Source organism: Arsukibacterium sp. (assembly GCF_041616895.1).
Lineage (GTDB): Bacteria > Pseudomonadota > Gammaproteobacteria > Enterobacterales > Alteromonadaceae > Alishewanella.
The window spans coordinates 1-55,986 of sequence record NZ_JBFJPY010000006.1 but is presented as its reverse complement, the minus strand read 5'-3'; the positions used below and the strand labels follow the sequence as shown (position 1 = coordinate 55,986).

Below are 55,986 nucleotides of genomic sequence, written 5' to 3'. Positions count from 1 at the left end.
CGTTGATTGTGCGTCCGTCAAACCGACTGTTGCTGGCGCTGGCAGCTTTGGTTGTGCTGAGTATTGTGCTAAAGGTTCTGGATAGTAGCCAGGCGTTACAACTGGCTGCGCTAGGTGGACTTTCCGGATTGATCCTCCTTAAAGGGGGCCGCGACTTTACCCGGCTAAGGCGTTTACCGCCACTAACCGTGCAGCGGCAGTTACCCGATAACCTTAATCTGAACTGCGAATTTCCTTATCAGCTGATTATTGAAAACCACACTGAACACACGCTTGTAATCAGTGCCGCCGAGAGAATGCCAGCGCATTGGCTTCGGCAGCCGCGTCAGTTTTACAGCCGGTTGGCCGCAAAAGAAAAACTGAAGTTTACTTATCAGGTTAAACCCAACCGGCGCGGCCTGGTAGAGCTGACAGGTACCGATTTACGTGTACAGCTGCCCGGTGGCTTTTGGCAACGCAGATGCCATGTTCCGGCACAGCAGCAGGTAAAGGTGTATCCTGATTTTTCGGTTCTGATGAAATCCCCGGCGCTCAGTGGTGTTGGCAATTTACCAGTGCCTGGGATTAAAGTATTTAATAAGCGGGGCACTGGCACGGAATTCCGGCATCTGCGCGAGTATCGACTGGGCGATAGTCAGAATCAGATTGATTGGCAAGCTTCCAGCCGGCGTCAGAAACTGATCGCCAGAGAATTCCAGGAAGAACAAAGTCAGCAGGTTATCGTCATGCTCGACAGTGGCCGCAGAATGCTTGTCGAGACGGAGGTTGGCACTCATTTCGATGCCGCGTTAAGTGCAATTTTGTTATTAGCGCATTCGGTTCTGAAAAATGGTGACTGGTTTAGTATGCAGTCCTTTGGTAAGACTGAGCGCTGGTTACCCAATGTCAGAAGTGTCCGGGATATTTCTAAAGTAATGCAGCATTTCTATGACTTATATCCGTCAGATATCAGCCCCGATTATTTGGTTGCTGCCAGACAACTTATTTCTAAAAAGCCAAAGCGCGCCTTGGTGTTAATAGTTACCACCTTACAGGATGAAGATTTTTCTGATTTATTACCTGCTGTTCGCTTGTTACAGCAACATCATCTGGTAGGGGTAATTCACATTGAGAACGAAGCTATTCGCCAACAGTTATTTCAGGGGGTAAGTGACACGATTCAGGCTAAAAGTTATCTTGGTGCTATTCAGCTTAATCAGCTGTTTCAGCAGAACTGGCAACGACTGCAAAAAGAACATGTGCTTTGTATCAGCAGCAGAGCGAAGGATTTGTTGCCACAAAGCCTGAACGCTTACTTACGGGTGAAGCGCTCAGGCATGCTTTAAGATTAACGGTTACTGGTGGTATCTATCGCTTCATTAATTTTGTACTGCAAATAAATGCTGCTAAAAAAGAACGTCAGGATAGGGCCGGTCCGAACATGGTGGCCTTCTTCAGTAAATACATCGTGTAGTCTGTTTCTGATGGTAAACGTTGTGATCAAATATAAAACCCAGTAAGCGATACTCAGGCTGTTTTCGATAACGGCATACTCTTCGCCAGAAAAACCTGCAACAAAACCCAGTGCAAAACTGCCCAGTAATACTGCTACCAACACATAAACTAATTCTAAAGCTATTGGTCTGCTTTGGATCTGATTTAAAGTGCTGGCGCGAGAGTAAAGCCACCATAACGGGTAAATACCCAGGGTAACAATATTAAGTAAAAATACCCACCAGGCCGAGAACCGGGGAAGTTGCTTTAACTTGCCACTGTTTAACGGCGCATTCAGATTTGCCGTTGGCGCGGTATAAGGGTTGGAAACTGCATCACTCATTTAACATCCTTTTATTTTTTTTGTTAAGAAAGAGGATTTTAATGATAACAAAGAAAAAGTAAATGCTAAATTTAGAGTAAAGAGGAACAATATTGTCTTTGGAAATAAAAAGCGCTACAGCCTCACTGTGAAATAAGGCTTATAGCGCTAAAGTGGATAAATGAGTAGTTTTAGTTAAAGTTCATCTCTGGTATGTCGCCATTAACTACCAGCTTACCAGCCGTTTTCTGCTGAATTTCTTCAACAGTTATTCCGGGGGCGCGCTCTAACAGGTGGAAGGCACCGTCGCGCACTTCCAGTACCGCTAAATCGGTAACGATTTTTTTAACGCAGCCAACGCCGGTCAGTGGCAAGGTACAGTCAGTTAACAACTTACTATTGCCGTATTTATCGGCGTGGGTCATGGTAACCACGATATTCATGGCACCGGCGACTAAATCCATCGCACCGCCCATACCTTTCACCAGTTTGCCCGGGATCATCCAGCTGGCGATATTGCCGTTCTGATCCACTTCAAAGGCGCCCAGTACGGTTAAATCGACATGACCGCCACGGATCATGGCAAAGCTTTCTGCTGAGCTGAAAATAGCCGCGCCTTTAATGGCGGTGACGGTTTCTTTGCCAGCGTTAATCATATCGGCATCAAGTTCTGCTTCAGTAGGGTAAGGACCCATACCCAGCAAGCCGTTTTCTGATTGCAGCATTACTTCAATACCGGCCGGTACATAGTTAGCCACCAGGGTTGGAATACCAATACCAAGGTTAACGTAATAACCGTCTTGCAGCTCTTGCGCTACGCGCATTGCTACCTGTTCACGAGATAAAGCCATGGTTGCCTCCTTAACCTTGCCGCACCATACGACGTTCGATGCGTTTTTCAAAGCTGCCTTTGATCACGCGCTGCACGTAAATACCAGGGGTATGAATTTGCGACGGTTCCAGTTCGCCTGGCTCAACAATTTCTTCCACTTCGGCCACGGTAATTTTACCAGCGGTTGCGGCCATCGGGTTGAAGTTCATCGAGGTATGACGGAACATCAGGTTGCCGTAACGGTCGGCTTTCCAGGCGCGAACGATGGCAAAATCACCGGTAATGGCAGGCTCTAATACATAATGCCGACCATCAATTTCGCGGGTTTCTTTGCCTTCAGCTACCGGCGTGCCGTAGCCGGTGGCGGTGAAAAAGGCCGGTATGCCAGCACCACCCGCGCGCATTTTCTCGGCCAGAGTACCTTGCGGGGTTAGCTCTACTTCCAGCTCGCCGCTTAGTAGTTGTTTTTCAAACAGGGCGTTTTCACCAACATAAGAGGCGACCATTTTTTTGATTTGGCGGTCTTCCAGTAAAATGCCCAAACCAAAGCCATCAACACCACAGTTATTGGATACCACGGTTAAATCGGTGGTGCCCATTTTTTTAATCTGGGCAATTAAACCTTCTGGAATACCGCATAAGCCAAAGCCACCGGCAATAACGGTCATACCGTCTTGCAGGCCTGCCATGGCGTCTTCGTAGCTGTGTACGACTTTATTAAACCCTGCCATTTGTTGTCCTCAGTTCTTTTGCTGAACGTTGTTTTAAAGCCATTCTTCGATTTCGCGGCCGCTGCTGTGAAGTTTTTTCTGCGACACGCCGTGAACCCCTCCCTGGGGGCTCGTTTCCGCCCGTCCAGGGCTTCAACGGTCTCAGAAAAAATCACATTCGCATCCGCTTGCATCTGTGTAGAGGGAAGCACACAGTACACTTTAGCCGAAACCGTGTTTTTCATGGATGAAAAACAGGAGCCTACAGGGACGTATTTACGGCGTGTTTCGGCAAAGTGGTACGGAGTGCTTACCGAGTTCGAAGAACCTAATTTGCTGCTGTAAACTAACTAGTAGTTTGCGTGCACTTCGCCTTCAGTGCCAATCCTACTTTAGAACTAGGCTGCTTTCCCAGCTTGCCGGTAATAAACCAACCCGCCTGTGCCAGCGCAGCTAAATCGATACCATGCGTAATACCCAGGCCGTTTAGTAAATACACCACATCTTCGGTGGCCACATTACCCGAGGCACCAGCAGCGTAGGGGCAGCCGCCTAAACCGGCAACAGCGCTGTCAACAATGCTGATGCCGCGGTTAAGCGCCACGTAAATATTGGTAAGTGCCTGGCCGTAGGTGTCATGAAAATGCACCGCTAATTTGTCTGCCGGTACCATCGATAGCACCGCATCGAGCATGGCGTTCACTTTTGGCGGCGTGCCGACCCCAATGGTATCGCCAAGGGATATCTCATAGCAGCCCATTTCCAGTAACGCTTTGGCCACCAGGGCGACCTCGGTCGGTGCTACATCGCCCTGATACGGGCAACCGACCACGCAGGAGACATAACCGCGCACTTTAATGCCGTCAGCCTTAGCCGCCTCGACTACCGGCGCAAAGCGCTCCAGGCTTTCACTGATAGAGCAGTTAATGTTTTTCTGGCTGAAGGCCTCTGATGCCGCGCCAAAAATAGCGACTTCGGTGGCGCCTGCGGCTTTTGCGGCTTCATACCCTTTTAAATTGGGGGTAAGTGCCGCGTACGTCACGCCTGCTTTGCGGGTAATACCGGCAAATACCTCACCAGAGTCGGCCATTTGCGGCACCCACTTAGGGGAAACAAAGGCGCCACTTTCAATATAACAGTGGCCTGCCGCGCTTAACATATCGATCAAGGTAATTTTATCGGCGGTGCTAACGCTTTGCTCGTTTTGCAGGCCATCACGCGGGCCTACTTCAACAATACGGACGCTTTTCGAAAAGCTCATGCTTCCTCCGGACTAAAATCGACCAGTTCGGCGCCATCTTTCACCAGGTCGCCAGCAGCATAAAATACCTCATTTACCACACCGTCCTTGGGGGCTTTAATGCTGTATTCCATTTTCATCGCTTCCATAATCACCAGCGTATCACCGGCTTTTACAGTAGCGCCGGCTTTAGTCATTATCGCAACAATAGTACCGTTCATTGGCGCGGTTAGACTACCGGCATGCTCGCTGCCATCCAGTTCCGGGGTGACTTCGGTCCGGTAAATAAAATCATACCGATGATGTTTAATGAAGATACTGATGGTGTCCTGATAGCGACTGACCCGCACTTTCGTTTTATGATCGCCCAGGGTCGCGCTAAGCTCATCGCCATTTAGCTCTGCCAGACAGCAAATTTGCTGGCCTTGCAGCTCTATTACATAATGCTGTTGTTGCTCGCGGATCGTCAGTTGCTCGGCGTTATCACCGTGCAGTAAATTCAGAATGACGGTTGGTGTTTCATTTAAACGCCAGCCATGGCTGTATTGCCAGGGGCTTGGGCTGGTGTTACTGGGCCGTGGCGTTTTTTGCTGCTCCATAATAAATAGCGCGGCCAGCACCAGTGCCTGGTTATTCTCACTATTAGCCGGGGCAAACAAGCTAGCCTGATGCTGGTTAATAAAGTTGGTATCCAGCTCTGCGGCTTTAAACGCCGGATGCTCGGTTAAGCTGGTTAAAAAGCTTAAGTTGGTGGTCACGCCGGCGATCCGGTAATCGTCCAGTGCTCGCAGCATACGGGCGATAGCGCGATCGCGGCTTTCGTCCCAAACAATCAGTTTGGCTATCATTGGATCATAGAAAGGCGATACTTCGTCATTCTCCACCACGCCGGTATCCACCCGCACATGACGGCTTTGTTCTGGCTGACGTAAGTACGTCAGCTTGCCGGTGGCGGGCATAAAATCGTTATCCGGATCTTCGGCGTAAACCCGCACTTCAATGGCATGGCCATCAATTTGTACTTCATTTTGGCTTAACGGTAGTTTTTCGCCAGCAGCCACTAACAGCTGCCATTTAACGAGGTCCTGCCCAGTGATCATTTCAGTTACCGGATGTTCCACCTGCAGCCGGGTGTTCATTTCCATAAAATAGAACGAGCCGTCTTCATCGAATAAGAACTCCACGGTACCGGCGCCACGATAATCAATGGCTTTGGCAGCTTTTACTGCGGCTTCACCCATCGCTTTACGCTGCTCAGCGCTGAAATTGGGTGCCGGAGCTTCCTCAATCACTTTCTGATGACGGCGCTGGATAGAGCAGTCGCGCTCGGCCAAATACACGGCGTTGCCGTGATTATCACAAAACACCTGAATTTCGATATGGCGCGGCTTGGTTAAATAGCGCTCGACCAGCATTTTGTCATTACCAAAACCGGCTTTGGCCTCACGCCGGGCACTGGCTAAGGCATCGGTAAATTCTTCTTTTTTCCAGACTACCCGCATGCCTTTGCCACCGCCACCATAGGCGGCTTTTAATAGCTGTGGATAGCCAATGTTGGCAGACTCGTTTGCCAGCAGATCGTCTGACTGATCATCACCGTGATAGCCCGGTACTAAGGGTACGCCGGCATCAGCCATAATCTTTTTGGCAGCGCTTTTTGAGCCCATGGCGGTAATGGCGGCAACAGGTGGGCCAATAAACACCACACCGGCATCCGAACAGGCTTTCGCGAAATCTTCATTTTCAGATAAAAAACCATAGCCCGGGTGAATGGCCTCAGCGCCACTTTGTTTGGCAATGTCGATAATTTTATCGCTGCGCAGGTAGGAGTCTTTACTCGGCGCCGGGCCAAGCAAATAAGCTTCGTCGGCCATGCGGACATGGCGGGCATTGGCATCAGCTTCGGAATAGACTGCAACGCAGCGAATGCCGAGCTTATGCGCCGTGTCGATAACCCGACAAGCAATCTCGCCACGGTTAGCGATTAATATTTTGCGAAACATAGTTAATTATCCTGTGGCTTAGACGGTAACCAGTTAGGGCGGCGTTTTTCAAGAAACGCACTCAGGCCTTCCTGACCTTCATCAGATACCCGAATTTCAGCAATCGCCTGGGTAGTATGCGCTACCACATTGTTGCTGATTTTTCGGTTATAAATATTGTGGATCAGTGCTTTAGCGGCGCTCATGGCGGCCGGACTGTTTTGTAGCAGCTGCTCTGCTAACGTATCAGCTTTTTGCGTCAACTCAGTTGCACTGACGATTTCGTGCAATAACCCTAATGACTTGGCAGTGTCGGCGCTAAAACGCTCAGCCGTTAAAAAGTAACGCCGGCTTTGCCGCTCGCCTAAGGCGCGCATCACATAGGGGCTGATCACGGCCGGAATAAGGCCAATTTTCACTTCGCTTAAACAGAAACTGGCGGTATCTGTAGCAATGGCCATGTCGCAGCAGGCAACTAAGCCTACCGCGCCACCGAAAGCAGCGCCTTGCACCATTGCAATGGTGGGCTTGGGGAATTTATCCAGTTTGTGCATCAAGGTCGCCAGCTCGTTGGCGTCGTCCAGATTTTGCTCATAGTCTTTTTCAGCCATTGAGCGCATCCAGTTTAAATCGGCGCCGGCAGAGAAATTTTTGCCGTTAGCACTAAGCAGGAGTACTTTTACCTGATCGTTGCTGGCCAGCTTATCCAGCACCTGGATTAACTCAGCAATCATCAGATCGTCAAAAGCGTTATGCACGTCTGGCCGGTTGAGTACCAGGTTGGCCACGCCACGCTGGTCGATAGTTACTTGGGTGTAAACCTGGTTCATTCTCTCTCCGAAAGTGTTAATGCAACCTGAGACCATCTCTCTCCGATTTCACGGTTGCTGCGTGTTAGGCTTTTATCAACCGGCAATCGCGGCGCACTACTTTGCCAGAACACGCCGTAAACCCATCCATGGGGGCTCCTCTTTTTCATCCATGAAAAACACGGTTCTGGCCAAAGTGTACTGTGCGCTTGCCTCTAAAGCTGATCCAGCAAGCGCGTATGTGCTTTTTTCTGAGACCGTTGCAGGCCATGGATGGCCGAAACCGAGCTCCATGGACGGTTTATGGCGTGTCGCAGAAAAAATGCACGGAGCGATGGCGGTGACGATAACCACCAAAGCACCTGGCAACTCGCTACATCCGAAACACACCAAACTTAGTATCTTCTATCGGCGCATTTAATGCAGCGGCTAACGCTAAACCTACTGTCATCCGGGTTTGTGCCGGGTCAATAATACCGTCATCCCACAAGCGGCCGCTGGCGTAGTAGGGGTGACCTTGCTTTTCGTACTGTTCAATAATCGGCTTTTTCAGGGCCTTTTCTGCATCTGCTGACAAGGTTTCGCCTTTACGTGCCAAGCCATCTTTGGTGACTTGCGCCATCACGCCTGCTGCCTGCTCGCCACCCATTACCGAAATGCGGGCGTTGGGCCACATCCACATCATGGTCGGATCATAAGCACGGCCGCACATACCATAATTGCCGGCGCCGTAGCTGCCGCCAATTAACACAGTAAATTTAGGCACCTTGGCACAACTTACCGCCATCACCATCTTGGCGCCGTGCTTGGCAATCCCTTCAGCTTCATACTTTTTGCCAACCATAAAGCCGGTAATATTCTGTAGGAATAACAACGGAATTTTGCGCTGAGCACACAGTTCAATAAAGTGCGCGCCTTTTTGCGCCGACTCTGAGAAAAGAATCCCATTATTGGCGACGATGCCGACAGGATAGCCGAAAATGCGTGCAAAGCCGCATACTAACGTGGCGCCATAATATTGTTTAAACTCATCAAAATCAGAGTTATCGACAAGGCGGGCAATCACTTCTTTGACATCATAGGGTTTGCGTAAATCGGTACCAACAATGCCGTATAACTCTTTGGCATCATATAAAGGCTCTTGCGGCGCTTTAACATCCATTTGTTCTGGTGCCGGGCGGTTTAAGCGTGACACCGCATTGCGAGCCAGTTGCAGCGCATGTTCGTCATTTAACGCATAGTGATCGGCGACACCGGAAATTTTACAGTGCACATCGGCACCGCCCAACTCTTCAGCAGAGACTTCTTCACCGGTGGCAGCTTTTACCAGCGGTGGGCCAGCTAAGAAAATAGTGCCTTGCTCTTTAACAATAATGCTCTCATCGACCATAGCCGGTACATAAGCACCACCAGCAGTACACAGGCCCATTACCACGGCAATTTGCGGAATGCCCTTGGCTGACATATTCGCCTGATTAAAGAAAATACGGCCAAAGTGCAGTTTGTCGGGGAACACATCATCCTGGCGGGGCAAGTTAGCGCCGCCAGAGTCGACCAGATAAATACAGGGCAGGTGACAGCGCTCGGCGATTTCCTGTGCCCGCAGGTGTTTTTTTACGGTTAGCGGATAATAGGTGCCGCCTTTTACCGTAGCATCATTTGCGACAATCATGCACTCAACACCGCTGACCCGGCCAATACCGGCGACCACACCAGCACTTGGCACATAGTCTTCGTAGCATTCCCAACCGGCAAATTGTCCAACCTCGAGGAAGGGTGAGCCGGGGTCAAGCAGCTTTTGAATGCGCTCACGCACAAACAATTTACCGCGGGCAGTATGGCGGGCTATCAATGCTTCGCCGCCACCAAGCTTAATTTGCTGCACCTTGCTGTTCAGATCGTCAACCACGGCCTGCATCGCATCCGCGTTTTTCTGAAACTCATCGCTGCGGGGGTTAATTTTACTTACGATCTTGGTCATATCAGTTCGACTCAGTAAATAACTCGCGGCCGATTAACATGCGGCGGATTTCAGAGGTGCCCGCACCAATTTCATACAGTTTGGCATCGCGCAGTAAACGGCCGGTAGGGTACTCATTAATGTAACCATTACCGCCTAATAACTGAATGGCATCCAGTGCCATCTTGGTAGCCAACTCTGCGGAATACAAAATAACCGCTGCGGCATCTTTACGGGTAGTTTCACCACGGTCACAGGCTTTGGCTACCGTATAAACATAGGATTTTGCGGCATTCATCTGAGTGTACATATCGGCCAGTTTGCCCTGTACCAGCTGGAATTCTCCAATTGCCTGGCCAAACTGTTTGCGGTCGTGAATATAAGGCACCACCACGTCCATGCAGGCCTGCATAATGCCCAGCGGACCCGCTGCCAATACCACGCGCTCATAATCCAGGCCGCTCATTAATACTTTAACGCCACCGCCAATCTGGCCCAGGATATTCTCGGCCGGTACTTCGCAATCTTCAAATACCAGTTCACAGGTGTTTGAACCGCGCATGCCTAATTTATCCAGCTTCTGCGCAGTGCTAAAGCCTTTAGTGCCACGTTCAACGATAAAAGCAGTTATGCCTTTGCTGCCAGCATTAATATCGGTTTTAGCGTAAATGACATAGGTGTGGGCATCCGGGCCGTTGGTGATCCACATTTTATTGCCATTTAAAATGTACATGTCGCCTTTTTTCTCAGCGCGTAGTTTCATACTTACCACATCAGAGCCGGCGTTAGGCTCACTCATGGCCAGCGCACCAATATGCTCGCCAGAGCAAAGCTTCGGCAGGTATTTCAGTTTTTGCGCTTCAGTACCGTTGCGGAAAATCTGGTTAACGCACAGATTAGAGTGGGCGCCATATGACAAACCAACTGAAGCGGAAGCACGGCTGATTTCCTCCAGTGCTACCACGTGCTCTAAATAGCCCAGGCCTGAACCGCCGTACTTTTCATCAACGGTAATGCCTAGCAAACCCAGATCACCAAATTTGCGCCATAATTCATTTGGGAATTCGTTTACCTGGTCAATGTGTTCGGCCCGTGGGGCAATTTCTTCGCGGGCAAAGGCATTAACCTGCTCGCGGATCATATCGACGGTTTCGCCTAAATCGAAGTTAAGGCCTTTGTAACTGCTTATCATGGTAAATCCCCGTTTGCTAAATGCTGAAAACCGCCTAAGCGGTTTTGGATTGTTTGGCGTCTGCTAAGGTGTCGCGGCAACGTTTTTCAACGGTAACCAACTCCATTAGCACTACTTTAATGTCGTCCAGTTGCTGATGCAGTTCGCTTTTTTTCTGCTCGATTAGTCTCAGCATGGTATTTAATTGGGTCACGCTGCTTTTATCAGCGTCGTACAGTTCAAACAGCTGACCGGTTTCGGCCAGACTAAAACCCAGCCGTTTACCGCGCAAAATCAGCTTCAGCCGAACGCGATCACGTTTACTGTAAATGCGGGTCTGGCCGTTTCGCAGGGGCGTAAGCAGCCGCTGATCTTCGTAAAACCGAATGCTGCGGGTAGTAATGTCGAACTCTTTTGCCAGCTCGCTGATACTGTAGGTTTTTTCTTCTTTTTCTGTCATAACCGCCTTCCCGAAAAACGCCATCAACTATAAGTGAAGTTTACGTAAAGGTAAAGCTAGTGACCGGCGTTGAAAATCAACTGCAGGGCGATTTAGCAGGCTTTGTAAAGCAAAAATGCCAGATTTTGCTGGTCCGACTGTACAGTTTACTGCACCATTTTCCGAACTATAAAAAGTGATCACTACCATAGTGTTAGCTAGTTGACGTTGGCGTAAACGTAAATTTGGTGTAGGCTCTTGGGCATCTTTTCAGGCCAACCGTATTAGGAGAGTAAAATGGCTTCTGACAATACCGGACAGAATATTGTAATTGTTGCAGCGAAACGCACCGCGATGGGCGGCTTTATGGGTGGCTTAACTGAGGTTGACGCCACTGTGCTGGGCGCTACTGCGATTAAAGCGGCATTAGAGCAGGCTGGTGTCAGCGGCGATAAGGTCAGCGAAGTGATTATGGGCAACGTGCTGCCAGCCGGTTTAGGCCAGGCCCCGGCGCGCCAGGCTACCTTAAAAGCCGGCTTACCGTTAAGCGCCGGCGCAACCACTATTAACAAAGTCTGTGGCTCGGGCTTAAAAGCCGTGATGCTGGCCACTGATTTACTAAAAGCCGGTAGCGCAGACTTGGTGGTTGCCGGTGGCATGGAATCAATGAGCAACGCACCGTACTTGCTGCCTAAAGCGCGCAGTGGTTACCGGATGGGCCATGGCGAGATCAAAGATCACATGATGCTAGACGGTCTGGAGAACGCTTATGACGGTAAAGCCATGGGTTGTTTTGCTCAGGGTACAGCAGACGAAAAAGGCATTACCCGCGAGCAGATGGATGCGTTTGCGGTGCAATCAACTACCCGTGCTCAGCAGGCGATTAGTAGCGGTGCCTTTGAGGCAGAAATTGCCCCGGTAAGCTTTCAAACCCGTAAAGGCGAAGTGACCTTTAAGGTTGATGAGCAGCCAGGCAATGCCAAACTGGATAAAATCCCCAGCTTACGGCCGGCGTTTGCCAAAGACGGTACCATTACCGCGGCCAATTCCAGCTCTATTTCAGATGGCGCAGCAGCGCTGGTGTTAATGCGCGAAAGCGATGCCAAAGCACAGGGTTTAACCCCTCTGGCAAAAGTGGTAGCCCACAGCACTAATTCAATGGAGCCGGAGTTGTTTACCGTTGCTCCGGTTGGCGCGATGCAAAAAGTATTGCAAAAGGCCGGCTGGGATAAAGAACAAGTCGATTTATGGGAAATTAATGAAGCCTTTGCCATGGTAACCATGCTGGCCATAAACGAATTAGGTCTTGATGCAGCCAAAGTTAACGTAAACGGTGGTGCCTGTGCGCTAGGTCACCCGATAGGTGCTTCAGGCGCGCGCATTCTGGTGACCCTTATTCACGCGCTGCGTAACCGCGGCTTGAGTAAAGGTGTGGCCTCGTTATGTATTGGTGGCGGTGAAGCCGTGGCGTTAGCTGTTGAAGTTCTGTAACGGCCATTAGCTCAATAATAAGTGTGAGGTTGGAATCCCGTTGGCGCAGCCACAGAGTGTCTGAGTAAGCGAAAGCGAGCGAGTTGCTGTGGCGAGTACAACGGGAGTTGCAACCGGCAACGTTGAAATGAACGAACGTTGCACTAACAAATCAGCTTTAAATTACAGTGTGCCAGCTTATTACATAATTATATCTATTACCTCGCTGGCCAAACCAAACAACCGGGAGAAGCAATATGACACAACAGGTTAAACATTTTATCGATGGCGAGTTCGTCAGCTCTAACAGCGACAAACTGATCCCCGTCACCAACCCGGCTACCCAGGAAGTGATTGCCCAGGTTCCGTGCGCTACCCAGGAAGAAATGACCCGGGCCGTAGAATCGGCCAAAGCCGCTTTTTTAACCTGGAAAGAAGTACCGGTATCCGAACGCGCCCGCCTAATGATGCGTTTTGCTCACTTATTAAAAGAGCACCAGGGTGAAATTGCCGAGATTATCTGTCAGGAACTGGGTAAAACAGTTGAAGATGCAAAAGGTGATGTCTGGCGTGGTATTGAAGTCGTCGAGCAGGCCGCCAATATCCCGTCATTAATGATGGGTGAAACGGTAGAAAACGTGGCGCGCAGCATCGATACCTACAGCTACATTCAGCCACTGGGCGTGTGTGCCGGTATTACCCCGTTTAACTTCCCGGCGATGATCCCATTGTGGATGTTCCCGATGGCGATTGCCTGCGGTAATACTTTTATTTTAAAACCGTCTGAGCAAGACCCGATGACGGTTAATAAAATTGCCGAATTATTTGTTAAAGCCGGCGCGCCAAAAGGTGTGTTGCAGGTAGTACACGGCGCCAAAGAGCAGGTAGATGCGATATTGCACCATCCGGATATTAAAGCGATATCCTTTGTAGGCTCGGTCAACGTTGGCCAGTACATCTACAAAACGGGTACCGATAATTTAAAACGGGTTCAGGCCTTTGCTGGTGCGAAAAACCATATGGTTATTATGCCTGATGCCAATAAGCAGCAGGTGGTTAATGCCCTGGTGGGTGCGTCAGTCGGTGCTGCCGGTCAGCGTTGTATGGCCATATCAGTTGCGGTATTTGTCGGTGCTGCGGCAGAGTGGATCCCGGATGTGGCTGCGGCCATTGGTAAAGTCCGGCCAGGTGTTTACACCGATCCGAAAGCCGCTTACGGCCCGCAAATTAGCCCGCAAGCCCGTGCCCGCGTTTTATCCTTAATTGAACAGGGTAAAAAAGAAGGCGCAACCTGTGTGCTGGATGGTTCTGACTGCAAAGTGGAAGGTTACCCTGATGGTAACTGGGTAGGCCCAACGGTATTTAGTAATGTTAAAACCGATATGGAAATTTACAAGCAGGAAATCTTTGGCCCGGTATTAACCACTATGCATGTTGATTCACTGGCTGAAGCGCTGAAAGTGGTAAATGACAGCCCCTACGGTAACGGTACCTCAATCTTTACCGCCAGTGGCGCGGCTGCCCGTAAGTATCAGCATGAAGTGGAAGTAGGCCAGGTCGGTATTAACATTCCCATTCCGGTACCTCTGCCGTTTTTCTCATTCACCGGCTGGAAAGGCTCGTTCTACGGCGATCAGCATGCGTACGGTAAGCAGGCAGTGCGTTTCTATACTGAAACCAAAACCATTACCGCCCGCTGGTTTGATGACGATATTCCGGTATCTGGCCCGAATATGTCGATTAACCTGCGTTAATGTACTCAGGCGGGTAGCAGACTTTACTAAGCCGACCGTTGAAGGCCATGGATGCTGACAAATTTGTCAGGAACGAATTTGGACAGCTTAGCTGGCCCGGAGGGTCAATGCCAAGGATGGTATTTACAAACCGAGCCCCAGGGAGGGTTTATGGCGTGTCGGCGTGTAAAGTGTGCTGCTAAGCCCCAGATGGTTTGAATAAAATTAAAAGGTGCACCGACACCACAACCTGTAAAGGTGTATAAATGAATTTCAATTTAACAGAAGACCAACAAGCCTTTGTTGATGTAGCGAAACAATTTGCCGAACAAGAACTGGCGCCCCATGCTGCCCAGTGGGATCGTGATCATCATTTTCCTAAAGACGTGATCCAAAAAGCTGGTGAGCTGGGTTTTTGCTCGCTGTATACCGCTGAAGATGACGGTGGTATGGGCTTATCACGCTTAGACTCGTCTATTATTTTTGAGCAACTGGCCATGGGCTGTACTGCTACCACTGCCATGTTAACTATTCACAATATGGCGACCTGGATGATTGCGACCTGGGGTACCAGCGACGCGAAAGCCGAGTGGGTAGAGCATTTAGTGACCGGTCAGAAACTGGCGTCGTACTGCTTAACCGAGCCTGGCTCAGGTTCTGATGCCGCTGGCTTGCGCACCAGCGCTAAAAAAGACGGTAGCGACTACATTTTAAATGGCTCAAAGATGTTTATCTCCGGCGCTGGTTCTACCGAAGTACTGGTAGTGATGGCCCGTACTGGTGAAGCTGGACCCAAGGGCATTTCTGCCTTTATTGTGCCGGCTGATGCCAAAGGTGTTATTTACGGCAAAGCAGAAGAGAAAATGGGCTGGAATGCCCAGCCAACCCGTTTAATTACCTTTGAAGACGTTCGTATCCCTGCCCATTATCTGTTAGGTAATGAAGGTGAAGGCTTTGGTTTTGCTATGAAAGGCCTGGACGGCGGTCGGATTAATATTGCCACCTGTTCAATTGGTACCGCGCAACAAGCCCTGAATACCGCCCGTAATTACATGCTGGAGCGTCAGCAATTTGGTAAGCCGTTGGCTGCGTTTCAGGCGCTGCAATTTAAGCTGGCCGATATGGCCACCGAGTTAGTCGCAGCAAGGCAGTTGGTGCGTTTAGCGGCGTTTAAACTGGATGAAAAAGACGGCGAAGCTACAGCTTATTGTGCTATGGCCAAACGCTTTGCTACTGATGTAGGTTTTCAGGTCTGTGATCAGGCGCTGCAACTGCATGGTGGTTATGGTTACATCAAAGAGTACCCATTAGAGCGGCATTTCCGCGATGTGCGGGTGCATCAGATTTTAGAAGGCACTAATGAAATTATGCGGCTGATTATTGGCCGGCGTTTACTGGATGAAGCTGCAGGCGATATTCTGTAACCAAGATAATAGATAATGTTCTTGGTTTAGTGAAAAGGTGAACCAGGTTTGTTCACGCCGACACGCCGTAAACCCATCCCTGGGGGCTCGTTTCCGCCCGTCCAGGGCTTCAACGGTCGGCTTAGAACAAACCTTATTCACCTCATTCAAACTCGGAGCATTGTCAATAAAAGGAGACTGCAATGGCTCAACTCAAACTGGAAAAGCGTGGTCATACGGCGCTTATCACCATGGCAAACCCGCCAGCCAACACCTGGACCCAGGCCAGCTTAACCGAGCTGCGTGATACGGTTATAAGCCTGAATAATGATAAAGAGATTTATGCCTTAGTCATTACCGGTGACGGTGACAAATTCTTCTCGGCCGGTGCCGATTTAAAACTGTTTGCCGATGGCGACAAAGCCGTGGCCAGCAATATGGCGCGAATTTTTGGCGAAGCGTTTGAAACGTTGAGCGCCTTTCGGGGCGTGTCAATTGCCGCGATTAATGGCTATGCCATGGGCGGCGGTTTAGAAGTGGCGCTGGCTTGTGATATCCGTATTGCCGAGCAACAAGCGCAAATGGCGCTGCCCGAAGCGAAAGTAGGGTTATTGCCCTGCGCCGGCGGTACCCAGAACCTGGCGTGGCTGGTCGGTGAAGGCTGGGCCAAACGGATGATTTTGTGCGGCGAGCGGCTTAATGCTGAAAAAGCGCTGCAAATTGGCCTGGTGGAAGAGATAGTACCGACCGGCACAGTGTTAGAGTCAGCATTGGTTCTGGCCGATAAAGTTGCCGGGCAAAGCCCGGTGGCAGTCAGCGCCTGTAAAAAACTAATCCAACAAGGTCGCAGCGGCAACATTGCTGCAGCGTTACCGCTGGAGCGCGAGTTATTTGTTGGGTTGTTTGATAGCAAAGATCAGGTCGAAGGGGTGCAGGCCTTTTTGGAGAAGCGTCAGGCTAAATGGATTAACGGGTGAGCAATATGAGTACAGACGTAGTGTTATATCAGGAACTGACGGCTGACAATGGTAAAAAAATTGCGGTTGCCACGCTTAATTCAGAGAAGTCATTAAATGCGCTAAGTTTACCGATGGTGGAGTCGTTGCTGCCAAAGCTACAGGCCTGGAAAAATGACCCGGCTATTGCCATGGTGCTGTTGCAAGGTGCCGGTGATAAAGCGTTTTGCGCCGGTGGTGATATTCGTGATTTATATCAGGCGATGAAAGAAAGCCCCGATTACTATCACCCCTATGTTGAAGAGTTTTTTACCAAAGAATATACCCTGGATTACCTGATCCATACCTTCGATAAACCCTTGCTGGTATGGGGCAACGGTATTGTCATGGGTGGTGGTTTAGGCCTGATGGCGGGTGCATCGCATCGGGTGGTTACCGCAACCAGCCGGATCGCGATGCCTGAAATGGCCATTGGTTTATATCCGGATGTTGGCGCCAGTTGGTTTTTAAACCGGATGCCAGAGGGCTGTGGCATTTTCCTGGGCTTAACCGGCGCGTCTATTAATGCGGCTGATGCCAAGTTTATTCATTTAGCTGATCATTTTATCGAACACGAAAACAAAGCCGCCCTGGTTGATAAACTATTAACGGTGAAGTGGGGCGAGACCATTGCCCTTAATCATCAGAAATTATCCGATGTGCTGCGAAGTGCAGAAGAGCAGTGCCGTACTAAAATGCCATTAAGCCAGATAAGACCGCATCAGAGTGCAATTACGGCGCTTGCTGATATCAACGACCTGGCTGAGGTGATTGCTGCAATTAATGCCATCGAGGGGGATGATAAGTGGCTGGTGAAGGCCAAACAATCACTGGCCTACGGCAGTCCGATCACTGCACATATTGTGTTTAAATTGCTGCAACTGGGCCAAAGTAAAATTCTGGCCGACAGCTTCAGGCTCGAGCTGGGTATTAGTGTGCAATGTGGTCAGCTGGGCGAGTTTCAGGAGGGGGTACGTGCCCTGCTGATTGATAAAGACTTAAAACCAGACTGGAAATATAAGCAGGTTGATGAAGTACCTGCAGAGGTTATTGAGCTGCTGTTCAGCTCACCATGGCCGGATAATGAGCACCCATTAAAAGATCTGGGCTTACTTGATAGTTAATTAACCAGGACAATTGCAAGGAATTTATTATGGCTAAAGTTGCATTTATCGGTTTAGGAAATATGGGTGGCCCTATGGCTACTAACTTATTAAAGGCCGGCCACGATGTTGTCGCTTTTGATTTATCCGCTGCAGCGCTTTCCCAGTTAGAGGCAGAAGGCGCGAAAGTTGCCAGCTCGGCCCGGGACGCAGTAGCCGGCACCGATTATGTTATTTCAATGCTGCCAGCGGGTAAGCATGTCATCGGGTTATATTTGGGTGAGCAGGGTATTGCCAGCGCGATAAGCAAACAGGCTCTGGTTATCGATTGTTCTACCATTGATGCAGAAAGTGCCCGCACAGTGGGCATAGGTTTAGCTGAACACGGCATTGCTTTTATTGATGCGCCGGTATCCGGTGGGGTCGGCGGCGCCAAAGCTGGTACCTTAACCTTTATTGTTGGCGGTGCGGCACAAGATTTTGAGAACGCCAGAACCGTGTTAAGCAATATGGGCAAAAACCTGTTTCATGCCGGGGTAATTGGTGCGGGGCAGGTAGCGAAAATTTGTAATAATATGCTACTAAGCATTTTAATGGCAGGCACCTCAGAAGCCTTGCAGATGGGTATTAATAACGGCCTTGATCCCAAAGTGTTGTCAGACATTATGCTGAAAAGCTCGGGCCGTAACTGGACGCTGGAGCTGTATAACCCATGTCCGGATGTGATGCCGAATGTGCCATCGAGTAATGGTTATCAGGGTGGCTTTATGGTTGATTTAATGGCCAAAGATTTAGGTCTGGCGCTGGAGTCTGCCAAGCAAAGTGGTAGCAGTACGCCTTTGGGTGAGCTGGCGCATAGTTTATATACTAAACATCAGCAGGACGGCAACGGCAAACTGGATTTCTCCAGTATTTTTAAGATGTTGGAGAAGAAATAAATGAAGCTGCAAAACAAAACCATCGTAATTACCGGCGGTGCCCAGGGCTTAGGCCTCGAAATGGCGCGCATGTGTGCCAGCGAAGGTGCCAAACTGGCATTAATTGATATGAATGCCGAGCAGTTAGCGGCGGCTAAAGCTGAGCTATCTGCTAACACCACCGTGCATACTTATAGTGCTAACGTGGCAGATGAAGCCCAGGTAGAAGAAACCTTTGGCCAGATCGATAGTGATTTTAACGGTATCGACGGCCTTATTAACAACGCCGGAATTTTACGTGATGGCCTGCTGCTGAAATATAAAGACGGTGAGCTTGTCAGCAAAATGTCGCTGGCGCAGTTCCAGTCAGTGATTGATGTGAATTTAACCGGTGTGTTCTTGTGTGGCCGCGAGGCCGCAGCTGTTATGGTTAAGCGCGGCACTAAGGGCGTTATTATTAACATGTCGAGTGTGGCCCGTGGCGGCAATATGGGCCAGACCAACTACGCCGCCTCTAAGGCCGGCGTGGTGGCCATGACCGTGACCTGGGCGCGCGAACTTGGCCGTTTTGGTATCCGGGTTGGTGCTATCGCCCCTGGCGTTATCCGCACAGCTATGACTGATGCCATGAAGCCCGAAGCGCGCGACCGCTTAGAGAAAATGAAACCGGTAGGGCGTTTAGGCGAAGCCAGCGAAATTGCCCACACCGCCAAGTACATTTTTGAAAACGACTTTTTCACCGGCCGGGTAGTCGAAATTGACGGCGGCATCAGCATGTAAGCTTCTTACTGTTGTTTTAGTATAAAAAAGACGCTGCGGCGTCTTTTTTGTTTTAATCTGCTATTTGCTCTAACATCAGGCAAGCATATTTTTCTTTAGCTTTTTCGGGTAGCCTTGCTAGCTGATTATCATTTGATTTTACATAGATAAGACTTTCCCCTCGAGATATTCTCGAAATTGATTTGGGGTTGTCGCACGCAACATAACTAGCCTTTGAAAACCGGCTTTTCTGTAACTGAGGAATACTGTAAGCAATAACTAAAGTTGCAACAAACCAGGCCACCAGAAACATACTAGCATGCTTGCAGACAATATTTTTGCTTTGTCTTAATCCCATGTATTGAATAAAGCTAAGGGCCCATATAACAGAAGACAATAATAGAAAACTGATCCCCGAGTCATAGGCTATTACTTCTGCTCGCTGCTGCAACGCGTATTCAACCCGGTATATGTCATATCCTAAGTAACTGATGGCTAAGCAGGCCAGCAAGTTCAAGCCAATAAACGCTAATTGGACTGTTTTAGGTGACATTAAAACCCTCTAATGCCGGTACAAGGACCAAATAAGCAGGGTATAAACTGCGGGTTGCGGTCAAGGAAGTTAAGATTGCGATTGAGCTCATATTTAGCAGCTTCAATATCATTTTTAATTTCTTCAAGCGTGTGACCAAGCCTACTATAGGCTCGGATTAGGGCTTGTGTAGCGCCAAAATGTTCATCAATTTTGTCTAAAGCGAAACCAACTAGTATCCCAACTGCTATAGCTGCAATTATAGGTGCGGCGGCAGTGGTACCAATGATTGCTGCACCTCCAACAGCTATACCGGCTGCTAGACCTGCAATGCTGCTTAGGCCTATTTTAATCAAATCACCGGTAATAGTGCCTAAGAGCTCTGATAGCAAGGCGGTGTCACGAATTATGTAGTCAAAAATTTCAATGCCGACGCACAAAACAGCTGTTAATACAAAGCCACCTTTCGCAGATTTAACAATGGCCTTTGGTCCTACAGCCATTCTCACTACCGTTGGGTTATCAGTCAAATAGCGAGTGCCCTTAAAAATCTTTCTATCTCCTGGCCGGCCTTTGAATACAACGTATTGCTTATCTGCATACTGTTTTATCTTGACTTGACCAGAAGTAATACCACCAACCTCATATATTAGTCTGGCAGCCCACGCAGCATCCTTTGCTGGTGCAATATATGGAGCAATTGTCTTCAAAGTTTTTTTATATTCAAGATATTCTTTTTCAAGCTCCTCAACCGGTAAAACGTGAATGATATGCTCATTTTGCTGTAACTCGTTTATAAGCTCTTGTTTTCTATTGATTCTTAATCTTCCTTAATGTTCGCACTTGGTGTTCAGGCTGCTTTTCTCAGCCCAATATTGGGCTTTCACGGGGTCTATATCGCCAACAACTCCTCGGCAATAAAAATAACTAGCAATGGCTGCGGCTCTGGCATGGCCACTTTGGGCTGCAGCCAAGTACCATTTAAGAGCCGCGTTTTGATCGAGAGTAGTAAGCTGTCCTTTGTCATAAAGAGCAGCAACACTGAATTGAGCATCGGTGTCGCCTGCTTGAGCCTTCATTAGCAAATATTCAAAGTACTCTGCTGGTTGATATTCGGTTAGCGTGCCATCTGGCTCGTTTACAAAAAAGATGGTTTCATCTGACAAGGTAGAATGCTGCTCTGATTTTCTAAACCAATCCATCGCAATGTATTGATTTTGATCAACACCGTCTCCTGCCTCATAAGCGACACCAAGTTCCCACATTGCCAGATCATGCCCAAGGCTCGCCGCTTTTTTAAAATGCGCCAGCATGTTTGCCCTGTCCCGTTGCTGTTCATCGGACATTTTATTAATAAGACCGAGGTAGTAGTGGGCATTTGAGTTTTCAGTTTCTGCTAATTCGGCATAATATTTTTTGGCAGCTATAAGGTCTCCAGTGTAAAAAGCATGCTCGGCTTTGGCTACCAAATCCTCTGAATGAGTTAGAAACGAGGCGAAGAAAACGATTAATGTGAATATCGGTTTCAGGAGGAGCCATACGGTAGATTCGTGTATACGCATGCGTTAAAGCCTACTGATGAAGATTGCTAAAATTTATATTATTTGTATATTTTTTGCAAACTAATTAGTTCTGAAAGGCAAAGTAATTGACTTTTTTAAAGAAAACTATTGCTAATGTACCTTCATGGCTGGCAGCATAGCGTTGTATTTTATTTAAAAAAATCATAGAGCAGTATCGTGATGACAAAGAAATTGAATAACGGTTTTACCTTAATAGAACTGATCATAGTGATTGTCATTCTGGGCATATTAGCGGTGGTGTCAGCCCCTCGCTTTATTAATTTGGGGGCAGATAGCAATGAGGCTGTATTGGAAGGGTTAAGCGCTGCCATGCTTGATGCGGCAAACCTGGTGTATGCTAAAGCCATTATTCAGAACGTGCAGGCTGATGCCACGGCAAATGTTGACTTAGATGGTGATGGCAGCGATGACATTGCTACTGTGTTTGGTTATCCGAGTGGAAACAGAACCACAGGCATTGCCAATGCACTGGAGCTGGGTAGTGACTGGGCTTATTCTGATATTTTCCCCGGCGCAGCACTGCATGTTACCCGCGCTTCTCTGGTCGGCTTTAGCGGCGTTACTAACAATAACATTCCCATCACTCAAACCCGTTGTTATCTCACTTATCGCCCATCCGTTAGCGCCGGCCGTGCGCCGACGATAACCTACACCAAAAGCGGCTGTTAAAAATTTACAGCAAGTACCATAATCCTAAAATTACTAAATAATGTGCATGGGTCCCTTACTTATAAATTTTGTGATAGTTTAATTTTTGATAATTAAATACAAACAGGTAACAATCATGAAGAGCCGCTTACTGCTTACCACCTTTTTACTAAGCTCGGCCATGCTTCTCCCAACCCTTGCCATTGCTGATGACAAAGCCGCACTTACCGCCTTACTCAGTGAGTTTTTAGATGGCGCTACCCGCAACGATGCGGCTATACATAATAAATACTGGGCCGATGAGCTGATATATACCAGCTCCAACGGCACCCGTTTTGGTAAAGCTGAATTAATGCAAGGGGTGAACAGCCGTGGCAGCTTACAGCCCGAGCAAATAGATACCGTTTATAGCAGTGAAGATGTGCGTATTTTGCAATACGGCGACACGGCTGTGGTGGCGTTTATCCTGGTAGGCACGTCAGACACGGAAACCCTGCGCTTTCTAAACAGCGGTACTTTTATTCGCAAAAACGGCCAGTGGCAGGCAGTAAACTGGCAGGCAACAAAGAAGGCTGAGTAATGCTTCTACATAACAGGGTATCCGGTAAAAATCACTTGTTAAAGCCGTTATTACAGAAGGCATAACCATGCGTAACGTCACTAAAATACACTTCAGTACTATCATTAACGCCCCGGTTGAACTGGTATGGCAGCGCATGTTTGATGATGCCGGTTTTCGCAACTGAGCTAAAGCCCTGCAAGAACTGAAAACACTTTGCGAGCAGGCATGAACTTGATAACAAACTGCAGGTCATATTGAGCGGTAACAAGCTCTGGCGGTTGGCAGGCGGACTTAATGTTATTTGTTACGGACGATTATATAAACAGGGGATGTCATGAATAAAATAAAACAGTTTTGGCGCAACAACCGCGGTTTTGTGTTGTTTATCGGCTTAATGCTGGTATTTAGAAGTGCGGTGGCTGACTGGAACGATGTGCCCTCTGGCTCAATGCAGCCAACTATTGAAATTGGTGATCGGATATTGGTCAACAAAATGGCCTATGACTTGCGGTTGCCGTTTACCACCCAATCTATTGTAAAGCTGGCCGATCCCAAGCGCGGGGATATTGTGATATTTGCCTCCGCAGCTGCTGATAACCGCCTGGTGAAAAGAGTCGTTGGCATGCCGGGCGATGTGGTCTCGATGCAGCATAATGTGCTGAGTATTAATGGCAAGCGGGTAGATTATACCGAATCGGATCAAGCATTGGAAACAGAAGCCGGCAACGAATTGCTGTTAACCGAGCAGTTAGGTGGTATTGCTCATGCCGTTAAGTTAGCCCCGGTATCAAGTGGGTTGGCCAACTTCGCGCCGGTGAAGGTACCAAAGGGCCACTATCTGGTGCTGGGTGATAACCGTGATAACAGCGCCGACTCGCGGGTCATTGGCTTTGTACCCCGGCATGAAATTGTTGGCCGGGCCGGAAAAGTGTTGTTTTCGCTGGATTATGAGAATTACTATATGCCCCGTAGTGAGCGATTTTTGGCAAAATTATAGTGTGATAAATAAGATGCTGGCAGTATGTATGTTAGTATCGTTGCGTTAAAAGAGAGGCCTGATATTTTAATAATATCAGGTCTCTCTGGTTTAGATGTTTTAAAACGCGGCGACCACAAAAAGGCCGGTAGCATTATGTTAGTTATAAGACACGATACTTTTAGCCGTGATCAAGGCATCGTCAAACATGCTGGTATTCAAATCACCCGAGACACTGACAAAATCGCCTTTTATTATTTGCTGTACACCTATGTTATCAAGCGGATTGTAACCCATATCGAGCGTATCGATAGTTAATTTCCGTTTACCAGTGTCGATGGTAAAGTTACGGTCCGAAACTGAAGTGACCGTACCTGCCACTTGCAGGTCATAATCTGCAGGTACTGAAAAATAAGTATAGGTAACCGGCATTAGCTCTTCATCTGCAGAAGATGGCGCCGAAATCATCGTGTTTGAATCTTTAATATAAACACTACCAGCTTCTATTCTTTTCGATTGATAGAAGCCATCATCAACAGCATCATATACTGTTACTTTATCTCCTTCATTGATGCCCCAGCCATCGCCGAGTGAATCCCAGTCGTCGGTCTCCACCAGAATCGTGCCTTCGCCATAATCCAGAGTAAATTGGCTTGGTGTATGCGCTATTACCTGACCATTTAATGCAACCCAGCTGCCATCGGTTTTATTTTTGATGTTATCGGCGTGCGCGGGCATCGCAAAAACTGCCGCAATAGCCAGAGCACATGCTGTTTTAACAGTACTAATCTTGTTGGGTAAAATATTCATTTTCACACCTCCATAGATCGATTTACGAACCTTTAAAAATAAGCGAGGGTTATTGAATTGCAGCCAAGGTTCTGGAGAAATGCATTGCATTGATAATAAATATAACCATCGCTTGGCATAAAGACGAAGCAAGTTATTTGCCAGTCTGTTAATTTTTATGAGTTCAATAATTTAACGAATTTAAGCCAGCGGGTAGATAATTTTTGTCGACCGAGTCTGAAGCAGTTACATTTGAAATATGAAATAAATTCAATGACGATTATGTATGAACTTATAGCTGGAACATTATGTTGTACCCTTCGGACTGACAAAACTGATAAAAAAGACAGATATATAAAGATAATGATTGCAAGGATATTCCGGATAGCTCGCGCATGAAAAATCAGGACTAAATGACTACTGTACTGGCAAACGTTATGCGCGCCAGTAGTCAGCCTGGCAAAGAAGTGCAGATCAATAGTGCTGAGGACAGTTAGCCCATGCGTGGCAAGTGGCGATGCGCTGCGATAGCGTTAGTAAACGCAGGGGCGATACCAGCGGCGTTAGTGCAGTCGGTTAACAGCACGCCTTTATTGTCATCCTTAATGGCGGTTTAGTCGCCAGCTCTTCAGACACGTTCAGTAACGACGACAACATCCGCTCACGAATCGCAGCAACTTCGACTTTACTCAGTTCAAAACGAAAAGCCGCGATGATATGGGTTTGCTCAAGCTGGGTCTGGCTATTAAAAACAACCTGGCTTGAGCATAGTGCTCAGCAAACTTTTCTGGCTTGCCCCGTACTTTGTCAGCCTGGCATCCCGGGCGGTATTTTTTGAACCGCGCTCACCCGCTCCGGGATCCGCTCATGATCAAAATGGGTAATTTTCTCACGCAGAATAAAGTCTTCCAATAATGAAGGTCCGCGTAAGCCTACTTTAAGGGTGTTTTGATTGTCACTAAGCCGCACGCCCTGATTAGTGGTTAACGGCTGTTCACTGGCAACCGCCCGGCCCAGCTCCAGAGAGGTGACGGTTGCATTACTCCTCAGCGGAGCCGCATCTCCGATTTTCTCATTAACAGCTTGCTCCGTGTCTGGCGATGATAGATTTTCCTGTGATGACTGTTCAGCAGTTTCACTGTCGGGCGTTTTTGCTATCGTCATATCAATACTCCGTTGTAATAAAGTGTCCGGACAAGCAAGTGTCAGAATTACTGGTTATGGAAGAGTGTGGTGGGACAGGGTAGCGATGTCTGTGCGCTAACGTACGATCGGCTATCACTTCTGAGTAAAAAATATCAAATAAGGTGTTAAATAAATTGTTACTGTTATGTTGGCTGGCGTACAGAGAAAGGCTATTTGCTGCGCTAATCTGAGGCTTCACCCTGTGCAGGAGTCAACCGGTTTGGCCGTTGAATCTTGCCGCAGAGCATGGACGGAACTTTTAGCAGGAGGGACTTTAAATGATGGATAAAACTATGCAGACGAGCGGCACAGTGACCGTCGCTGGGAACGTGCCAGCCCATGTCATGTTGTTAAGTGCAGACAGTATTACCGGTGATGAAGTTTGTAATATGCAGGACGAAAAACTCGGCAAAATCCAGAACATTATGCTTGATACCACAGAGGGTAAGATCCGTTACGCTGTGTTATCTGCAGGTGGCTTTCTGGGGATGGGCGATCGTCTGTTTGCAGTGCCTTGGAAGGCGCTAAAACTGGATGCGAAAAACAAACGCTTTTTATTGAACGCCGATGCCGAGCGAATCAAAAACGCCCCCGGTTTTGATAAAGATAACTGGCCAAATATGGCTGACGCCAGCTGGAACTCGAGCGTCGAATCATACTACGCCACGTAATGATTACCTGACAAAGAGATGTTATTACACGTGTTCTACCGCTCATAATGAGCACATTTTTTACTATTATGGAGGCCTATCATGGCTAATCAAAACGATCAAAGTGGCCGTCCTGCAATGGACGAAGAAAAGCATCATAGTGGTGCGAACAAAGATCAGAAAAATCAACAAAAGCCTGACCAGCAAAAACCGGGAAGCGGTCCTGGCCAGAACAAGAAACCTGGACAGTAGTCAGTTTAAAAACTTGTAATTACACGACCCGGTAGCGATGCCGGGTTTTTTTATTGATTACTGCTCTGTGATCGTTAACTATTTGCTTTGGGCCGGCGGGTGCGAACTACCAGTTGCGGATACTGCTCACATAGCAGCGTCACATAATGTTTAAATTTTTCCTGAATGGATTTCTCTAGCACACTGGCTTTTAATAACTTTATCGCTTGCTTGCAATAACGTAGGTATTTTGTCGGCAAGTTTTCGCATTTGCTGGCCGTTTGCAGAATATTCATCGCCAGTATGGTATTGGTCGGCATCAGTTCAAACGTTTCACAAAATAAGCTGACCGCCTGAACAAAAAAACCATTTTCGTATGCATCGCCAGCTTCACCACTAATTTGTTTAATGGTTGCTTTTAGCTCCTCATGCCGGATTTTTTCCATCTTCAGCATAATTTTCTGCGTTTCGGTCAGGTAATCATCGTTAATTAAATAACTGGCCAGTTTGTCGATGTAAAACTGGCTGCCATGAATATCGCCTAATTCAAAATAGGCTTTGGCCGCATCCATACAGCTGTCGATGGTCATTTTCTCTGCTTTATCGGCTACGCCGTTATCAAGCAGTGGCTGCCTTGCTTCAATAAGTAAGCCTTTTGCTGCCAGAATACGACTGCGCACGACATTAACTGCTTTGTTCCAGCCGTTATCTATCGAGCGTTTTGCCACGCTATCGACCAGCTGACTGGCATTTTGCAAAATAATTGTGCGCTCCAATGGGTTTTTGCTGTAGGCGACATCAATTAAGCTTCGGGCATGATTCAGATAATTTTCGGGGCTTTCGTCAACGGAATAGCGAGCCGTGGCGACCAGTTTGCCATTAATCCGGGCGGCGGCTTCTTTATCACCAATAATGACATTCAGGTTGCTAAGTGTGCGTTGCCGATTAATGTTTTGTGGTGATAACAACACCGCCTGATATAAGGTTTGCTGCGCACTGTCGTAGCGTCCATATTTCACCATCAGATGCGACAACCAATCCAGCGCTTCCACCTTAGTAATGTCAAATTGAGTTAAATCGGCTAACTGCAGTTCAGTATCATCCCAGCGTTCCTGATAAAACGCAGCAATGGCTAAGCCAAGTCTGGCCCAGGGTAACGTTTTCTGGGAGAGTACGTTCTTGTAAAATTTTTCAGCCTGCTGATACTCGCCAGCTTTAAGTAGTAGTTCGCCTTTTATCCGCATTGCCTGAAAAGCAAATTCGGCTTTGTTTCTGGCCACGATGTCGCATTCTTTAATGGCGTCACTGAAATTATGTTCGAACAAACTTAAATGCACTTTTCTTAAGGCAATTTTCTGTTTTACTGCCCGAATAATTCGCTCGTTTAAAATGGGAAAGGTAAAGGGTTTTAAAATATAGTCGTCTGGTTGCAGTTCTATAACGCCGTGCACCATCTGGCGCTGGTTCTCGGCACTGATAATAATAAAACAGCATAATGGCGGCATCAGTGCTTGCTGTTTGAGGATCTCGAACAATTGATAACCGTCTTTACCTTCACCAAGATTGAAGTCGCAAAGAATGAAATCAAACGGGATATTCTGGCAGCGACTTATTGCATCGTTGGCGTCACGGCTTAAGTGAATCGATTCAAAACCTATCGTTTGCAGCATGGCTTTAACTGATGCACGCACCGGGGCGCTGTCTTCAACAACAAGAACCTGTTTACAACGAAAAAAACTGGCATCCATGGCAGTACCCAAAGGCGATAAGCGCTATCGAAAAGGCCTAATAAACTATGCCTGATAGTAGCTTTTTTTTAACCTGTAGGTAAAGTAATGAATGCGTAGCGGTTTAACATACGATTACCATTTTTATTGGTTGAAAATTAATCTATAACAGATCCCGCAGCGTAGTTGGTGTTCTGACAATGAAAAAATAGTAATAATAATTAAATTTGGAGCCTTGCCATGCATTTTCATCGTGTTGCTCATTTGAACCGGCAGGAAGTACGGATCGATCAATTAACGATCCATTCCCTTGAAATGGGTATTTATTTGGTTGAAGTAGATTTCGACAGCCGCAAAGGTTTTATTGTTGATGGCGACAACCGACCGCAACAATTTCACAGTGTGGAAGAAGTGAAGCTGGCGTTTGACGAGTGTGTGGTAAGAGAGGCATTTTTGGTTCATCAGTCAGCTTATGATGAAATGTGCGGAGGGCCGGAGAAAGTAGACAACACTCTTAGTGTGGCTGTCCACTTTAACCGGACTACTGCTTAGCATCTGGTGTTTACTTAATTTGCTTGCAAATCAGCGCTGCTCAGTCGGTAGCAGATGTTGCCATAATTGCTGCCACATCTGCTTATTCCGTTTTTTTAGTTGTGCTGCGTTATCAGCCAGGTGTGGCAAAATATCGTCTTTATTGGTCAGCAGTAAGTCGATAGACAGACATAAGCTTTCCGCCGTCAGATCCTGTACACAATAATCTGCCATACCAAAATCGCTCATCATGGCATGGTACTTATGGCTCCAGCTGGTAGCAATGCAGGGGACGCCCTGACTTAATGCATTGACCGCGCCATGAAAGCGCGAGCTGATCACCAGATCTGCGCCACCAATAAAGGCTTTTACGGCGAGCGGGTCTTCAATCTGGACCAGAGCACAAGGCGATAGCTTGGCAATTTCAGCGCAAAGCTCAGCATCTTCACGCCCCTCATGATTAACCATTACCACCTGATAACCTAACACTGTAAGTTTATCTGCCGCAGCGGCAAAAGCGCTGACGTAGCCAGATCGCATCGCTTCTGCATCAGCATGGTTATACTTTGACACGACCTTAGAGTTCGGAATGAGCGCAACGTAAGGCTTGCTGACCTCAGGTAACTCATAATTAGCTTGCGGGGTTAACCCCACGGTAAAATCCGGTGTCAGGATCACATTATCAGGTAGCGGGTTTACGCAACTTTGTAAGTGAGCCAGTGACACCGGGTCGCGGACAAAAATGAGTCTGGCATGCTGAATAATGTCCCGCATCGCTGCCTTGCTGTGTTCACTGGCAAAGGGACCAAATGCTTGTGGCATAAAAACAAAAGGTTTGCCGGCATGATGAAAACGTTTTACTTCTTTGGCGGTGTTTTGCAAAAACTGCAGTGGCCACTGATCGCCATAGGCAAAGCCGCTGGCTTCCAGCACGATATCAATGTCCCGTTCGGTGACCATGCCATAGCGTTTAAATAGCCGTTGCAGGGCGGCGGGGAATTTTGCTATCACACCGGTTAAATCCAGACCTTTACGTCGAAAAGCCAGTTTTTGCCAGGCTCCCAGCCGGGCCCGCTCAGGATAAGGTAAGTTTGGTCCGGGAGAGAGCACTAACTGATAATCTGGCAGGCTTTTTAAACCGTCAAGACAGGCCAGTAACATCAGATAGGCGCCTTTATTGCGAAACTGAACACCTTTAATTTCAACCAGCAGCGGCTTGTTCATATAAAACCCTTTTAACGTTGACCAGCATGCCGTGCGGTTATTAGCTGCCAAAGCTGTGCACGGGTACTAGCGAAGAAGAATAAGAAAAAAAACGAGGCAAACGCATAGGAGATCAAGGTAGCCCAGGCGGCTCCTACAATTCCCATGGTTGGGATCAACCACAGGTTAAGCCCGATATTTAGCAGGGCACCCATGCTATGGCTTGCCAGCGATAAGGGTTCCTGTTCGGTAATAATTAAATGCTGGCTAATCAGGTAGCGCACAAAAATAAAGCATCCGGCCCAGATATGGATCCGCAGTACTTCAATAGCCGCGGTAAAGCCCTCACCGAACAACATTGTGATTAACCAGGGTGCGGCCAGTGTCATAGCCAGTGCAATACAAAATGCTGCACTGAAGAACAGCAAACCAAACCGGCGTAATTTTAAATAATAAACCGTTAAACCATGGTGATAGCTTTTTAACATGTCTGGATAATAGCGGGTGGCTAATGTTGCCGGAAAGACATACCAAAGCTCTGACAAGCGGCTGGCTGCTGCGTAGATCCCGGCCTGTTCGCTGCCCGCCATCGCGCCGAGCATTACAATGTCAATTTTAAGATAAACCACCGCTACAATACCCGATACCCAAAGCCAGCTGGAGCGCTTTAATAACGGTTTTATTTGCTCTGCGTTAAACCAGCGTGGGTGATATGCAGGCCAGGGCGCTTCACCGGGTATAAAAGGTTGTTGTTTGTAGCGGTATAACAAATATTGTCCGAGGCCTACCAACATAAACTCGATGCCGGTGATTAGGATCAGACTGGCAATGCCAAAGCCGCTGTAAAGCAACGCCAGTTTTGCGACAAAGCTAACAAGTGTAATAACGGTTTTAGTATAAGCAGTGCTTCGAAATGTACCTTGATAGTTAAGGTAAAACTCAAATAACAATAAACCAAAAAAACTTTGCAGTAAAAATAATACTGGTATTGCAATACCCTTATTGCCGCTAAGCATATCCGGATACAGTAAATAAAAGCCCAGTAGCATCAGGCTGCCACCAAGTAAGCCCAGCGCTAAACGCACGGTTACCGCACTGTATAGCAGGGTCATTGCTTGCTGACTGGTTTGCTGCTGGACGATGCGCCGCACCACATTATTGTTGAGCCCCATGCTGGTTAAGGGGACCAAAAAAGTGCTCCACGCCATCACAATAGAGAAAATACCTAGCTCACTGGCACCCAGCACTCGGGCGACAAAAATGGTTAATACCGCTGCAGCGACTAATTTAACCAGACGGTCTCCCAACATCGCTGTTGCTCTGGCAACTAAGATTTTTTTTAGCATAGTACGCTCATATAAAACGATTAGTGAAAATCAAGACTAGCGCCGATTGGCTAAGTTGTGGCGAATGGCTGAAATAATGCGCCAGATATTTTGCATCAGGCCGATATACAAGGCAAACACCAGGAAAAACAGGGCTAACATTACCGGTTCGGGTACCAGCAAGTATTCACCAATAATACCGATGCAGGCAAACACCGAGGCCAGTGCCGAGATCAGAATTAATGATTCGCGGGAATTAAGGCCAAGCCGCAACGAGATATGATGCAGATGCTCACGGTCAGCTAAAAATGGCGACTGACCTTTTAACATGCGGCGTAGCATTATTGCCACCATATCCATTAAGGGTATCGCAATTAACCACAGGGCAGTGACTGGCCGGAAGCTGGCGGTTTCGCTTTGGGTGCTGATCAGCAACAACCAAATCACCGACAACCCTATGAGCATACTGCCGGCATCGCCCATAAATATTTTTTTTTGTTTAACCCAGCCCAGGTTAAATGCCAGATAAGGGAGTAAGGCGGCAATAAATACCAGAGGCAATACGGCCTGGCTGGCCTGGCCCCACAGCAACATAAATACCGCTACGCTGCTAAAACTAATCATGCTTAATAAGCCAGCTAAACCGTCTATGCCGTCGGTCATGTTAAAGGCATTAATTGCCGCAATCACTGCAATTAATGTCACAGGAATACCCAGTATGCCTAACTCGACTGTACCAAAGCCAAACAGATTACCTAAATTACTAATATGCAGCTCCAGGCTGTATATCATTGCCAGGCCAACGGCAAGTTGCACGACAAGACGTAATTTAACACTTAAATCTAAAGCATCATCAAATGCACCAAGGATGACAATGACTGCTGAACACGCCAGATAGTAGCCGAGCATAGGGTCTTCTGACAGCTGACTGCTTAACACCAGCATTAGCGTAATATAGATTGCCAGACCACCAATCAACGGCACTGCGCCAGTATGCTGCTTACGGCCATGTGGGATATCCAGCAACCCCACTTTCGCCGCCAGCGGTCTTAAGAAAATGATTGCCAGTAGACTGGTTATCATCGCCAGGATTAAAATTAACGTTAAGTCAGCTATCGGCATTTATGTTCCGCATTGACGTTATTCAGCCTGTCGTCAGCTGAAATCGGTTTATAATCTGGGTTAAGTGTATACAAAACTGGTTTGTTTAAGCTAATTAGCTATAAACTAAGTATTTTTAATGGCCTTGTGCCTATTGTAGTCAGGAATAGTGGCTTTTGGACAGTAAAACGTTACGTAGCGAACCCAGCGTATTAATTATTACCAACATGGGCCCGAAACCGTCAGCGCCATTTCAGGGCCAGTTTGTAACAGCGCAAGTTACCGGCCTGGACGCAATTAATCCTGGCTATCATTTTATGCGCTGGCATGCTGACTCAAGGCTGAACCGGTTACTGAAATATCCGGTATTTTTACTTGATTTTATCTGGCGGTTCATTCTTAGCAGACGCACCTACTCGGTGGTCCATGTGCATTTTTTCTATCCAACGATTTGGCTGGCGCTGTTATACCGGTTGTTTCGCAACCCCAAGGCAAAAATTATCGTGACCTGCCATGGCAGCGATATTTATAAATATCAGTCCCCAGGATTCTGGTATCGTTGGTGTGCTGATAAAGTGCAGCATTGGATTTTTACCAGTGAGGCGCTGAAAAACCGCTTTAGCTTACCGTGTTCGCCCAGTACTGTGCTATCAGCAGGCATCGCAGACAGTTTTGCCAGAGAAACACCGCTCGAACTGGCCAGCAAAACTATTGACTTACTGTATGTTGGCAGCCTTGATTTTAACAAAGGTATTGATCGTTTAATCGGGTTATTACCGGCATTAACCACTAAAAAGATTGTTATAGCCGGAGCTGGCCCCTGGTTGTCTAAACTACAGCAGGCTGCTGCGCCATTTCCTAACGTCAGCATACTGGGGCCGCAAACGGCGAGCGAACTGGCGGGTTTATACCGGAAAGCCCGCTGTTTTATCAGCGTGTCGCGGCATGAGTCATTTGGACTGGTTATGGCAGAAGCGATGGCTTGCCATACCCCGGTAGTTGCCACGTATACTGACGGTGCTGCGGCTCAGATCCAACAGGGCGTAAATGGTTATCTGGTCGCACAGCATAGCGAAAGCAATAGCAACAGCCAAACTGAGCAACAGGTACTGGCCGGTTTATTGGCTGCACTGGAGCAGCTGTGGCAATTACCTGCTGCGGGTTATCAACACATGCAGCTCGAGGCCAGAGCCTGGGCAGAGCAGTGCTTGGTCAGTGATGTGGTATCAAAACTAATTTGTCTTTATCCCAAAGTGTGAGCTATGCCAGATATGATGCAAACAGCAAGGCAACAAGCGATGCCAGAGCAGGTGAAAATTGGTGTTATCGAGGTGGCGGCCTTTAACGATATGACAGTGCTGCTAGAGTATATTGTGCCCGCCAGCGGGGCTGTTTTTGCAGGTTCTGCCATTGCGGTAAATCCGGAAAAGGTGCTAACTGCCAGTGATAACACCTCACTTCGTGACGTGATTGAGGCGGCAGATATACGCTATGCCGATGGTATTGGCGTAGTGAAAGCCATGCGCCGACGCCTGAAACGTCATGTCGCGCGGATACCAGGCTGTGAATTATGGCAAGCGCTGATGGTTCGTGCGGCGCAGTATCAGGTGCCGGTATTTATTATTGGCGCTAAACCACAGGTTTTAGCCCAGACCCATGACAAACTTATTGCCGGGGGCACCTTAGTGGTGGGGGCGGTTGATGGTTATTTTAAAGATGAAGCTGCCCTTATTGCCCAGATTAAACAATGCGATCCGCGGATCATTACTGTTGCTATGGGCTCGCCAAGGCAAGAACTGCTGATCCAGCGGCTGCAGCAGGCACATCCTGATTGTTTTTATATGGGAGTGGGTGGTACCTATGATGTTTATACCGGCAATGTAAAACGGGCGCCGGCACTGTGGTGTAAACTGAATCTGGAATGGGCTTATCGGTTGGTATTGCAACCAAGTAGAATAGGCCGGCAACTCGGCTTAATGCGTTATCTGTGGTGGTATTGGACAGGCAAGGTGTAACAGGATGACAAAAATGAGCGCTAAACAAGACTGGCCGTTAATTAGTGTCTATATGCCGACGTATAACCGGGCGAAAATGGCTATTCGGGCCATTGATTCGGTGCTGGCACAAGATTATCCCAACTTTGAACTACTGGTAGTCGATGATGCTTCTAAAGATGACACCTGGGTTACGCTGACCAATAAATATGGCAATGACGACAGAGTGCGCTTTTTTCTGCAAAAAGAGGGCAAGGGAGCCTGTGCCGCCCGTAACCTGGCTATTTTAAACGCTATGGGTGAGTTTGTTACCGGTATTGACGATGACGACGAGTTTTTACCTCATCGCCTTAGCAGCTTGTATCAGGCGTATGATGCCCAGTACAGCTGTGTAAGTTCCGGTTATATCTGGGATTATGGTAGTGTGCAGAAAACCTTATTTGCCAAAGATGAGGTGGTGACGCTGCGCAGTTTGCTTGATTTACATACCTTATCGAATCAGGCGCTGGTAGCAAGAGACAGAATGCTGCAATTGCAAGGGTTTGATGAAAGCCTGGCCGCGTTTCAGGATTATGATATGTGGGTCAGAGTGGTTGCACAGTATGGACCGGCGCGGCGCATCAGCGATGCCAGTTATAAAGTGAATGTGGGCCATGAACTTGGCCGGATCACGAATTCACCAAAACGGTTAGATGCCCATAAGCAGTTTGTTGCCAAACACCGCGCTCTGATGAGTGAACGCAATTTACAAAACCAGATGTTTTACCGGCTGATGATGGAAAAACAACCCCTGAGTTTACTGGAGTTGCTGCGCCAGTGCCGCTTCGGTTTGCCAAAATTAAAGTGGAGATATTATCTTAAGCAAAAAATGGCCCGTCTCAGCAGTTTGCGTATTCGGTTGTTTAGTAAGGGGCTTGCCGGGTTATTCAGAAAGTAATGCTGCAACTGCACTTACCTGGCTCAGCATCGGCCCTTCCTATGCCTAAATTGGCAGCGAAAAGCTGGCCGGCGATGTTATTGTTTTATCTGGCGCCCTGGTTTTTACTGGTGGACAGCATCAGTGGTGCTCTGCAATCGTTGCCGCTGGTGTTGCCGTGGTCACTGTTTTATAAAGCGCTGTTGCTGACTTTACTGGTCTGGCAATTGATCCTCTGGCGCGACAAAACCTTACTGCTGTTGATGGGGCTGCTGTTATTAGCGCTGATCGGCCCTGGATACAGTTATCTTACATTGCCTGCGCTGCAGAGCAGGGGGCTGGCAGGGTTTGCTGGTAGCGAACTTCCAGTGTTGTTAAAGGCCCTGGCACCGTTATTAGCGTTTCGTTTTTACCAGCAATTTTGTGCCCGGTATCCTGCTGAGTTTACGGTGATGACAGACCGGCTGATGTTACTGAGCTTTCTGGTTATTCAACTGAACCTGGCCCTGGGATTGGCCGGTTTTGGTGATACCGCTTATCAACCTATGGATAATGTTGCGCAGTCCTTTTTAGGGGTAAAAGGCTTTTTTTACTCAACCAATGAGTTAGCGGCTGTGCTATTGGTGGTCAGTGGCTGGTTGTTATGGCGCAGCTGGCCGCGACACAAAGCCTGCTTTGTTGCCGTAAGCCTGCTAACCATAGCCAGTGCTATATTGCTGCTGACGAAAACCGGGTTGTTCGGTAGCGTGCTGTTGGTAACGTTTATCCCTTTACTGAGTGCGCGCCCCGGGTTCTGGCGGCAACATTATAAAAAAGTCCTCAGCGCTCTGCTGCTGTTGTTAAGCGCCGCGCTGTTACTGGTGTGGTACGCAGAGCCTTTGCTGCGCGCGGCTGGGTTGTATGACAAACTGGCTTATGCTTACCAGCAACGCGGCGTAGCAGGTATTGTATTGTCGTCCCGGGATTTGTATTTATCAGTGATCTGGCAACAGACAGAACAGCATTATACCGCCCTACACCGATTTTTTGGGGTAGGTTTGGCGGGCGTAAGTGTCCTGCTGAAAAAATATTTTATTGAAATTGACCTGTTTGATCTGATGATATTTTATGGTATTGCCGGAGCGCTGATTTTTTGCCTGACATTCGGCCACTTTATGTATGCTTGCTGTCGCCGCTTGTCTGACCACCCATTAGCCGCAACGGTGTTGTTTATTAACGTGTTATTACTTGGCGTTGCGATGTTTGCCGGCCATATTCTGACGTCGGGCATGCTGTGGCTACCCTGGGCGTTGCTAAATGCCGCGGTATGCAATCAGCTTCTTTTATCACCGTTAGCCAGCACCACGCCAAAGGTTGTACGAGGGCCAGATGAAAGACTTACTTGAACCTTTTTTATATCCACAAAATATTTTCCTGTACGGTTTGTTAATTGCGTGCGTTTTTTATCGCAAAAAAGGTTTGTGGTTTTTATTGCTGGGATTTTATCTGGCGGGCAATACTTATTTTGCCAATATGGTACGAAGCCACTATGCGGGCCAGATCGGCGGCAGCAGTCTGGCACAAAGCAACAGTACCTATGTGGTGTTGGGATGCGGCGGCTCGGCCGAGACACTGCCAGCTTGTGCCATAGCCAGGCTGGACCGGCTGGGACAAAGCCTGGGCGGGCAGACGGCAGCGGTGATTATCACTACCCGCCATTGCCAGCCTTATCAGGATTACCTGCTTAGCCAGCAATCCCAGCCTCTGGCCATAGATTGTATAGATGCCGGCGATAACACTTATCAGGAGTTTAGCCAGTTAAGTAAAAGGCTTGGCAAGCAACAACGACTACAAGTGGTTACCAGCGACTATCATGGTTGGCGGGTAACTAAACTGATCCAGTATCATCAGTTAAATGCCGGTTTATCGACGGTAAGCAGCCAAACTTTCCGACCGCTTAATTGCCATCTGAATTGCATGTTTACCGTTAACCTCAGTAACTACGATTTATATAGCAAACTGATTGCGGAGTATGCCAGTTACCTTGTCTGGCGTGTTAGCGTAAGCGTCGGGATATGGTAGTTTTAATCATCATTCAGGGCATTGTTAATCATGGTTTGGGTGACCTGAGTTGGCGACACCGCGTTAGAATGAGGCCGCTGACTGGTATGGCGCCTAAAGCAATAATGATAAAACGCCATTAAGGCGACAACAGCGGGTAGCAAGCCGATAAAGTAAAAGAATACGGCGCTGCCAAACTGATCAAGCAGCAATCCGGATAGCATTAAACCGCCAATAGCACCTAAGCCATTGGCCCGGATAAGCACACTGCTGGCTGCAACCATCTGTCGTTTTGCCAGGTGATCATTAGTATGGGCAATTGCCATAGAATACAGCGGTAAAAATAACGCACCAAAAATATAACAGGCCAGATACAGCTGCCATCCGCTAGCGGCAGTTAACTGCGCCAACCAAACTGCGACCGTACTGGCACCAAACCCACACACCGTCATAATCAGTTTGCGGTCAAAACGATCAGACAACTTACCCAATTGAAATTGCATACACAGACAACCGAAGATAAATATGGCCATCAGGCTGGCAATATTAAATAACGGTAAACCCAACCTTGAAAAATAGACCGGGCCAAATCCAAACATTGACGCATAACCAAACTGCAAAATAAAGCAGCCCAGCACGCCAAGGGGGACCATTTTCAATAGCTGACGAACCGGCATTTTTTCAGCTTGCTGAAACGTCGGGGCCGGCGTTTTGGTAATCAACAGCGGTATGACAGCGGCACTTATTAACACTGACACCAGACTGAACTGAATAAAATCCCGTGGGTCGCCAACTGTGATCAAAAACTGACCCAGGCCAATACCGCCGAATAACATCGACACATATAAAGACAGCAGTGTGCCGCGGTTCTGATTGTCTGCTTTATCATTTACCCAGCTTTCGGCAATCACAAAAATAGCAGAGAAACAAAAGCCTGATAATAGCCGCAGAAAAAACCAGGCGTAGGTATTGACCCAGATTGCATGCAGCAAAATGCTGATAGAGGCCATTGACGCCAGAGCGGCAAAGGCCCGGATATGACCAACCCGCATAATCATTTTCGGAGCCCGGATTGACCCCAGTAAAAAGCCGATAAAATACCCGGCCAGCATCAGGCCAATATTGACACTGGCGAAGCCCTCCAGTTCAGCGCGCAGCGAGAGCAGGGTGTTTTGCAAGCCTGTCGTCATGCCGACAATGGCGACGCCAAGAAATAGTGGCCAGCTAGATTGCAAAATAGTCTTCAAAACAATTCTTTCCTGATGACGAAAGTGACTAGTTTAACCTAAAGCGTGTGCTATTGCCGCATTAAGCCAGTTGATTGACAAGGTCAGGCCGGTACTTTAGGCTATTTTTCAGTGACTAGGTACGAGGTGAATTTGTCCAGTAAAACTGCTTTTAAAACGTTACCGTGGCAAACCAGCCATCGTGAAAAGCCCAGACGCTTTGGGATTGAAATAGAATTCAGTGGCCTGGAGTTGCAAGATGTGCAGCAGTTGGTTGCTAAACATTTATCGCTCAGCTCAGAAGAGAGCGGTCGCTATCGTTACAAACTTAGCGGCGATCCGGCAGGTGATTGGCTGGTTGAGCTCGATTTTCAGTTATTAGCTAAAATGGGTGAGCAAAAGTTTGATGCTGACTCGATAACAGACAATATGCAGGAGTCGTTTGAATCGCTGCTGGCCGCCGTGGCCAAACAATTAGTGCCGGTGGAATTAGTCACGCCGCCATTGCCGTTTGCACAGCTTGATATTGTGGCTGAGCTTATTACCAAATTGCGTAACGCGGGTGCAAAAGGTTCGTCTGAGTCGTTACGTTATGCTTTTGGTTTGCAACTTAACCCAGAGATCCCAGCGGCAGACGAAAATCTGTTATTGCGTATTATTCAGGCTTTTGTCTGTTTGCAGCCATGGCTAAGGCAACGTGAAAATATTGATTTTATTCGTAACCTTACGTCTTATATTGAGCCTTACCCAGCAGCGTATCAACAGAAAATTCTTGATAGAAATTATCAGCCCAGTATGGCCCAACTGATTGATGATTACCTTATCGATAATCCGAGCCGTAACCGGGCTCTGGATTGTTTACCACTGTTTATACACCTTGATAAAGCACGAGTCAGGGCGGTAACCACGAACAAGTTAATTAAACCAAGGCCTGCTTTCCACTACCGGTTACCCAGCTGTGAAATTCATCAGGCTGACTGGAGCTTGCAACGTGCGTGGGATGGCTGGGCTCAGGTTGAAATGCTGGCATATGATCAGAAACGTTTGCAACAGTGCATGGCAGCTTACCAGCACTACCTGGTAAAGACTGGCAGTTCAAAGAAGTCCTGGGTAAGCGAGGTAGAGCAGCAATGGCTAAACCTGTAATTGCGATAACTGGTCCTGAGCGCGGCGCATTCGGACCAAGAACACTTGTTGCCATTGCGGTCAGGTGGTACGGCGGGACACCGCTGCAATTAAAGCCATCAAGTAAGCTCTCAGCTAAGCAGTTTGATGGTGTGGTCATTACCGGTGGTCACGATGTTGATCCGGTTTTGTATGCCGCTGAGGCAGAAGTACAACCAAAGTACGACCCGGCGCGGGACGAGCTGGAAATGGCAGTAATAAAGAAAGCAGAAGCCGAGCAATTGCCGCTACTGGGAATTTGTCGCGGTGCACAGTTATTAAACGTCAGCCGGGGAGGTGGTTTGTTTCAGCAATTAACTGATCAGCGCCAGCATACCTCGCAGCGCTGGACCGTGTTACCGCTTAAAACGTTGTGTCTGGTAGAGACCGATTCTGCTTTATATAAGATTTTTAAGTGTCGCAAAGCCCGGATAAACAGTTTACATAATCAGGCCATTGCTAAGCTTGGCAAGGGCTTGCAGATTGTTGGTCGTGATCTGGATAATATTGTCCAGGCGGTGGAGGACCCATCACGCCAGTTTGTGATGGGAGTGCAGTGGCATCCGGAGTTCTTAATTTTTATTCGCCGCCAACGCCATTTATTTAAAGCCGTGGTTAGCCAGGCCCGGCGCCGTCTGGCGGATACTGACAGTTGATGCTCGCTGCTGGCGCGTGGCACAAGCTGCAGCTGATGTCGTTCAGGCAATGGGCTGTTTACGCAGCTTAGCGTTTATCATCACAAAACTAAATAATAACGCGCCGCCAATAACACCATATAAGTGGGCATCAATGGCCACGGTGGCACTGATTAACTGACCTAACTGCGGATCCGGCCCCTGGAATTGTTCATAAATAATTTTAGCCAGAATGCCCAAGGTAAGCAGCACTCCGCCGGTTTTGCCGGTTTTTATGTCCAGCAAAGCCCCGAAAAACAACAAGCCATGCAATACTCCGGATAATCCAACGTAGCGTTGAATATCGGGTTGAAACCAAAACATCAGGCTACTTATCAGCACTGCGTTAAACAGCAACTGCCAGAATAACGCTAATTGGCGCTGATAACCGGCATGCAACAACATAATGACCAGCAAGCCACCGCCATTTAACAACAGGTGGTACAGGTTGGAATGGAGCAAATGGCCGCTGATTAAGCGCCAGGCTTCGCCACTGGCCACATTTGCTTTTTGGTAGGCAAATATCTGTTGCACAGATTCTGGTAACATAAAAGCCAGAATAGCCAGTGATAACAAGAGATAAAAAGGGCCGAAACCTGCTTTAGCGTTAAATAATGGCTGCATGCTCGCCTGAAATAAAAGTAGGGGTAAGAATAGCGCTATCCAAAACTAATTTGTCCGCGATATCAAGTTGTATTTCGCTGAACGCCTTGATAAGCCGTTGAACACGCTTGATCTGCTGCACGCTTCTGGTTAGGGTGTAATGCGGCATTTAATGGGAAAAAAATATGAGATCGTTTTATCTGTTGTTGACAAGTTTTACTCTGCTGCTGGTCAGCGAATGTACAGCAGCAACAGTGCCAGTGCAGCAGGAAACCCGCGAGCCTGAAGCCGCCACCGGTTTAACAAAGCAGCAATTAATCCGCACTAAGCAGGCGATGGTCGCCGCTGCACATCCTTTAGCGGTTGCAGCTGGTACGCGTGTACTGGCCAAAGGGGGCAGCGCAATTGATGCCGCTATAGCCACGCAGTTAATGTTGGGCTTGGTAGAGCCGCAAAGCTCTGGCATTGGCGGTGGTGCCTTTATTTTACATTGGCAAAAAAACGGCCAGCGCTTAACCAGCTTCGATGGCCGTGAATCCGCTCCAGCCCTGGCTGATGAGAGCTTATTTACCGTTGATGGCAACACACTGGACTGGCGAAGTGCCTATGTGGGCGGTAAGTCGGTTGGGGTGCCCGGGGTCCTAAAAGCGCTGGAGCAAGCCCATCAGCAGTATGGTCGGCTGCCCTGGTCAGTATTGTTTACCGATGCTATTGAGGCCGCGGAGCAAGGCTTTAATGTAACGCCGCGCATGGCCAAACACCTTAAAATGGGGTGGAATGTCGGCGTCAGAAACCTGGCACCGGCTAAAGATTATTTTTATCCCAATGGCCAACCGTTGTTGGCCGATCAGCAGATCACCAACCCCGCCTACGGCAAATTACTCAGAGCAATTGCTGCAAAGGGCGTCAGTGCGTTTTATCAGGGCGAAAATGCTCAGGCACTGGTTGCCACGGTGCGTGGCGCAGAGATCAACCCCGGACAATTATCCCTACAGGACTTAGCCAATTATCAGGCAATAGAGCGAGAGGTGTTATGCCAACCGTACCGCGAGTTTCAGGTGTGCGGTATGGCACCACCAAGTTCAGGTGGCATTGCTGTAATGCAAATACTGGGTATATTGTCAGCTTTTGAGATGGATAAGGTGCCCGCCGGTTCTGTCCGCGCGGTTCATTTAATCAGCCAGGCAGCCCGCCTGGCATTTGCCGACAGAGAGCGCTATCTGGCCGATACCGATTTTAGTCCGGTACCGGTTGCCGGTATGCTGGATCCGGCTTATTTAACCCGTAGGGCAACCCTGATTAGCCCAGATCAGAATATGGAAACTGCCGCCGCTGGCCAGCCGGACGGAGCATTGCCTCTGGCTGATGCCCAGGCAATCGAGTTTGAAAATACCAGTCATTTATCTGTGGTGGATCAATATGGTAACGCAGTCAGCATGACCACCAGTATTGAAAATGTATTCGGCTCAGGCTTGATGGTAAATGGTTATTTACTTAACAATCAACTGACTGACTTTAGTTTACAGGCCGAAATTGATGGCAAATTAGTCGCGAATCGGGTGCAGGGCAATAAACGTCCGCGCAGTTCTATGGCACCAATGATGGTGTTTGATCACGACAACAATCTGAAATTATTAACCGGTTCACCCGGGGGCAGCAGAATTATTAATTATGTTGCGCAAAACTTGGTGGCCGTGCTTGATTGGCAAATGGATTTGGAGCAGGCAGTGAATTTACCGCGCTTTACTCATCGTAATGATTATCTTGCGTTAGAAGCGGGCACGCCGCTGGCAGCATTAGCACCAGCTCTGCAGGCGATGGGTTATCAGGTTAAAGTGCAGGATCTTAATTCGGGTATTCATGCCATTGAAATTACGGCCGAAGAGCTGCAAGGGGCTGCTGATCCAAGACGGGAAGGCACTGCGGCTGGCTTTTAATGTCACTGATTTAATAAGTAGCAAAACAGAATAAGAGCAAAATTATGAGTGTACAGATAACGCAGAATGATGCTGGTGTGCTAACGCTAAGCCTGCAGCGGCCGGACAAAAAGAATGCGCTTAGCCTGGCAATGTATAACCAGCTGACTGAAGCGCTGCAGAAGGCCAGCCGGGATCCATCGGTTAAAGTCGTTGTATTGCAAGGTTCGGATAGCTGTTTTTCCAGTGGCAATGACCTAAAGGATTTCCTAAAGGCCGGTGAGCTTAATGCCGATCATCCTACCGTCGCGTTTTTATACCAGCTTAATGCCTTCACCAAGCCAATAGTGGCCGCAGTAGCCGGTCTGGCGATAGGTATTGGCACGACGGCTTTATTGCACTGTGACCTGGTGTATGCTGCACCTGGGTGTCGCTTTCAAATGCCATTTAGTCAGTTAGGATTGTGTCCGGAGGCGGCATCAAGCTTGTTGTTACCCCAGCTGGTTGGCTATCAGCGCGCAGCCCAATATCTGTTGTTAGGGGAGGCATTTGACACAGAGCAGGCTGTGGCCATGGGACTGGTAAACCAGCAAGTAGATAGCGCAGCGCTACTGACCTTTGCTGCGGAAAAAGCCCTGCAACTGGCCAGGTTACCTGCTGAGGCGGTACAACAGAGCAAAGCGTTACTTCGCGGCAAAATAAAACGTAAAGCCGATAAGGTTATCGCTGCTGAGCTTGAGGTTTTTGGCGACTTGCTGAAAAGTGACGCATGTCAGCAGCAACTGCAGGGGTTTTTCACAAAAACATAAAACGGCAAAGACATCGCAGCCCTGTTGCCTGGTGTGGCTCAGTAGGTTGCGGTGCTGCTAAAAGGGTCGGCTTGGACTTCAGTTACCAGCCACTTTCCACTTTTTTTCACCATACTGACCGTGCGAAGGTTATCAACCTTTTTGCCATCGCGCTCACCACTGAATACCAGAGTAATATCTGCGTTGTCATCATATTGCTGGCGCAGATTCTGCCCACTACGGTTTACTTCGATCGTGACCGTGTCGTACGACATATTCATCAATGTTCGGCCAACCTGGCGCGGTGTTACGTAGGAATCTAACAGAGCCGCGAATTCATCAGTACTGAGGCTTTTGGCTTTTTCCAAATCTTTTTCATTGTAAAGCGCATGGAAAAATTCGGTAGCAATGTGCTCAGGAGTACCCCAATGTGCATTGCTTTTTGGTTTTTCGTTACAAGCACACAGCAGCGCAGCGCTAAGGAGTAATGGCAGTATCATTTTCATCAGCGGCTAACCTCAGAGACACATTATGGGAGCAGTGTGGAATTTTTTTCAGCCGCTGTAAATAGAAAAGGCCGCATTGAGCGGCCTGTATTGCAGCTGACTTGAGCTTAAGGCTGAAGTTCTTGTTCAGTAAAAATGTTAGCAAACAACGGGCTGGACAAGTAACGCTCGGCAGCACTGGCCAGAATAACCACGATATTTTTACCGGCATTTTCTGGTTTGGCAGCCTGACGCTGTGCGGCAATTAATGCGGCGCCAGATGATATGCCAGCCAGAATGCCTTCTTCTTTCATCAGACGGTGGGTGGCGGCAAAAGCGTCTTCGCTGCTTACCGTTTCTACTTCATCAATTAGTGATAAATCGAGGTTGCCCGGGATAAAACCGGCGCCAATACCCTGAATTTTATGCGGTCCGGGCTTAATTTCTTCGCCAGCTTTGGCCTGGCTGATTACCGGAGACTCTGTCGGCTCTACCGCAACAATGTGCACCGGCATTTTCTTCACTTCTTTTAAATAGCGGCTGACGCCGGTGATGGTGCCGCCGGTGCCGACGCCCGCGATAAAAATATCAACTTTACCGTCTAAGTCGTTAAAGATTTCCGGACCAGTGGTATCAACGTGAATTTGCGGATTGGCCGGATTTTCAAACTGCTGTAGCAACACATAACGGTTTGGATCAGATGCCAGAATTTCATGAGCCTTTTCGATAGCGCCTTTCATGCCTTTAGGGCCTTCTGTCAGCACTAAGTTAGCACCAAGCGCTTTTAACAGCTTACGCCGTTCCAGGCTCATGGTGGCAGGCATTGTCAGGGTGAGTTTATAACCACGGCTGGCGGCAACAAATGCCAGCGCAATACCAGTGTTACCTGAGGTTGGCTCAATAATTTCTTTGTCGGCCGTCAGTACACCACGCTTTTCAGCATCCCAGATAAGTGCAGAGCCCAGGCGACATTTAACACTGAAGCTGGGGTTACGTGATTCAATCTTCGCATAGACATTAGCACCGCCGGTAATGGTCCGGTTTAATTTGACCAGAGGGGTGCGGCCGATAGACAATGAGTGGTCTGCAAATACGTTTGCCATAAAAAGCTCCAATTACAATAATAATGCTGCTAAGAATACGCCAGCAGCATAAAAGATGAAGTAGCGTTTGGCTATAACTTATATCATTTCACTTTAGCTGAAAATTTTACCGCAAGAGGATGAAGATGGCCTTTGAAAGTACTGACAATTATATCGTATCGACCGAGCTTGGCCTGGCGGTCAACGCTGCGGTGACGCTGCAGAAACCATTACTGATAAAAGGCGAGCCGGGCACCGGTAAAACGCGGCTGGCAGAAGAGCTGGCGCAGAGTCTTAATACTGACCTTATTCAGTGGCATATCAAGTCCACGACCAAAGCACAGCATGGCTTGTACGAGTATGATGCCGTATCGCGGCTACGAGATAGCCAACTAGGTAGCGACAAGGTGCAGGATATCAGCAACTATATTCGTCCTGGCAAATTATGGCAGGCGTTTACCGCCACTAAGCGACCGGTGTTGCTGATTGATGAAATCGACAAGGCAGATATCGAGTTTCCAAACGATTTACTGCACGAGCTGGACCAGATGGCGTTTTATGTCCATGAAACGGGTGAACACATACGCGCCACCGAGCGGCCAATTGTGATTATTACTTCGAACAATGAAAAAGAGCTGCCAGACGCGTTTTTGCGCCGCTGCTTTTTCCACTATATTCGGTTTCCTGATGCCCAAACGCTGCGCTCGATTGTGGCGGTGCATTACCCTGATATTCAACAGCAATTGCTAAGCACTGCGCTGGAAATATTTTTTGAGCTTCGCGAGTTACCGGGATTAAAGAAAAAGCCTTCTACCTCTGAGTTGTTAGACTGGTTAAAGCTATTGTTAGCTGAGGATATTCCGGCCAGTGTGTTAACGGATAAACAGCAAAAAGGCGGGCTGATGCCAATGTTTGGTGCTTTGCTGAAAAATGAGCAGGATGTCGCTCTGGTAGAAAAGCTGGCGTTTTTAGCGAAGCGGCAAGGACGCTAACGCATGTTCGTGGCATGCGTGTGGTATTTAGTTCGCCGGGGTCGACTGCAATACTCCTTTTGGCTCGTCGCAGCAACTCGCTGCGGCTGGCGCCTTCGCTCAGACACTCTGCGCCGACCAAAACGAGTTTCCAGTCTCACCCTGCTACCGGGGCAACTAATATGTTAATTGATTTCTTTTTCACGCTGCGTAAATACGGCTTAAAGACCAGTATTACCGAGCTGCTGGATTTACTCAATGCCTTAAAGCAGCAGGTGATCTTTGCCGATACCGAGGCGTTTTATCAGTTATCCCGCTTATGTCTGGTGAAGGATGAAACACAGTATGACAAGTTTGACCGCGCTTTCGCTGATTATTTTAGCGGTGTGGCCGAGGTAGATATTGCCGCCAGTATTCCGCCTGAGTGGTTGGTGCCTGAAGTGCTGCGTCAGTTAAGCGATGAAGATAAAGCGAAACTGCAAGCGTTAGGTGGCCTGGATAAACTGCTGGAAACCTTACGCGAACGCTTAGCCGAGCAGCAAAAAAAGCATGCCGGTGGTAATAAGTGGATTGGCACCGGCGGCACGTCACCCTTTGGCGCTTACGGTTTCAACCCCGAGGGGGTACGCATTGGCCAGCAGGGCAGTGGCCAGCGCCGCGCAGTGAAAGTGTGGGACAAGCGCGAGTTTAAAGATTTAGACACGGACAGCGAATTAAATAACCGCAGTATTAAACTGGCATTAAAGCAGCTGCGTAAATTTGCTCGAACTGGCAGCGAGACCGAGCTGGATTTGCAGGGCACCATACAGGCAACGTCGGAGCAGGCGGGTTGGCTGGACTTGCGCTTTGTTCGTGAGCGGCATAATGCGATAAAGCTGCTGGTCTTTTTTGACGTTGGCGGTTCAATGGATGACCATATTGAGCAATGCCAGAAGCTGTTTGCTGCGGTAAAAACAGAATTTAAACATCTGGAGTTTTTCTACTTTCATAACTGTGTTTATGAGGGCGTGTGGCGCGACAATAAAAGACGTTACACCGAGCAGATAAAGGTAGACGATATTATTCATACCTATGGCAGCGACTATAAACTGATTTTTGTCGGCGATGCTACTATGGGCCCATATGAAATTGAGTATCCTGGGGGCAGTGTCGAGCATTTTAATGCGTTACCCGGCAAAGTCTGGCTGCAACGCTTGCTTGGTCAATACCCGAAGGCAGTATGGCTGAATCCGCAACCACAGCAGTGGTGGCAACACTACTTTTCTATTGACCAGATCAGCCAGATAATGACAAAACGAATGTTTCCATTGACTCTGGACGGCCTGAGCAGCGCCATTAAAACACTGTTATGATGCACGATATAACCTGGCAGCGAAGTAACTAACAAGGATAAACAGCATGACATTGCAGCGGCCTCTGAAAAGCCGGTTATGGATTTGGTTGTTATGGCTGGCAGGTTTCTACGCTGTCTGGTTATACCTTGTTGCCGGGTTAGGTCACTGGTCTACTGCTGTCGCGCATTGGCCAATGGCCGTTGCAATGACATTTGGCAGCTATGCAGCAGGCTCGACCCCTATGGGCGGCGGTACTGTCGGCTTTCCGGTGTTGGTATTATTGTTTGAGTTGCCGGCCAGTCTGGGGCGTGATTTCAGCTTTGCCATTCAGTCTATAGGCATGACCAGTGCTGCGATATTTATTCTGGCCAGACGTCAGCCGCTGGCCTGGGCCACGCTGAATGGCGCGATGCTGGGAGCATTGTTCGGCACCCCTTTTGGTATTTTTTTTATTGCACCTTACGTGCCTGAGCTGTGGATTAAACTGCTGTTTGCGGTGGTATGGGCCAGCTTCGGCTTACTGCATTTATGTCGTTTAAACGAAATTGCTGGCCACAGTGGTATAACCGACTTTGATGAAAAATGGGACTTTAAGCTGGGCCTCTGGATAGGTTTGCTGGCGGGCGCTACTGTGGCCGCCGTTACGGGTGTTGGCATTGATATGGTGCTTTACACTGCGCTGGTGCTGTTATGCCGTGCCGATCTGAAAATCGCTATTCCTACTTCGGTGGTGATTATGGCGTTCACTTCGGTATTGGGGGTAGTGGTTAAAACCGTTTCTGGGCAAGGCCTGGCCCCGGGCGTGTTTGAAAACTGGCTGGCCGCAGCACCGGTAGTAGCAATAGGTGCACCGCTTGGAGTCTTTATTGTGGCGATAATTGGTCGTAAACCCACGCTGTTAGTGGTGGCAACATTGTGTGTCGGACAGTTTGTCTGGACCTTGTACGCAGAGCAGCAGCGGCTTGGCCTGACGGGAATGTTACTGGCAGGCCTGGCCGTACTGGCTTGTCTGGCAGGCTTTGAGTTGCTGCGCCGTTGGGGTGCGATACTGGTGGGTGAGAAAGTCGCCAAAGCCCGAGAAAAAGTGCTTGCTGACCAAGGATAGCTTGCAGGATGCAACGATTCGGCTATTGTGCAATTTGCCTTTAGTTAATTTCCATAACAGGAACTCTGATGTTTAACAGCTTAACCCAGATTGGATTGCCGCTGGCACTTATCCTGATTATGACAGGCGTTGGTATGAGTCTGCGCCCGGCTGATTTTCGCCGGGTTTTTGCTGCCCCAAAAGGGTTTATTATTGGCTCGTTGGCGCAATTATTGGTGCTACCCCTGACCGCAATAGCGGTGATAGCGCTATTTAACTTGCAGGCAGAACTGGCAATAGGCTTATTTATCTTAGCGCTTTGCCCCGGCGGTACCACGTCAAACCTTTACAGTTATTTAAGTCGGGCCGATGTTGGCTTATCCGTATCATTAACGGCTGTGGTAGGTTTTATTACGCCTTTTACTATTCCGCTGCTAGCAGTTTGGGCAATTGGTTTTTACGGCGCTGCCAACGCCAGCTTGCCATTACCGGTAGTTAAAACCTGGCTTACCCTAATAATAGTCAGCGTATTTCCGGTGTTGGTGGGGATGGCAGTGCGGGCGAAATGGCCGGCTTTTGCCAAGGGCGCAGAACCGGTAATTAGCCGCTTCGCTATCATTGTGTTGTTGTTTTTAATTATCAGCATATCAGTTGATTTAGGTGATGATCTGTGGCGCTTTATTGCTAAAGCCGGTCCGGCTGCGCTAACGCTGAATCTTGTCACCATGTTACTGGGCTATTTACTCGGTAAGTGGCTGTTGCAGCAGGAGCGTCAGGCGCGGACGATATGTCTGGAAGTGGGTTTACAAAATGGTACGTTGGCGCTACTTATTACCACCGGCATTTTACAAAGCTCGGCCATGTCCATAGCGCCGAGCGTGTATAGCCTGTTTATGTTTGGTAGCGCCTCTGTGTTTGCGCTTTGGGCAAGGCGCCGCAACAGCCCTGACAACCATTAATAACAGAAGGCGTAATTAACGATAGAAGGCTTCAACCTTGCCTTTTACCTTCATTAATAGTGGTTGGCCACGACGGTCTACCGCTTTACCCGCCGCGACTTTTACCCAACCTTCGCTGATGCAATACTCTTCCACATCAAAGCGCTCTTTGCCGTTTAGTCTGATACCGACATCATGTTTAAAAACATCTGCATGGTAATGCGGACTGCGCGGGTTCACCGACAGCTGATCAGGCAGTTGTGGTTGGGTTGCCTGTTCATCAGTTACTGTAGCAGCGGGTGCAGTATTGTTAGTTGTGGTATCAGTCATAGCGTTAGTCTTCACAAAATTAAAGTGCGCCATTGTAGGCAAAGCTGACAAAGTGCTCAAGTGCGGTGAGCACAAATTACACCCTAAAGCCATTTTAGCTGGCAGGGTTGTTTATAATTCCAGATATTGCGGCCAGCCCAGTAGTGGATTGGTCAGACCTTGTTTACCTTCAAACGCATCCAGTTTTTCGGGTGACGCGTCTTTTTTTGCAAGGGCCTGATAATCCTTGGCAAAGTTTAAGGTGCGAGCCAGTGCCGGCACAAAATGCTGGCCTAAATCGGCGCGAATGGCATCTGCATTTGCTGCCGGCAATTCGGCCAGGGTGGCTTCGGTTTGCAGTGCAAAAAAAGCGTCGTTAAACCAGTGTTTTTGTAAGGTAATGTTCAGCAGTCGTTTTTTTAAATCCTGGCGTACTTTATCACCGCCGGTCAGGGCCCGGTAAAATACCACTTCAGCTAATACTTCTTCTAAGCTGAAATGCTCAAACTCATCAAAATGGCTGCGGGCGTAAAATTGCTGTTGCAGAAGCTGCATACTCTGGTTGCGCCGGTGTTCAGTTAAGGCTTGCTGATAATGCTGCCAGCCACTCCAGTCTTCTGCATCGGGTGGGCTGGATACTTGCTGCAGTAGCTGCTCGTCCACGTCACCATATAATGACTTGCTGCTGCTTCTGCTCACGGTGTTTAGCATACTCCAGCCTTTTTGAAACGGTTTTACCAGACCTTCAGGCGCCAGCAGCAGGGTCAGAGCACGTTGCTTATCGTTGTCTGACAGCTCCAGCAAGCCCAGGCTTACTATTCCAATAACATCATGTGCGGCTTGTTCAAGCAGATGCATTTTATATTTATTATAAAACTTATCAGCAAACTTCAGGCTCATCAGCACCGCTTTGCCTTTAATTTGCTGCAACTGAGCCGTGTTAAGTTGCTCGCTTGCCAGTGCACTACTGATAACCTGGCTTAAAAACGGCCCTGTACTGCCGTCACGTAACATTAACTGCATGGGTTTTCTCTGCTGGCCGGCCCCTTAGGGCCGGTAAAATAACCGTTAGTCTAAAAAGCTGAACATATCGTCCACTTCAGCAAACTCATCTTTCGCGTGGTTTTTCTCTTTTGCTTGCATCACCAGCTCGGTGGCAAATTTATTAATAATGCCTTCCCAGCCTGAGTTTTCATTACGAATAAGCGCTTTAATGGCTTGTTCTACCCGGGGCGCCAGCTGGCGAATAAGCGCCAGCAAGCTGCGAGGATCGTCAATCCCAAGACCATGCGCATCTTCATTCATCTGGCGTTCGGTGTAGCGTACTGCTTCTTCCAGATCTTCTTCTTCGTCATGCAGCATATCGTGCAGACCATCATCATCTGTAATGGCTTCACCCCGGTACAACTCAATAAAAGGGATCGATAAATAAAACAAGCCGGCAGGATCATCTGCCACACACTCTAGAATTTCAGCTTGTTTCTCTTCGCTATCCTGAGTACGGATAAGATAGGTTAAAAAATCAAAAGTATGTTGCTGCAGCTCTTCAGCATTATTTTTAATTTTTTCTTCCCAGTATAACGGCTGCTGGCAGACGATATCGCGGATCCGCTCCGGGCTCATCAGCTCGGAGATAATGGATGGAAATGAAATATCGTGTTGACTGTTCATTTGGGTAAGAGTGACGATATCAATGTTTTCAATCACCTCGACCAGTTGCTCATCGCTCATGGTATTGGCAATTAATTCAAATTTTTTGCTGGCCTGTTTCGGCTCAATAACGGCCAACTCTTTAATTTCGGCAACCGCAATTTCAATTAAATTAGTCATTCAGGTTTCTCTCTGTTAAAGCGAATGTCGTCGTACTGATTGTCATAACCGGGCTCGTCAGAATCATCATCGTCGTCATAGTCATCACTACCATAACTGTTATCCGTAAAATCATCGTCAGACTGCCCGCTACTATTGTCATCAGTATCGTCCGCAACAGGATCTGTTGTACGGCTAATGCCGGCACTACTGACACCAGCATCACCATGCTCCATTAAAAACAGCACGGCGCAGCTTTCAATCAGCAGCGGCTCAGAAAAAGCACGAATCGCTTTTACCAACTCAATATCAGCATTGTTAAATGCAGCAGAGGTTTTGAATTCATCCCAGCCCGGCGCGGTGCCGGTGCTTAACCATTGCTGCCATTTCACTTTGGCAGCGGGCACAAACTTAACCCGGCCATATAACGCAACTGGCAGATACTCAGGCAAGGACTCCAGCAGCTGTGGGTCACGCAGCAACACTGCTTTCATTTTCGCAGTATATTGCTCCAGTGCTTTCGGAGTTTCAGGATCCAAATAGGATTCTATATTTTCTCTGGCATCGGTTTGCAGGGCGCGAATGCGCTTTAAATTCAGTTTTGTAGCCATAGCGGGGTGACGACCTGTTTAAGTAAGAAGTTTATACGTATAGTAAGAATAATAGCAGTTTGTCAGTAGTAGTGATCCCATAGCTCCTGCATGGCGGCAGCAGGGTCGGTTACAATGACATTATTAAAGTCTTTAATAAATGCGCTTTTTAATTTTGGATCTGACAACACTTCATAGGCCTGCTTAATCCGTTGCAGCTGAGTTGCAGCCAGATCTTTCTCCTCATCGCTTTGTCCCAGCAATTTATCAGGGTGGTAGCGATTAGACAGACGTTTATAGGCTTTTTTAATATCGTCATCGCTGGCATTGGTTTTAATGCCAAGCACGCGAAAGTAGTTAATCATAGCGTATCCTGCAACACGGTTATTTTAGCGGTATCCTAAGCTGGCGGAATTAACTAAACCAACAGCACATTTCCTGGCCGGCAATGATAGCAGAAGGTATCGATGGTACCTAGCGCTGCTTAGCGGCATGTTCAGGGTTGAATAAACCAGCGTGGGTCGGTGTTTAATTGAAAAAGTAGCGGTGAAAACTGTTTATAATTCTGACTGTTGGCCTGGCATTGAATGTTATCAGGGTATTTACTTTTCCATGGGTCATTGACCAGATATACCTGATCTCCTGCTACCGCTACGCCTTCGATTGAGGTATTGCCAAGCTTTTCATAAGCGGGACAAGAATTATCTGCGGCGTTGTGAGTGGCGCTTTGCGCTTTGCTGAGGCTGGCCGGCGGATTCGGTGCATAAAATTGCAGTTGCTGAACAAAAGGAGCTTGCTGCTGGCTGATGTCGATAACCCATATTTCGTCATCATTGCGCGCGGCTGCGACAAGGTAACCCGGGTGGGTGCTATCCGGGTGTGGCAGGTAATCCAGGCCATTAATAGGATGGTTATCTGCATCAGGCACCGGCAGCACAAAACCACTGTCGCGCACGGCGACAAACTCCTGATGTTGCCAGAAGTCTTTGTTATAGGGTGTCATAAAAATCATTGGCGCATTTGCCTGGTTTTTTTCCAGTGCCAGATACAAATTAGCGTTGTTATCTATTGCCAGCCCTTCAATACCATCATTGGCAAAATTGCCCACCTTCGCCTGCTCTGGAAACTGAACCGGCCGCACTGCAACAATTTCTGCTTTGCTCAAGGCTTTATCGGTTTTAATTTTAACCAGCAATGTCGGATATGGAGTGGAATGGGTTGCCTGATAGCGCCTGGCGCACTCAGGGCTAAGTTGATAAGCAGATGAGTCTTCGGTAACGGTGATCAGCGTTGTATCATCCTGCCGGTCCCAGGTTAACGACTCCCAGTCCGGATAGGCAGTTAACAAGCTGCCAAAACAGCCTTTAGTTAGCGGTTCAGCCACCGTGATATTAATGGGCGCGGAGTTCAATTGGCCGGTCGTCGGATTAATTTTTAACAAGACATTACGCTGGGGCAGGGCAGCACTATTATCACCAATATGAATAAGTTCGTTATGGCGCAGGGTCAAGCCAGAGCTTTGCGGGTCAACCAGCCGTTGCCCCTCTGTATCACGGAGCCACTTGCCGCCCAAGTGCAGTTCATTGGCCAGAGCACTGCCGCCTATACTGTTCAAAACTAATGTCAGCGCGCTTGCGATAAACAAAGTAGATACGTGCATAGTGTCAGCTCCTTACAGTTGATAGTGGTTAAGTTGTCAGTGATCAAAATGAAATAACTCATTATCATCCGTATGTTAGCCGATATTGTGCCAGTTAATTGCAGTCTCGAATATATCGCGCTGATAAATAAAAACAGGTCACGCCAAGGTGACCTGTTTTACTAGCCGAATGGTTTGTTTATAGCAATGTAACCGGTAAACTAGTAACCCTGAGTGTGAACATCCCGCACGGCCCGGCCGGACGGATCGGTCATTTCTGCCATTTTGGCATCCCAGGCTAATGCTTCCGGGGTAGAGCATGCGACCGATTTACCACCAGGTACACAACTAATAGCACCGGCATGCGGGAAATGCTCCTCAAAAATCACCCGGTAGTAGTAGGCCTCTTTGCTATCGGGCGTATTGACCGGGAAGCGGAAGCTGGCAGTGGCCATTTGCTGATCGCTGACTTCTTTACTGGCATGCGCTTTTAAGCTGTCTATCCAGTTATAGCCCACGCCATCGGAGAACTGCTCTTTCTGGCGCCACAAAATCTCTTTTGGCAGCAAACCATCAAACGCTTGTCGCAGAATATGTTTCTCCATCTTACCGCCGCCGCACATTTTCGCCTGCGGGTTTAACCGCATGGCGACGTCCATAAACTCTTTATCGAGAAACGGCACCCGGGCTTCAATACCCCAGGCTGACATGGCTTTGTTAGCCCTGTTGCAGTCGAACATATGTAATCGCTTTAGTTTGCGTAAGGTTTCTTCATGAAACTCTTTGGCATCTGGCGCCTTATGAAAATACAAATAGCCACCGAAAATTTCATCGGCGCCCTCACCCGACAGTACCATTTTAATGCCCATAGCTTTAATTTTGCGGGCCATCAGATACATCGGGGTAGAAGCCCGAATAGTGGTGACATCATAGGTTTCCAGAAAATATATAACGTCCCGTAGCGCGTCGAGCGCCTCTTGCACGGTAAAATGCACCGTATGATGCACAGTACCAATAGCATCGGCTACTTTCTGGGCCGCGGCCAGATCCGGAGAGCCTGGTAAACCCACTGCAAAGGAGTGTAAGCGGGGCCACCACGCCTCAGACTGGTCGTTATCTTCTACCCGGCGCTTGGCATACTGCTGGGCAATAGCTGAAATTAATGAGGAATCAAGGCCACCAGATAGCAACACGCCATAGGGCACATCTGACATCAGATGGGTTTTAACACTGTGCTCCAGTGCCGCCTTTAATTCAGTTTCGCTGGCCGGATTGTCTTTAACGGCATCAAAACTTTGCCAGTCGCGGCTGTAATAGCTACGAAGCTCGCCTATTTTGCTGTCAAAATAATGGCCTGGCGGAAATTCTTTAATCTGCTTACAGACCGGCACCAGCGCTTTAAGCTCAGAGGCTACGAATAGCTGGCCGTTTTCGTCATAGCCGTAATACAGCGGGATAATACCGATATGATCGCGGGCGATAAGATAGCGACTTTGCTCGGCGTCATACAAAATAAAGGCGAACATACCGTGCAACTTATCCAGAAAATCAGCGCCATGTTCTAAATACAGCGGCAGAATAACTTCACAATCAGATTTGGTTTTAAAAGGGTAAGGGCTGGCAAGCTCCTTTTCGAGTTGCTTATGATTGTAGATCTCACCGTTCACTGCCAGAATGTGATTTCGATTATCATTAATAAGCGGTTGGGCGCCATTTTCAGTATCTACAATTGCCAGACGCTCGTGCACCAGAATGGCATTGTCGTCATTCCAAATACCTGACCAGTCAGGACCGCGATGACGTAATAATTTAGATAACTGCAGCGCCTGTTGGCGCAACGCTTTAACATCAGTACTGATGTCAAGCACCCCAAATATCGAACACATGATAACCTCTATTAATTAATTTCGAATAAACACATAAGTTTTGGCAGTATGTACGTCTAAACGTACTACCTGAATGTGCCATGCCAGCATAAAATTGCAAGCGCTTTTTCGCGCTTTAGCTAAGTAATTCGCGCTGAAAACGTTCAGCACCAGCAACAGAAAATAGACGCTATGCAA

General features: G+C 48.1%; 56 protein-coding genes and 1 pseudogene (1 of these 57 only partly in view). 27 read left to right on the top strand and 30 right to left on the bottom strand.

What is annotated here, in order from left to right; genetic code table 11:
* A protein-coding gene (locus ABY802_RS02385) for a DUF58 domain-containing protein (RefSeq protein WP_372625406.1) crosses the window boundary here: on the top strand, positions 1–1,325 show its 3' portion. The gene continues 7 nt to the left of window position 1, outside the view; only the last 1,325 of its 1,332 coding nucleotides appear in the window; the start codon falls outside the window, past its left edge; its stop codon occupies positions 1,323–1,325.
* 2 nt (positions 1,326–1,327) lie between these two features.
* On the opposite strand, the gene ABY802_RS02380 is transcribed toward ABY802_RS02385, so the two are convergent.
* From ABY802_RS02380 to ABY802_RS02340, 9 genes are all read right to left on the bottom strand, one after another.
* Positions 1,328–1,816, bottom strand: a complete 489-nt coding sequence (locus ABY802_RS02380; RefSeq protein WP_372625405.1) for a DUF4234 domain-containing protein — start codon at positions 1,814–1,816, stop codon at positions 1,328–1,330.
* A gap of 170 nt (positions 1,817–1,986) precedes the next feature.
* Positions 1,987–2,646 carry a CoA transferase subunit B gene (locus ABY802_RS02375; RefSeq protein ID WP_372625404.1) on the bottom strand — a complete coding sequence of 220 codons (660 nt, stop codon included), beginning with the start codon at positions 2,644–2,646 and terminating at the stop codon, positions 1,987–1,989.
* 10 nt (positions 2,647–2,656) lie between these two features.
* Positions 2,657–3,358 carry a CoA transferase subunit A gene (locus tag ABY802_RS02370; protein WP_372625403.1) on the bottom strand — a complete coding sequence of 234 codons (702 nt, stop codon included), beginning with the start codon at positions 3,356–3,358 and terminating at the stop codon, positions 2,657–2,659.
* Between the two features lie 325 nt (positions 3,359–3,683).
* Complete coding sequence (locus ABY802_RS02365; RefSeq protein WP_372625402.1) at positions 3,684–4,598, bottom strand: hydroxymethylglutaryl-CoA lyase; 915 nt, start codon at positions 4,596–4,598, stop codon at positions 3,684–3,686.
* Positions 4,595–6,580 (bottom strand): acetyl-CoA carboxylase biotin carboxylase subunit, encoded by a 1,986-nt coding sequence (locus ABY802_RS02360; protein ID WP_372625401.1) that lies wholly within the window; start codon positions 6,578–6,580, stop codon positions 4,595–4,597. Before ABY802_RS02360 ends, ABY802_RS02365 begins: the two co-directional genes overlap by 4 nt.
* 2 nt (positions 6,581–6,582) lie before the next feature.
* The gene (locus tag ABY802_RS02355) at positions 6,583–7,389 is read right to left on the bottom strand and encodes an enoyl-CoA hydratase/isomerase family protein (RefSeq protein ID WP_372625400.1); all 807 of its coding nucleotides are present in this window, start codon (positions 7,387–7,389) and stop codon (positions 6,583–6,585) included.
* A gap of 352 nt (positions 7,390–7,741) precedes the next feature.
* Complete coding sequence (locus ABY802_RS02350; RefSeq protein WP_372625399.1) at positions 7,742–9,349, bottom strand: carboxyl transferase domain-containing protein; 1,608 nt, start codon at positions 9,347–9,349, stop codon at positions 7,742–7,744.
* A 1-nt stretch (position 9,350) separates the two neighbouring features.
* Entirely contained in the window at positions 9,351–10,520 is a 1,170-nt protein-coding gene (locus ABY802_RS02345) for an isovaleryl-CoA dehydrogenase (protein WP_372625398.1), read from the bottom strand.
* A gap of 34 nt (positions 10,521–10,554) precedes the next feature.
* Complete coding sequence (locus ABY802_RS02340) at positions 10,555–10,959, bottom strand: MerR family DNA-binding transcriptional regulator (RefSeq protein WP_372625397.1); 405 nt, start codon at positions 10,957–10,959, stop codon at positions 10,555–10,557.
* A gap of 276 nt (positions 10,960–11,235) precedes the next feature.
* Between ABY802_RS02340 and ABY802_RS02335 the strand changes: the two genes are divergently transcribed.
* The 7 genes from ABY802_RS02335 to ABY802_RS02305 all read left to right on the top strand — a co-directional run bounded on the left by ABY802_RS02335 (position 11,236) and on the right by ABY802_RS02305 (position 19,339).
* Positions 11,236–12,429 carry an acetyl-CoA C-acyltransferase gene (locus ABY802_RS02335; protein WP_372625396.1) on the top strand — a complete coding sequence of 398 codons (1,194 nt, stop codon included), beginning with the start codon at positions 11,236–11,238 and terminating at the stop codon, positions 12,427–12,429.
* A 236-nt stretch (positions 12,430–12,665) separates the two neighbouring features.
* Positions 12,666–14,162 (top strand): CoA-acylating methylmalonate-semialdehyde dehydrogenase, encoded by a 1,497-nt coding sequence (locus ABY802_RS02330; protein WP_372625395.1) that lies wholly within the window; start codon positions 12,666–12,668, stop codon positions 14,160–14,162.
* Between the two features lie 245 nt (positions 14,163–14,407).
* Positions 14,408–15,565, top strand: coding sequence for an acyl-CoA dehydrogenase family protein (locus ABY802_RS02325; protein WP_372625394.1), 1,158 nt, complete (start codon positions 14,408–14,410; stop codon positions 15,563–15,565).
* Between the two features lie 182 nt (positions 15,566–15,747).
* On the top strand, positions 15,748–16,521 hold the full coding sequence (locus ABY802_RS02320; protein WP_372625393.1) for an enoyl-CoA hydratase: 774 nt from the start codon (positions 15,748–15,750) through the stop codon (positions 16,519–16,521).
* 5 nt (positions 16,522–16,526) lie between these two features.
* Entirely contained in the window at positions 16,527–17,663 is a 1,137-nt protein-coding gene (locus ABY802_RS02315) for an enoyl-CoA hydratase/isomerase family protein (RefSeq protein ID WP_372625392.1), read from the top strand.
* A gap of 29 nt (positions 17,664–17,692) precedes the next feature.
* On the top strand, positions 17,693–18,580 hold the full coding sequence (gene mmsB, locus ABY802_RS02310) for a 3-hydroxyisobutyrate dehydrogenase (RefSeq protein WP_372625391.1): 888 nt from the start codon (positions 17,693–17,695) through the stop codon (positions 18,578–18,580).
* Positions 18,581–19,339, top strand: coding sequence for an SDR family oxidoreductase (locus tag ABY802_RS02305; protein ID WP_372625390.1), 759 nt, complete (start codon positions 18,581–18,583; stop codon positions 19,337–19,339).
* A 52-nt stretch (positions 19,340–19,391) separates the two neighbouring features.
* On the opposite strand, the gene ABY802_RS02300 is transcribed toward ABY802_RS02305, so the two are convergent.
* The 3 genes from ABY802_RS02300 to ABY802_RS02290 all read right to left on the bottom strand — a co-directional run bounded on the left by ABY802_RS02300 (position 19,392) and on the right by ABY802_RS02290 (position 21,412).
* Positions 19,392–19,871: a hypothetical protein gene (locus tag ABY802_RS02300; RefSeq protein WP_372625389.1), complete on the bottom strand. Its 480-nt coding sequence runs from the start codon at positions 19,869–19,871 to the stop codon at positions 19,392–19,394.
* Positions 19,871–20,560 (bottom strand): hypothetical protein, encoded by a 690-nt coding sequence (locus ABY802_RS02295; protein WP_372625388.1) that lies wholly within the window; start codon positions 20,558–20,560, stop codon positions 19,871–19,873. Before ABY802_RS02295 ends, ABY802_RS02300 begins: the two co-directional genes overlap by 1 nt.
* A gap of 120 nt (positions 20,561–20,680) precedes the next feature.
* Positions 20,681–21,412, bottom strand: a complete 732-nt coding sequence (locus ABY802_RS02290) for a tetratricopeptide repeat protein (protein WP_372625387.1) — start codon at positions 21,410–21,412, stop codon at positions 20,681–20,683.
* A 180-nt stretch (positions 21,413–21,592) separates the two neighbouring features.
* Here ABY802_RS02290 and ABY802_RS02285 point away from each other — a divergent pair, with 180 nt between their 5' ends.
* The 3 genes from ABY802_RS02285 to lepB all read left to right on the top strand — a co-directional run bounded on the left by ABY802_RS02285 (position 21,593) and on the right by lepB (position 23,640).
* On the top strand, positions 21,593–22,102 hold the full coding sequence (locus ABY802_RS02285) for a prepilin-type N-terminal cleavage/methylation domain-containing protein (protein ID WP_372625386.1): 510 nt from the start codon (positions 21,593–21,595) through the stop codon (positions 22,100–22,102).
* 115 nt (positions 22,103–22,217) lie between these two features.
* Entirely contained in the window at positions 22,218–22,661 is a 444-nt protein-coding gene (locus ABY802_RS02280; protein WP_372625385.1) for a nuclear transport factor 2 family protein, read from the top strand.
* Positions 22,662–22,977: 316 nt separating this feature from the next.
* Positions 22,978–23,640 carry a signal peptidase I gene (lepB, locus tag ABY802_RS02275; RefSeq protein WP_372625384.1) on the top strand — a complete coding sequence of 221 codons (663 nt, stop codon included), beginning with the start codon at positions 22,978–22,980 and terminating at the stop codon, positions 23,638–23,640.
* Positions 23,641–23,778: 138 nt separating this feature from the next.
* On the opposite strand, the gene ABY802_RS02270 is transcribed toward lepB, so the two are convergent.
* The 3 genes and pseudogenes from ABY802_RS02270 to ABY802_RS02260 all read right to left on the bottom strand — a co-directional run bounded on the left by ABY802_RS02270 (position 23,779) and on the right by ABY802_RS02260 (position 25,572).
* Positions 23,779–24,435, bottom strand: coding sequence for a hypothetical protein (locus ABY802_RS02270; RefSeq protein ID WP_372625383.1), 657 nt, complete (start codon positions 24,433–24,435; stop codon positions 23,779–23,781).
* 549 nt (positions 24,436–24,984) lie between these two features.
* Positions 24,985–25,149 (bottom strand): annotated as a pseudogene (locus ABY802_RS02265) (catalase-related domain-containing protein); the annotation flags it as partial.
* Positions 25,150–25,215: 66 nt separating this feature from the next.
* Positions 25,216–25,572 carry a catalase gene (locus ABY802_RS02260; protein WP_372625382.1) on the bottom strand — a complete coding sequence of 119 codons (357 nt, stop codon included), beginning with the start codon at positions 25,570–25,572 and terminating at the stop codon, positions 25,216–25,218.
* A 299-nt stretch (positions 25,573–25,871) separates the two neighbouring features.
* Between ABY802_RS02260 and ABY802_RS02255 the strand changes: the two genes are divergently transcribed.
* Positions 25,872–26,264 (top strand): PRC-barrel domain-containing protein, encoded by a 393-nt coding sequence (locus ABY802_RS02255; protein ID WP_372625381.1) that lies wholly within the window; start codon positions 25,872–25,874, stop codon positions 26,262–26,264.
* Positions 26,265–26,345: 81 nt separating this feature from the next.
* Positions 26,346–26,495: a hypothetical protein gene (locus tag ABY802_RS02250; protein ID WP_372625380.1), complete on the top strand. Its 150-nt coding sequence runs from the start codon at positions 26,346–26,348 to the stop codon at positions 26,493–26,495.
* A 74-nt stretch (positions 26,496–26,569) separates the two neighbouring features.
* Here ABY802_RS02250 and ABY802_RS02245 read toward each other — a convergent pair whose 3' ends face one another.
* Positions 26,570–28,222 (bottom strand): response regulator, encoded by a 1,653-nt coding sequence (locus ABY802_RS02245; RefSeq protein WP_372625379.1) that lies wholly within the window; start codon positions 28,220–28,222, stop codon positions 26,570–26,572.
* Positions 28,223–28,441: 219 nt separating this feature from the next.
* On the opposite strand from ABY802_RS02245, the gene ABY802_RS02240 reads away from it, so the two are divergent.
* The gene (locus tag ABY802_RS02240; protein ID WP_372625378.1) at positions 28,442–28,753 is read left to right on the top strand and encodes a DUF6482 family protein; all 312 of its coding nucleotides are present in this window, start codon (positions 28,442–28,444) and stop codon (positions 28,751–28,753) included.
* A 30-nt stretch (positions 28,754–28,783) separates the two neighbouring features.
* Here ABY802_RS02240 and ABY802_RS02235 read toward each other — a convergent pair whose 3' ends face one another.
* Genes ABY802_RS02235 through wecA form a run of 3 tightly spaced genes read right to left on the bottom strand, consistent with a single transcriptional unit; the run spans position 28,784 to position 32,382 of the window.
* Positions 28,784–29,956, bottom strand: a complete 1,173-nt coding sequence (locus ABY802_RS02235; protein ID WP_372625377.1) for a polysaccharide pyruvyl transferase family protein — start codon at positions 29,954–29,956, stop codon at positions 28,784–28,786.
* 11 nt (positions 29,957–29,967) lie between these two features.
* Complete coding sequence (locus ABY802_RS02230) at positions 29,968–31,281, bottom strand: flippase (RefSeq protein WP_372625376.1); 1,314 nt, start codon at positions 31,279–31,281, stop codon at positions 29,968–29,970.
* 36 nt (positions 31,282–31,317) lie between these two features.
* Positions 31,318–32,382 carry a UDP-N-acetylglucosamine--undecaprenyl-phosphate N-acetylglucosaminephosphotransferase gene (gene wecA, locus ABY802_RS02225; protein WP_372625375.1) on the bottom strand — a complete coding sequence of 355 codons (1,065 nt, stop codon included), beginning with the start codon at positions 32,380–32,382 and terminating at the stop codon, positions 31,318–31,320.
* 155 nt (positions 32,383–32,537) lie between these two features.
* Here wecA and ABY802_RS02220 point away from each other — a divergent pair, with 155 nt between their 5' ends.
* The 5 genes from ABY802_RS02220 to ABY802_RS02200 are packed head-to-tail and all read left to right on the top strand — an operon-like array spanning position 32,538 to position 37,332.
* Entirely contained in the window at positions 32,538–33,620 is a 1,083-nt protein-coding gene (locus ABY802_RS02220) for a glycosyltransferase family 4 protein (protein ID WP_372625374.1), read from the top strand.
* Between the two features lie 3 nt (positions 33,621–33,623).
* A complete protein-coding gene (locus tag ABY802_RS02215; protein WP_372625373.1) occupies positions 33,624–34,376 on the top strand; it encodes a WecB/TagA/CpsF family glycosyltransferase in 753 nt (250 codons plus the stop codon).
* Between the two features lie 13 nt (positions 34,377–34,389).
* Positions 34,390–35,292 carry a glycosyltransferase gene (locus tag ABY802_RS02210; RefSeq protein WP_372625372.1) on the top strand — a complete coding sequence of 301 codons (903 nt, stop codon included), beginning with the start codon at positions 34,390–34,392 and terminating at the stop codon, positions 35,290–35,292.
* Positions 35,293–35,333: 41 nt separating this feature from the next.
* Positions 35,334–36,656 carry an O-antigen ligase family protein gene (locus tag ABY802_RS02205; RefSeq protein WP_372625371.1) on the top strand — a complete coding sequence of 441 codons (1,323 nt, stop codon included), beginning with the start codon at positions 35,334–35,336 and terminating at the stop codon, positions 36,654–36,656.
* On the top strand, positions 36,640–37,332 hold the full coding sequence (locus tag ABY802_RS02200) for an ElyC/SanA/YdcF family protein (RefSeq protein WP_372625370.1): 693 nt from the start codon (positions 36,640–36,642) through the stop codon (positions 37,330–37,332). Before ABY802_RS02205 ends, ABY802_RS02200 begins: the two co-directional genes overlap by 17 nt.
* Positions 37,333–37,334: 2 nt before the next feature.
* Here the strand turns inward: ABY802_RS02200 and ABY802_RS02195 are convergent, their stop codons facing one another.
* Positions 37,335–38,558, bottom strand: a complete 1,224-nt coding sequence (locus tag ABY802_RS02195; protein WP_372625369.1) for an MFS transporter — start codon at positions 38,556–38,558, stop codon at positions 37,335–37,337.
* A 132-nt stretch (positions 38,559–38,690) separates the two neighbouring features.
* On the opposite strand from ABY802_RS02195, the gene ABY802_RS02190 reads away from it, so the two are divergent.
* Positions 38,691–39,683, top strand: a complete 993-nt coding sequence (locus ABY802_RS02190) for an amidoligase family protein (protein WP_372625368.1) — start codon at positions 38,691–38,693, stop codon at positions 39,681–39,683.
* A complete protein-coding gene (locus tag ABY802_RS02185) occupies positions 39,668–40,357 on the top strand; it encodes a gamma-glutamyl-gamma-aminobutyrate hydrolase family protein (protein ID WP_372625367.1) in 690 nt (229 codons plus the stop codon). Before ABY802_RS02190 ends, ABY802_RS02185 begins: the two co-directional genes overlap by 16 nt.
* Before the next feature lie 42 nt (positions 40,358–40,399).
* Here the strand turns inward: ABY802_RS02185 and rrtA are convergent, their stop codons facing one another.
* Positions 40,400–40,999, bottom strand: coding sequence for a rhombosortase (gene rrtA / locus ABY802_RS02180; protein ID WP_372625366.1), 600 nt, complete (start codon positions 40,997–40,999; stop codon positions 40,400–40,402).
* Positions 41,000–41,163: 164 nt separating this feature from the next.
* Between rrtA and ggt the strand changes: the two genes are divergently transcribed.
* Complete coding sequence (gene ggt, locus ABY802_RS02175) at positions 41,164–42,915, top strand: gamma-glutamyltransferase (RefSeq protein ID WP_372625365.1); 1,752 nt, start codon at positions 41,164–41,166, stop codon at positions 42,913–42,915.
* A gap of 44 nt (positions 42,916–42,959) precedes the next feature.
* Positions 42,960–43,703 (top strand): enoyl-CoA hydratase, encoded by a 744-nt coding sequence (locus tag ABY802_RS02170; RefSeq protein ID WP_372625364.1) that lies wholly within the window; start codon positions 42,960–42,962, stop codon positions 43,701–43,703.
* Between the two features lie 38 nt (positions 43,704–43,741).
* Here the strand turns inward: ABY802_RS02170 and ABY802_RS02165 are convergent, their stop codons facing one another.
* Entirely contained in the window at positions 43,742–44,188 is a 447-nt protein-coding gene (locus ABY802_RS02165; protein ID WP_372625363.1) for a hypothetical protein, read from the bottom strand.
* Positions 44,189–44,295: 107 nt separating this feature from the next.
* Positions 44,296–45,270 carry a cysteine synthase A gene (gene cysK / locus ABY802_RS02160; RefSeq protein ID WP_290611657.1) on the bottom strand — a complete coding sequence of 325 codons (975 nt, stop codon included), beginning with the start codon at positions 45,268–45,270 and terminating at the stop codon, positions 44,296–44,298.
* 125 nt (positions 45,271–45,395) lie between these two features.
* Here cysK and ABY802_RS02155 point away from each other — a divergent pair, with 125 nt between their 5' ends.
* The 4 genes from ABY802_RS02155 (at position 45,396) to ABY802_RS02140 (ending at position 49,597) form a co-directional block, all read left to right on the top strand.
* Positions 45,396–46,241 carry an AAA family ATPase gene (locus ABY802_RS02155; protein ID WP_372625362.1) on the top strand — a complete coding sequence of 282 codons (846 nt, stop codon included), beginning with the start codon at positions 45,396–45,398 and terminating at the stop codon, positions 46,239–46,241.
* A 161-nt stretch (positions 46,242–46,402) separates the two neighbouring features.
* Positions 46,403–47,572, top strand: coding sequence for a VWA domain-containing protein (locus ABY802_RS02150; RefSeq protein ID WP_372625361.1), 1,170 nt, complete (start codon positions 46,403–46,405; stop codon positions 47,570–47,572).
* A 46-nt stretch (positions 47,573–47,618) separates the two neighbouring features.
* On the top strand, positions 47,619–48,659 hold the full coding sequence (locus tag ABY802_RS02145) for a sulfite exporter TauE/SafE family protein (protein ID WP_372625360.1): 1,041 nt from the start codon (positions 47,619–47,621) through the stop codon (positions 48,657–48,659).
* Positions 48,660–48,727: 68 nt separating this feature from the next.
* A complete protein-coding gene (locus ABY802_RS02140; RefSeq protein WP_372625359.1) occupies positions 48,728–49,597 on the top strand; it encodes a bile acid:sodium symporter family protein in 870 nt (289 codons plus the stop codon).
* Positions 49,598–49,612: 15 nt separating this feature from the next.
* On the opposite strand, the gene ABY802_RS02135 is transcribed toward ABY802_RS02140, so the two are convergent.
* From ABY802_RS02135 to asnB, 7 genes are all read right to left on the bottom strand, one after another.
* Entirely contained in the window at positions 49,613–49,906 is a 294-nt protein-coding gene (locus tag ABY802_RS02135) for a DUF3297 family protein (RefSeq protein ID WP_372625358.1), read from the bottom strand.
* Positions 49,907–50,017: 111 nt separating this feature from the next.
* A complete protein-coding gene (locus ABY802_RS02130) occupies positions 50,018–50,908 on the bottom strand; it encodes a hypothetical protein (RefSeq protein ID WP_372625357.1) in 891 nt (296 codons plus the stop codon).
* 45 nt (positions 50,909–50,953) lie between these two features.
* On the bottom strand, positions 50,954–51,715 hold the full coding sequence (locus ABY802_RS02125) for a hypothetical protein (RefSeq protein WP_372625356.1): 762 nt from the start codon (positions 51,713–51,715) through the stop codon (positions 50,954–50,956).
* Complete coding sequence (locus ABY802_RS02120) at positions 51,712–52,305, bottom strand: hypothetical protein (protein WP_372625355.1); 594 nt, start codon at positions 52,303–52,305, stop codon at positions 51,712–51,714. Before ABY802_RS02120 ends, ABY802_RS02125 begins: the two co-directional genes overlap by 4 nt.
* A gap of 62 nt (positions 52,306–52,367) precedes the next feature.
* Positions 52,368–52,649 (bottom strand): DnaJ family molecular chaperone, encoded by a 282-nt coding sequence (locus ABY802_RS02115; RefSeq protein WP_372625354.1) that lies wholly within the window; start codon positions 52,647–52,649, stop codon positions 52,368–52,370.
* Between the two features lie 131 nt (positions 52,650–52,780).
* The gene (locus ABY802_RS02110) at positions 52,781–53,944 is read right to left on the bottom strand and encodes a hypothetical protein (RefSeq protein WP_372625353.1); all 1,164 of its coding nucleotides are present in this window, start codon (positions 53,942–53,944) and stop codon (positions 52,781–52,783) included.
* A 200-nt stretch (positions 53,945–54,144) separates the two neighbouring features.
* Positions 54,145–55,809: an asparagine synthase B gene (asnB, locus tag ABY802_RS02105; protein WP_372625352.1), complete on the bottom strand. Its 1,665-nt coding sequence runs from the start codon at positions 55,807–55,809 to the stop codon at positions 54,145–54,147.
* Between the last annotated feature and the right edge of the window lie 177 nt (positions 55,810–55,986).

What these genes read in the sequence shown, in the direction of transcription:
- ABY802_RS02140 (WP_372625359.1), top strand. Translation starts at nt 48,728, where the DNA reads ATGTTTAACAGCTTAACCCAGATTGGATTGCCGCTGGCACTTATCCTG.
- ABY802_RS02325 (WP_372625394.1), top strand. Translation starts at nt 14,408, where the DNA reads ATGAATTTCAATTTAACAGAAGACCAACAAGCCTTTGTTGATGTAGCG.
- ABY802_RS02155 (WP_372625362.1), top strand. Translation starts at nt 45,396, where the DNA reads ATGGCCTTTGAAAGTACTGACAATTATATCGTATCGACCGAGCTTGGC.
- lepB (WP_372625384.1), top strand. Translation starts at nt 22,978, where the DNA reads ATGAATAAAATAAAACAGTTTTGGCGCAACAACCGCGGTTTTGTGTTG.
- ABY802_RS02300 (WP_372625389.1), bottom strand. Translation starts at nt 19,871, where the DNA reads ATGTCACCTAAAACAGTCCAATTAGCGTTTATTGGCTTGAACTTGCTG.
- ABY802_RS02245 (WP_372625379.1), bottom strand. Translation starts at nt 28,222, where the DNA reads ATGGATGCCAGTTTTTTTCGTTGTAAACAGGTTCTTGTTGTTGAAGAC.
- ABY802_RS02305 (WP_372625390.1), top strand. Translation starts at nt 18,581, where the DNA reads ATGAAGCTGCAAAACAAAACCATCGTAATTACCGGCGGTGCCCAGGGC.
- ABY802_RS02285 (WP_372625386.1), top strand. Translation starts at nt 21,593, where the DNA reads ATGACAAAGAAATTGAATAACGGTTTTACCTTAATAGAACTGATCATA.
- ABY802_RS02135 (WP_372625358.1), bottom strand. Translation starts at nt 49,906, where the DNA reads ATGACTGATACCACAACTAACAATACTGCACCCGCTGCTACAGTAACT.
- ABY802_RS02205 (WP_372625371.1), top strand. Translation starts at nt 35,334, where the DNA reads ATGCCTAAATTGGCAGCGAAAAGCTGGCCGGCGATGTTATTGTTTTAT.
- ABY802_RS02120 (WP_372625355.1), bottom strand. Translation starts at nt 52,305, where the DNA reads ATGGCTACAAAACTGAATTTAAAGCGCATTCGCGCCCTGCAAACCGAT.
- ABY802_RS02375 (WP_372625404.1), bottom strand. Translation starts at nt 2,646, where the DNA reads ATGGCTTTATCTCGTGAACAGGTAGCAATGCGCGTAGCGCAAGAGCTG.
- rrtA (WP_372625366.1), bottom strand. Translation starts at nt 40,999, where the DNA reads ATGCAGCCATTATTTAACGCTAAAGCAGGTTTCGGCCCTTTTTATCTC.
- ABY802_RS02335 (WP_372625396.1), top strand. Translation starts at nt 11,236, where the DNA reads ATGGCTTCTGACAATACCGGACAGAATATTGTAATTGTTGCAGCGAAA.
- ABY802_RS02360 (WP_372625401.1), bottom strand. Translation starts at nt 6,580, where the DNA reads ATGTTTCGCAAAATATTAATCGCTAACCGTGGCGAGATTGCTTGTCGG.
- ABY802_RS02280 (WP_372625385.1), top strand. Translation starts at nt 22,218, where the DNA reads ATGAAGAGCCGCTTACTGCTTACCACCTTTTTACTAAGCTCGGCCATG.
- ABY802_RS02240 (WP_372625378.1), top strand. Translation starts at nt 28,442, where the DNA reads ATGCATTTTCATCGTGTTGCTCATTTGAACCGGCAGGAAGTACGGATC.
- ABY802_RS02145 (WP_372625360.1), top strand. Translation starts at nt 47,619, where the DNA reads ATGACATTGCAGCGGCCTCTGAAAAGCCGGTTATGGATTTGGTTGTTA.
- ABY802_RS02355 (WP_372625400.1), bottom strand. Translation starts at nt 7,389, where the DNA reads ATGAACCAGGTTTACACCCAAGTAACTATCGACCAGCGTGGCGTGGCC.
- ggt (WP_372625365.1), top strand. Translation starts at nt 41,164, where the DNA reads ATGAGATCGTTTTATCTGTTGTTGACAAGTTTTACTCTGCTGCTGGTC.
- ABY802_RS02345 (WP_372625398.1), bottom strand. Translation starts at nt 10,520, where the DNA reads ATGATAAGCAGTTACAAAGGCCTTAACTTCGATTTAGGCGAAACCGTC.
- ABY802_RS02185 (WP_372625367.1), top strand. Translation starts at nt 39,668, where the DNA reads ATGGCTAAACCTGTAATTGCGATAACTGGTCCTGAGCGCGGCGCATTC.
- ABY802_RS02210 (WP_372625372.1), top strand. Translation starts at nt 34,390, where the DNA reads ATGAGCGCTAAACAAGACTGGCCGTTAATTAGTGTCTATATGCCGACG.
- ABY802_RS02340 (WP_372625397.1), bottom strand. Translation starts at nt 10,959, where the DNA reads ATGACAGAAAAAGAAGAAAAAACCTACAGTATCAGCGAGCTGGCAAAA.
- ABY802_RS02315 (WP_372625392.1), top strand. Translation starts at nt 16,527, where the DNA reads ATGAGTACAGACGTAGTGTTATATCAGGAACTGACGGCTGACAATGGT.
- ABY802_RS02290 (WP_372625387.1), bottom strand. Translation starts at nt 21,412, where the DNA reads ATGCGTATACACGAATCTACCGTATGGCTCCTCCTGAAACCGATATTC.
- ABY802_RS02165 (WP_372625363.1), bottom strand. Translation starts at nt 44,188, where the DNA reads ATGAAAATGATACTGCCATTACTCCTTAGCGCTGCGCTGCTGTGTGCT.
- ABY802_RS02350 (WP_372625399.1), bottom strand. Translation starts at nt 9,349, where the DNA reads ATGACCAAGATCGTAAGTAAAATTAACCCCCGCAGCGATGAGTTTCAG.
- ABY802_RS02320 (WP_372625393.1), top strand. Translation starts at nt 15,748, where the DNA reads ATGGCTCAACTCAAACTGGAAAAGCGTGGTCATACGGCGCTTATCACC.
- ABY802_RS02330 (WP_372625395.1), top strand. Translation starts at nt 12,666, where the DNA reads ATGACACAACAGGTTAAACATTTTATCGATGGCGAGTTCGTCAGCTCT.
- wecA (WP_372625375.1), bottom strand. Translation starts at nt 32,382, where the DNA reads ATGCCGATAGCTGACTTAACGTTAATTTTAATCCTGGCGATGATAACC.
- ABY802_RS02235 (WP_372625377.1), bottom strand. Translation starts at nt 29,956, where the DNA reads ATGAACAAGCCGCTGCTGGTTGAAATTAAAGGTGTTCAGTTTCGCAAT.
- mmsB (WP_372625391.1), top strand. Translation starts at nt 17,693, where the DNA reads ATGGCTAAAGTTGCATTTATCGGTTTAGGAAATATGGGTGGCCCTATG.
- ABY802_RS02200 (WP_372625370.1), top strand. Translation starts at nt 36,640, where the DNA reads ATGAAAGACTTACTTGAACCTTTTTTATATCCACAAAATATTTTCCTG.
- ABY802_RS02110 (WP_372625353.1), bottom strand. Translation starts at nt 53,944, where the DNA reads ATGCACGTATCTACTTTGTTTATCGCAAGCGCGCTGACATTAGTTTTG.
- ABY802_RS02260 (WP_372625382.1), bottom strand. Translation starts at nt 25,572, where the DNA reads ATGACGATAGCAAAAACGCCCGACAGTGAAACTGCTGAACAGTCATCA.
- ABY802_RS02125 (WP_372625356.1), bottom strand. Translation starts at nt 51,715, where the DNA reads ATGACTAATTTAATTGAAATTGCGGTTGCCGAAATTAAAGAGTTGGCC.
- cysK (WP_290611657.1), bottom strand. Translation starts at nt 45,270, where the DNA reads ATGGCAAACGTATTTGCAGACCACTCATTGTCTATCGGCCGCACCCCT.
- ABY802_RS02230 (WP_372625376.1), bottom strand. Translation starts at nt 31,281, where the DNA reads ATGCTAAAAAAAATCTTAGTTGCCAGAGCAACAGCGATGTTGGGAGAC.
- ABY802_RS02115 (WP_372625354.1), bottom strand. Translation starts at nt 52,649, where the DNA reads ATGATTAACTACTTTCGCGTGCTTGGCATTAAAACCAATGCCAGCGAT.
- ABY802_RS02150 (WP_372625361.1), top strand. Translation starts at nt 46,403, where the DNA reads ATGTTAATTGATTTCTTTTTCACGCTGCGTAAATACGGCTTAAAGACC.
- asnB (WP_372625352.1), bottom strand. Translation starts at nt 55,809, where the DNA reads ATGTGTTCGATATTTGGGGTGCTTGACATCAGTACTGATGTTAAAGCG.
- ABY802_RS02365 (WP_372625402.1), bottom strand. Translation starts at nt 4,598, where the DNA reads ATGAGCTTTTCGAAAAGCGTCCGTATTGTTGAAGTAGGCCCGCGTGAT.
- ABY802_RS02380 (WP_372625405.1), bottom strand. Translation starts at nt 1,816, where the DNA reads ATGAGTGATGCAGTTTCCAACCCTTATACCGCGCCAACGGCAAATCTG.
- ABY802_RS02250 (WP_372625380.1), top strand. Translation starts at nt 26,346, where the DNA reads ATGGCTAATCAAAACGATCAAAGTGGCCGTCCTGCAATGGACGAAGAA.
- ABY802_RS02170 (WP_372625364.1), top strand. Translation starts at nt 42,960, where the DNA reads ATGAGTGTACAGATAACGCAGAATGATGCTGGTGTGCTAACGCTAAGC.
- ABY802_RS02130 (WP_372625357.1), bottom strand. Translation starts at nt 50,908, where the DNA reads ATGCAGTTAATGTTACGTGACGGCAGTACAGGGCCGTTTTTAAGCCAG.
- ABY802_RS02370 (WP_372625403.1), bottom strand. Translation starts at nt 3,358, where the DNA reads ATGGCAGGGTTTAATAAAGTCGTACACAGCTACGAAGACGCCATGGCA.
- ABY802_RS02215 (WP_372625373.1), top strand. Translation starts at nt 33,624, where the DNA reads ATGCCAGATATGATGCAAACAGCAAGGCAACAAGCGATGCCAGAGCAG.
- ABY802_RS02255 (WP_372625381.1), top strand. Translation starts at nt 25,872, where the DNA reads ATGATGGATAAAACTATGCAGACGAGCGGCACAGTGACCGTCGCTGGG.